This is a genomic window from Kitasatospora sp. NPDC088779 (genome assembly GCF_040685395.1).
Classification (GTDB): domain Bacteria; phylum Actinomycetota; class Actinomycetes; order Streptomycetales; family Streptomycetaceae; genus Kitasatospora.
This window is the reverse complement of record NZ_JBFBHW010000030.1, coordinates 1-50,751: the sequence shown is the minus strand read 5'-3', so window position 1 is coordinate 50,751 and position 50,751 is coordinate 1. Positions and strand designations below refer to the sequence as shown.

Genomic DNA, 50,751 nt, shown 5'->3' with positions numbered 1-50,751 from the left:
GGGCGGTGCCGGCGGTCGGGGCGGTGCCGGCGGTCGGGGCGGTGCCGGCGGTCGGGGCGGTGCCGGCGGTCGGGGCGGTGCCGGCGGTCGGGGCGGTGCCGGCGGTCGGGGCGGTCGTGCCGCCGGGCTGGGGGCCGTCCATGGCGGGCTCCTCGGAAACGGAATGTGTATCGTGCATATTATGTGCATCGAGCACACTACATGGCCGGGTCACGCCGTCACACCCCTTTGCCATACTGGACAAGGCCCGCGAAACCCGCAGGTCAGCGGTGCGGCGATGAGGGTGAAGGGCGAAGGACGACGGCATGGGCGAACGTACGGACCTGGTCGAGTTCGAGTACATGGTGCTCGGCCGCCACCACTACCTGAGCCAGTCCGCCGCCCGCCCGCGCGGCAGCACCCTGGAGCGCAGCGCGTACATCCTGCTCAGCCGCATCCGCATCCAGGGCCCGATGTCCATCGGCGAGCTGAGCGAGGCCTTCAACCTCGACGCCTCCACCCTCAACCGGCAGACCGCCGCCATGACCCGGGCCGGCCTGGTCGAGCGGATCGCCGACCCCGACGGCGGGATGGCCCGCAAGTTCCGCCTCACCGACGAGGGCGACCGCCGCCTCGACGAGGAGCGCGAGGCCCACGTGGAGGCCCTGGACCGGGTGATGGCCGGCTGGTCCGCCCAGGACGTCACCACCTTCGCCGCCTACCTGCGCCGCTTCAACACCGACATCGAGCACCTCGACGGGCGCCCCTGGCCGCGCCCCTGACCAGTCGGGTGTCGAACGACCCCCAGGAAACTGGGATACCGGCGATTGATCGCGCGCTGACAAGCTGACCGCGGCGGACGGACCGGGTGGCCCGGGGGCCCTCCGGACCGGCCGCCGCCCCTCGTCGTCTCCCCTCCTTGGAGAGCACTGTGCGTTCGCTAGTCCGGCGTATCGTCCTCGGCATCGCGCTCGCCCTGACCGGCCTGGTGCTGGTCCCGGGCGGCTCGGCCTCGGCCGACACCCCCTCGACGGTCCTGTTCAACCAGAAGTCCGAGCGCTGTCCCAACGGCGCGATATAGGGCGGACAGGGTCTGCACCCCTGCGCGCCGTCCGACAACCCGGGCCAGTGGGTGTTCAAGCCCGTCCCGGGCCTGCCGAGCGTCTACACCGTCAACAACGCCGCCGACCAGCGCTCCTGCCTGACCGTCGACAGCACCCCCTCCGGCGTCCAGTGCTACGCCAACGACACCTCGCAGATGTGGCGGGTCACGCCGTGGACCGCGGCCGACAGCACGCCGCGCTACGGCCTGCTCGGGATCCGGCTGCAGAACATCTCCACCTCCCAGTGCCTCGACAACACCGAGCACCGGATCGGCGGCGGCTGGCGGCTCTACATGTTCGACTGCAACCAGGGCGGTTACCAGGAGTGGGACATCGCCCGCAACACCTACGAGGCCCTGTTCGGCGGCGTCGCCACCCACAACGGCATGACCTGGGCCACCCTTGAGCAGCGCGCCGACAACGTCGTGCACGTCGGCAACGACAACAGCAGCAACGCGTACAGCGGCGACACCCCCGCCACCGCGCAGCTGCCCGTACTGTGCCTCAAGCAGGACGGCCGCCCCGCCCCCGCCGGCGTGCCCACCAGCGGCTACCACAGCTGGGCCGGCGGCGAGGTGAAGGCCACCATCCCCACCTCCGGCAGCCAGCTCACCAGCCGGGCCGCCGCCGACCAGCTCTGCGCCGGCTACTTCGGCACCGGCTTCCGGATGGCCGAGTTCCACGACGCCAACGGCTGGGGCCTGTGGGCCAACGGCACCCTGCCTGCCGGCACCCGCTTCTGGACCGCCATCAGCGACCAGCCGGCCAACCCCTGGAGCTGACCGCAGCTGAACGAGAAGGGGCGGGCGCCTGGCGCCCGCCCCTTCTCGCTGCCGAAGCGCCCAACGCGTCACCGACTGGGCCGATGTGGGCGCCGACCCCAACCCGGCGGTGCCGATCAGGTCGCGCGCTGTCCGTGGAGGAGGACGGGCAGCGCTCGGCCCGCCAACGCCTCGCTGACGCGGGCGGCTTGGGAGGGCGCCATGACGTCGGGGAGCCGGCGGGCGGGGACGAAGCGGGCGCCGAACAGGCCGCTCCGGTGCTGCGGCGGGACGGTGAGGCGAGTGTCGTCGCGCACGGTGCCGCCGTCGAAGACCAGGTTGAGGCGCTCCAGGTGGCGGTCGGCCGGGGTGAAGTCGACGGCCAGGACGTCGGCGAGGCGCAGGTTGAGGCCGGTCTCGGCGTGGAGGTGACGGGCGGCGGCGAGGTTGGGAGGCTCGTTGGGCTGGGCTGCGCCGCCCGGGAGGAGGAGGCCGTCCATGTAGTCCGGGTCGACGAGCAGCACGTCGCCGCGCGGGTTGCGCACGAGGACGAGGCAGCCGAGCCGGCACACCGGCGGCTTGGCGAGCAGACGGGGGTCGCGCATCGGGCGGTTCACTTCCTGAGGGCGGCGAGGAGTACGAGGGAGAAGCCCGCCCACCACAGCAGGCGGACCAGGAGTTCAGCCGTCACGCGTCAGGCGCTCGTAGCGCAGGCCCTTGCGCAACAGGTCCACGACCCGCAGGAGTTCGAACGGGCGGGCGCAGCCCAGGCTGATCAGGTAGCAGCCGGTCCTGCGGCCGTGCTCCCAATCCACCTCGATGGACGGCAACGTGACGCCACTCAGGGCGAGGACGGCCGTCAGGTCGTCCAGGACGTCGGCCGCCTGGCGCCGCTGGTCGGCGGTCACGCGGGAGAGCATCGAGGACACGCTCACTCCCCCGGCCGCTTGTGGACCTCGAAGACGCGCCAGGCACTCCAGGCCTCGGAGAAGGAGCCGAACCCGCCGAGCTCACCGTCCGGTTGACGCAGCCACTCCCGGGTGACCTCGTTGCGGACCCGGTAGAGGCGGGCCCCGGTGTCCCAGCGCACGCCGTAGCCATGGAGGCGGGGAACTTGGGTATCGGCCATGGAAATAACCTTCCGCAATCAGCGTTTCACGTTCCGTACACATGGTGGCCCGACATCACCTAGCATCGGAAGCGGTAGACGACTTGACCTCGGTAGCACTGAGAGTTGGAGCAGCCATGGTGAACATCAAGGAAATTGACCCGAAGTCATCCCCGTGGGCCGCCTTCGGGATCCAACTCCGCAGGTCACGCATGGCGATGGGCCTCAAGCAGGAACAGCTCGCGCGCAGGATCGGTGTCCACCCGTCCTACGTCTCGTTCGTCGAACTTGCGCAGCGCCCGCCGAGTGAGAAGTTTGCTACCAAGGCCGATGAGATCCTGCAGACGGGCGGGACCCTGCTGCTGATGTACTGGCAGCTCCGCCACACAGCTTTGGTGCCGGGCTTCCCCGAGTACGCGAACTACGAGGCCCGCGCAGAGAAGATCAAGCTCTTCGAAATCAACGTGATTCCAGGACTGCTACAGACCCGGGCATACGCAACCGCTTGGGAGCAGGGCAATCTCCGACGAGGAACCGTCACACCAGAACAGGCCCAGGAGCGAATCGAATTCCTGCTCGCCCGACAAAACATCCACGCCCGCACTTCGCCACCACTTCTGCACGCGGTGATGGACGAGAGCTGCCTCAGGCGGCCCATTGGCGGCCGCGACACCATGATCGAGCAGCTGCTCCACCTCGAACATCTCGCCAAGCAGCCCAACATCATCATCCAGGTGGCCCCGTACTCGCTAGGCGAGGACAGGCCGTTCACGCGCCTGGTGCACCTCCTTACCATGCCAGGACGCAAAATGCTCTCTTACGGCGAGATCGAGCAGCGAGGCTACATCGATCGAGATACTGAGACGATTGCTGCGCTGGCCGACGACTACGATCGGCTCGTAGTCGAAGCCATGAGCCAGGCCGACTCGGTGGCCATGATCCGCGCGGTACGGAGGGACTTTGAATGGATGTCGACCTGACTGACACCGGCTGGAGGAAGAGCTCATACAGCGGTAGCGGCGGCACGTGCGTGGAGGTCGCCAACGGCTTCACCGATGTGCAGCCCGTCCGCGATTCCAAGGACCCCGACGGCCCGGTCCTCCTCTTCCCCTCCGCCGCCTGGCAGGCGTTCGTCACCGCCGTCCGCACCGGCGAATTCGGCACCAGCTGACGTCGCCTGACGTTTGCAGGCCGACGGGGTTCGTCGGCCCCGAACTCGGCAGCGGGAACGGGTGCCGGGTCAGTCCCACCAGAACGACCACTGGTGGGAGGCGACGAGGCGTTCGGCGTAGGCGGCCAGAGTGCCGGCGCCCTGGAAGACGAGGTCGGGGCAGAGGGCGGTGTGCTCGGCGGCCAGCGGAAGGGCCTCGGCAAGCGTGACGGGCGGGACGGCGACGCTCAACTCCAGGGTGTCGAATCCGACATGGCCCGGCAGAAGTTCCTGGAACGCACACCCTCGCCCCTGGTCTTCGTCGCCCTCGACGAGAGTGCTCTTCGGTGGCGACTCGGTGGCCCCGCCGTCATGGCGGAACAGCTCCAGCGGCTCGAAGACCTGGCGGAAGGACTGCCGAACGTCCTGGTGCAGGTCGTCCCCTTCACCATGGGGGTCCACCGGTCGTTCCGCTCGGCCGTCACGCTGCTGACCGTCGGGGACAACGCCCAGTTCGGGTACACCGAGACACTGCACCGGGGTTTCCTCGAACGCGATCGGGCCACTGTCGTGACGTGGCGCAGGAGATACGATCGTCTTCAGGTAGACGCGCCGCCCAGGGCCGAGTCCCTGGCCGTGATCAGAGCATCCGGAAGGAACTGGCACCATGAGCTTCCGCCCCGATCTGTCCTCTGCCCACTGGGTCAAGTCCTCCCACAGCTCCGACGGGGGTCAGTGCGTCGAGGTCGCGCCCGGCTTCCCGAGCGTCATGCCCGTGCGTGACTCCAAGGACCCCCACGGCCCGGCCCTCGTCTTCCCCTCCGCCGCCTGGCAGGCCTTCGTCACCGCCGTCCGCACCGGTGAATTTGGCGCCAGCTGATGCTGCTCGATGGCGTCGCCAACCCGGGCCGGGGCGGCGGCGCCTGACGGTGTCGCTCTGGATGACGAGCCGTCGCTGAGCCACCTCTGCCCAGACGGTGGGCGAGCCTGGCGGGGCACGGCCTGCGGTGGCTCGACGCCCCCGACGGCCCCGAACTCGGCGGTGGGAGCGGGTGCCGGGGTCAGCGCATCAGGCGAGGGGGGCTCTCACAGTACCTGTATCACCAGGGTCTCCCAGACGTTCAAAACGCCTGTCACCATGGACACACACCGCAGCTTCAACCCCATCGGTTCAATTCAGCTGCCCCGAATGTGCGACCGTGTCGGCGAATTCTTCCACGACAGAACAGACGGAGACCAATGGCGGACAACCAATTCACCACTCACGCGGAACTTTTCGATCTGAGTGGGAAGTACGCCCTTGTCACCGGTGGCACCAGGGGAATCGGGCTGATGATAGCGCGCGGCCTTCTCCAGGCGGGCGCCCGCGTCGTCATCAGCTCGCGCAAGGCAGACGCGTGCGCGGAGGCACAGCATCTGCTGTCCGAATTCGGCGACGTTCGAGCAATCCCCGCCGACCTGTCCAGGCACGACGAGTGTCAGCGCCTCGCCGATCTTGTCCAGGTCGGCTCGGAACGTCTGGACATCCTTGTCAACAACGCGGGAGCGATGTGGCGCGAGCCGCTGGCGACGTTCCCGGACGAGGCCTGGGACGCGGTGATCGACCTCAACCTCAAGTCGCCGTTCTGGCTGGTGCAGGCTCTGCTCCCCGCACTTCGCAGGGCGGGCACCGCCGATGATCCCGCGCGGATCATCAACATCGGCAGTATCGCCGCCATCCACGTCGCCCAGTCGCCCAACTACTCGTACGCCAGCAGCAAAGCGGCACTCCATCAACTCACCAGGGTGCTTGCCAGGGAGCTGGGCCCGCAGCACGTCACGGTGAACGCGGTGGCACCGGGAGTGTTCCCGTCGCGGATGACGGCGTCCACGCTCGATGCCGTCGGCGACACGATCGCGGCCGCGGCCCCTCTGCGCCGGATCGGCCGCGACGACGACATGGCGGGTGTCGCCGTGTTTCTCGCCAGCCGGGCCGGGTCCTACCTCACGGGCACCGTCATCCCGGTGGACGGCGGCATCGCGACGACCGCATCGGGCACCCCTTAGACTGCGGGACCGGCTTACGATGAGGGGATGGCCGCGATGGATCTGCGCACCGAGATCCGGGAGTTCCTCAGCTCGCGTCGCGCCCGCATCGCACCCGCGCAGGCGGGCCTTCCCGCTTACGGCGGCAACCGTCGGGTCAAGGGTCTGCGCCGCGAGGAGGTGGCGCTACTGGCGGGGGTATCGGTCGACTACTACGTGCGCATGGAGCGCGGCAGGCTCGCCGGTGCCTCCGATGGCGTGCTCGGCGCGCTGGCCTCCGCCCTGCAACTCGACGAGGCCGAGCGCGACCACCTGTTCCACCTCGCGCGCCAGTCCACGGCGCCCAGCGGCCCACGCCGGCGCAGGCCTGCCGTGACGGTGCGCTCGACGCTGCAGCAGGTGCTCGACGCGATCTCCGGTGCGCCGGCCTGGATCGGTAACGGCCGTTACGACGTGCTCGCCACGAACCAACTCGCTCGCGCGCTGTATTCACCGGTGCTGGCCGACGCGCGACGGCCCGCGAACACCGCGCGGTTCGTCTATCTGAACCCCGAGGCGGCCAGGGATTTCTTTGTCGACTACGACCACATTGCCGGTGGCGTGGCCGCGAAGCTGCGCATGGAAGCCGGCCGCGATCCGCACGACGAGGAGCTGATCGCCCTGGTCGGCGAACTGTCGACGTCCAGTGAGCTGTTCCGGCAGCGGTGGGCATCTCAGGACGTGCGGCTGCACCGGTCCGGCCGCAAGCGTGTGCGCCATCCGATCGTGGGCCGGCTCGACTTGGACGTCGAGTCCCTCGGACTGTCCGCCGAACCCGGCCTGCACCTCAACGTCTACACCGCACCCGCGGGCACACCGACCGCTGACAATCTGGCGCTCCTGGCGTCGTGGGCGGCCACCCAACGGGCGCCGACGACCGAGCTCGAAGCGCACAACGGATAGTCCCCGTACTGGTCCGGTGGATCCGGACTCGGTGGCGGGAACGGGTGCCGGGTCAGTCCCACCAGAACGACCACTGGTGGGCGGCGACGAGGCGTTCGGCGTAGGCGGTCAGGGTGCCGGTGCCCTGGAAGACGAGGTCGGGGCAGAAGGCGGTGTGCTCGGCGGCCAGCGGGAGGGCCTCGGCGAGCGTGGCGGGCGGGACGGCGACGCTCAACTCCAGGGTGTCGAAACCGACTTGGACGACCTGGGCGCCGAAGCGGCGTTCCCAGTCGGCGAGTACGGCGGCGATCTTGGCGGTGTCGTCCTCGTGGTTGAGCGGGCCGCTCCAGCCGCAGGCGGCCAGCGCCTCGGCGCCGCTGCCCGCCTCGACCAGGCCCAGGCGCGCGTCCCGTACGGACAGCAGCACGTCGGCCAGGCCGCGGGCCTCGATGCCGGGGGCTCCGTCGGGGACGGCGGCGGCGGGGGCGGTGCCGGGCCAGGCGGGGCCGAAGGGGGCCAGGGCGGCGTGGAGTTCGGCGGCTTCCTCGGCGTCGAGCGGGCCCTCGAGCGGGCCCTCGGGCGCGTCCTCGTCGGTGCCGCCGAGCTGCTGCCACCAGCGGCGCAGCAGGGCGTCGGGGTCGTAGAGGGTGGGGTCGGAGGCGGAGGCCGGGAAGAGTTCGCCGGACAGCCAGGGGCGGTAGTCTGCGCCGTCGCCGAGGGGGACGAGCAGCAGCGGCCACAGGCCGGACTGCGGGTGGGCGCGGTGGAGTTGCTGCCACAGGCCGGCGGGGGCGGGGGCGTCGCTGATCCACAGCAGCGGCTCCGGCCCGTCCTCGCCGCCGACCAGGCGGCCGGGCGGGAGGGTGGCGGGCAGGAGACGGGACAGGTCCGAGGTCATGCGGCCACCGTAGGGGCGGTCACTGACACGGGAGTTCGGGCGGCGGGGTTCGGGCCCGCGGTGCGGCGGGGGCGGTTCAGGACCAGGGCAGGGCGGCGCGGGTGCGCCAGTACTCCGGGGCGGGTTCGGCCAGGGTGGCGAGGGCGGCCAGGTCGTCGGGGGTGGGGTGCAGGGTGGCGGCGGTGAGGTTGGAGGCGAGCTGGTCGACGGTCGCCGCGCCGGACAGGACGAGGTCGGCCCAGGGCTGAGCGGCGGCCGCGGCCAGGGCGAGGGCGTCGAGGGGCGCGCCGGTGCGGGCGGCGAGGGCGCGCAGTGCGGCGGTGTCGTCCCCGGTGGCGTTGCGCCCGGCGAGGCGGCCGTTGGCCATGCCCTCCTTGACGACGACCAGCCAGCCGGCGGCGTGGGCTTCGGCCAGGGCGGGGGCGGCGGAGGGTTCGAGGAGGTTCCAGGTGGCCTGGACGGCGGTGAACAGCGGGCGGCCGTCCACGGTGACGGCCAGGGCGGCGCGGATGGTGTCCGCCTGGGCCGGGCCGCTGGTGGACAGGCCGACCCGTACGCCCTGCCCGGCCAGGTCGGCCAGGCGGGCGTGCAGGGCGGTGTCGGTCAGGGCGGGGCTGTCGGGGGTGACGGAGTGGACCAGGTAGACGTCCAGGTGCGGGCCCAGCAGGGAGCGGGTCTCGTGGAGCTGGCGGTCGAACACCGCCGTGGAGTGCTCCTTGACCTCGTGCGCGGCCACCCCGGTGGTCTGCCAGCCGGCCGTGTAGGTGTAGCCCCACTTGCTGCCGACCGTCACCTCGGCCGCGGCCGCGGGGTGTTCGGCGAGCCACTGGGCGACGAACTCCTCGGCGCGGCCGTAGGAGCGGGCGGTGTCGAGGTAGCGCACGCCCGCGGCGTAGGCGGCGTCGAGCAGGGCGTGGGTGCGGTCGCGCAGCGCCTCGACGGTGCGTTCGGCGGGCAGGTCGCCGTCACGCCCGAGGGTGATGTAGCCGGGCCGGCCGACGGCCGCGGTGCCCAGGCCGTACCGCGCGATCGGCGGGCGGTCGGCGGCGGCTCCGGTGGCGGGGTCGGTCGGCATGGCGGGGTCTCCTCGGGCGCGACGGTGCTCACCTGGGACTTTACCGTCGGGTCGGCCGGCGTATCCGGCCGCCGGGGTCAGGCGGTCGGCCGGATCGGCCGGTCAGTCAGTCAGTCAGGCCAAGGCAGGTCAGCCGGGTCAGCCGGGTCAGCCAGGTCAGCCGGCGGCGATGGTGGCCTGGATCCAGTCGGCGTAGGCGCGCACGTCGGTGTACAGGCCCGGGCCTCCGGTGCAGGGGACGCCCGGGGCGCCGGGGCCGGAGGTGGTGCCGATGAGCTCCCAGCGGCCGCCGCGGCCGCGCTGGAGCTGCGGGCCGCCGGAGTCGCCGACGCAGGCCATGGCCTTCGGGGTGGGGCTGGTCGTGCACAGGCGGGTGGGGCCGGCGTAGCCGGGGGCGCAGTCGGCCACGGCGCCGCGGCGGGTGTCGAGCTCCTGGAGGCGGTCGGGGAAGACCATCTCCTCGAACTTGGGGGTGTCGACGACGGTGCCGAAGCCGAGCAGCCGGGTCGGGGTGCCGGGCGGGCCGGGGCGCTGGGCGACGGGGAGGGGCCGCTGGGCGACGGGGCGGTCCAGGCGCACCAGGGCGAGGTCGTCGTAGTTGGGGCGGGTCTGGCCGTCGCCGAAGCTGAAGCCGGGGTGGACCACGGTGCGGGTGATGGCCCGGACGGTGCCGCCGCTCTTGCGGTGCGCGCTGCCGATGCGCACGATGCCGTCGAGCTTCAGTTCGTTCTCCGGGGGGCTCGTGACGCAGTGGGCGGCGGTCAGGACCCACTGGGGGTCGATCAGGGTGGCGCCGCAGGTGCCGTCGGCTATCTGCTTGGCACTCATCGGGATCGTGGCCATGAACGGGTAGCGCTCGGTGGAGTCGTGGCCGTTGACGATCGCTTGGGCGCTTCCGGTCATGGCGGTGGCGCCCAGGGCGGCGGCGAGGGCGGCGACGGCGGTGGCGCGGGCGGCGCGGCGGCGGACGGTCTTGCGCAGGAGCACGGGTGACGGCCTTTCGGATCGGTTGGTTCGGATGCGTCCAGCCAACCCTGCGGCGCCCGTCCGGGACATCCGGGCAGCGGGCCACCGTGCCCGGGGGCTGTCCCCCGGGCACGGTGGCGGGCTACCAGGGGGTCGCGGCGGGCCGGGCGTTGGTGCCCGGGGCCTGCGCCGGCCTGGGCGCGGGAGTGGCCGCGGGCCGGGAAGCGGGCGCGGGGGCGGGCGCGCCGAAGTCGCCGACGTCGCCGGAGGAGGTGCGGATGGCCCGGGGCGCGGAGGGCCGCAGGGAGTCGGCGGGGCGCACGGCCCGGACGGGGGCGAGGACGGGGGCCGGGGCGAGGCTCTGGTCGAGGCGGACGACGAAGTTGACGTAGTCCAGGGGCTTGTCGGGCCAGTGGCAGTCGTTGCTGGTCAGCAGGCGGCTGCGGACGCCGTCGCGTTCGGTGACGGGCCCGGGGGTGACGCGCAGGTTCGGCTGCCAGCTGCGGCCCCACAGGTGGTGTTCCAGGGTCAGCGTCCAGCTGTCCTCGTCGACTTCCAGGGTGGCGCCGACCCGGCCGGGCAGCGTCCGGGTGCCGTAGGGGCCGCGCACCACCGCGCGCTGGTCGAAGCTGGCGTTCTTGCCGACCACGGTGATCCGCCATGCGCCGTGGAACCTGAGCATCGCCGCACTCCTGACGTCCTGGCGCGCCGTCCGGGCGGGCGCGCTTCCGTCGGGGTCAACGGCTGCGGGGCGGTGGGCGGCTCAGCGGTGGGCGGCTCAAAGGGCCGGGGCGGGCTGCGCGGGCCCGGTCCGGTCCCGGTTCAGGCGGCGTCGGGGCGGGCGGCGGGCCGAGCGGCGAGGGACGCGCCGGGGGCGGTGTGGGCGAGCGCCGGGTAGCCGTGCGCGGTGAGGACGAGGTCGGCGTAGCGGCGGTCGTCGAAGGGGACGCCGTGGCGCCGGAGCAGGTCGAACAGTTCGGCGAGGCGGCGGGGTTCGGTGCCGCGCGGCAGCCCGTCGCGGGTGGTGCCCAGGATGCCGAGGACCGGCCCGTACAGGTGTGCGGCGCGGGCGATGCGGGCGGCGCGGGCGGTCCGGCGGGGTGCCGGGGTCAGGCGCAGCAGCAGGACGAGCCGGTGGGCGCCGGAGTCGGCGTCCTGCCCGGCGTCCATCGTGAGCCCCTGGATGTCCCGCCACCGGTAGCGGCGCGGGACGAACGCCCGTACGAGGGTGAGGCCGTGGTCGTCGGCGCGCAGCCAGAAGCCGTACGGGACGGGCAGGGCCACGCCCAGGACGGCCGCGCTCGACAGCAGCAGCGCGGGGACGGCGCCCATCCGGCCGGCGTCCCCGGTGTCGGCGAGCACGATGCCCATCGCCAGGGCGAGCACGCAGCCGATGGGGGCGCCGGCGGCTCGCCACAGGAAGCCCAGCCGCACCGTCTGGTGTCGCGGCGCCGTGCTCACGGGCGCCTCCTTCCCACGTCGTGCCGTCGGTGGGGCCGACCGGTCCGGCCGGTCCCGTCTCGGGCGTCGATGCCTGGCGGTCCCAGGGGAGTCGGTCACGCTACCGGCCTGCCGAGATCGTTCGGCCGATCCGAGGGAAACGTCAAATGTCTTTAACACGAACGGACTTGATGGTCAGTCAGCTTGACTGGTCCGCCCGCGGTCCAGGATGTCAGCCGCCGACGGAGGGGTCAACTGACGTTGATTGGCGGTATCTTGTGATCCACGCCAGCTGATGCCGTTGGGTTATCGTGACCTGGCCGGCCCTGCCCGCCCGCCAGGAGGAGACGTGCGGGGCCCCGGTGAGGAGGGCGGGCCATGGCGGAATCGAACCGGGAGGACGGACCGGTGGAACTGTCCGGGCTCGCGGCCAGGATCGAGGCGCTGTTCCACACCGTCCGCAGACCCGACCGCGAGCAGTACACCAACGAAGAGGTGGCCCGGGCCTGCCGCGAGGCGACCGGGGAGTCGTTCTCCACCACCTACCTGTGGCAGCTGCGCACCGGGCGCCGGGACAACCCGACCAAGCGCCACCTGGAGGCGCTCGCCCAGTTCTTCCAGGTCCCGCCCGCGTACTTCTTCGACGAGCGGCAGGGCGCGGAGATCGCCAAGGAGCTCGCGCTGCTCGGCGCGCTGCGCGACGCGGGCGTGCGCAGCCTGGCGCTGCGCGCGGTCGGCCTCTCCTCCGAGGGCCTGGACACGGTCAGCGAGCTGATCGACGTCATCGCCCGCCGGGACGCGGCCCGCCGGAACCCGGCGCCCTGACGCCGGCGGCGCGGGCCGCGGGCGGGGCGGACGGGGTCCGGGGCTGACTGGGTCCGGGGCGGACGGGGCGCGGGGGGCTACGAAGACGGGGGCCAAGGCGGGGGCCAGGCACGGAGGCGGAGCCACGGCGGTCGGGAGATCGGGGGGAACGGGGCCGCTGATCGAGAAGGAGAACACAGCGTGCGGGACGACAGGTGCTACCGATCGGCGCTGCGCCGCTGCCGGCGGATGGCCGAACAGCTGGAACTGCCGAGCCCGTTCGACACCACCGTGCTACTGGAGCAAATCGCCCGCCGGCGGGGACGGCCGATCGACCTGCTGCCGGTGGCCGCCCGGCCCAACGCGCCCTGCGGGCTGCTGGTGTCCACCCGGGAGGCGGACTACATCCTGTACACCGCCGACACCAGCGCGCTGCACCGCCGGCACATCCTGGTCCACGAGATCGCCCACCTGCTCCTGGACCACGCCGGCTCCGCGCCGCTCGGCCCGGCCGCGGACCTCCTGCCGCACCTGTCCCCCGACCTGGTCCGGCGGGTGCTCGGGCGCACCGGCTACGACGAGCCCCAGGAACGCGAGGCCGAGCTGCTGGCCTCCCTCATCCTCAGCCGGGCCGCCAAGGCCGACGCCGCGCACCCGCCCGGCCCCGCCCCGCACCCGGACTCGCTGGACGTCCTGGACGCCCTGCTCACCGGCGAGCCCGGCCCCGCCGGCGACCGGGCGGCCGACGGCCGGGCGGCGGGGCGTCCGTGAGCGGCCTCGTCCTCTACGGCGTCGCGCTGTTCTTCGCCCTGAGCGCCTGCCACTTCGCCCGCGGCCGCCGGACCAACCCGCGCGCCATCGCCCGCTACAGTTGCTACGCCACCGCGCTGCTCGCCGCCGCCCTGCTGCTGCTCGCCCCGCCCACCGTCCAGGCCGCCGACCGGCTGCACCGGCTCGGGATCGCGCCCGCCGTGCCCGTCCTGCTCGGCGACGTACTGCGCATCGGCGCGGCCTGCGCGATCCGGCTGCTGGCCGGCGTCCTGCGCGATCCCGAGGGCGTGTCTGACAATTCGCGGCGGATCAGCGCGCGGCGGTGGGCGCCCGGCTGGGCGTGCCGGCGAAGCGTCCTCGTACTGGGCCGTACTTGGGCGTTTCGCCGGTGCGTCCAGGCGGGATGCCCGGCGTCGTGCGCCCGGCGGGAATTGTCAGACACGCCCGACCTTCCCCGCCGCGCGGTGCGGCGCCAGCTCGCCCTGCTGGCCGGCGTCCTGGGGGTGCGGGCGGTCCTGTTCGTCGCCGCCGCGCCGGGCCTGGATGCCTCCGACCTCACCGCCGCGCCCTCCACCGGCGCCCGTCTGGCACTGGCCGGGTACACCGCCGCCGGCGTGCTCTACCTCGCCTACTGCCTCACCGCCCTGCTGCGCCAGCTCGCCCGGCTCGCCCGCGCCGCCGTGCCCGGGCGCCAGCGCAGCGGGCTGCGGCTGCTCACGCTGAGCCTGGTCGCGGGCCTGCTGTGGAACGCCTGGGGCGTCGACGACGTCGTCCAGGCGGCGGCCACCGGCACCCAGGCCGGCGCCGAGGACGCCCTGTGCGGCGTCCTGGGCCTGCTGTGCGTGGCGCTGCTCGCGGCGGGCCTGGGCACCACGGTGTGGCCGGCCGCGCACGCCGCCGTCCGCGGCTGGCTGCGCGCCCACCGCCGCTACCGGGCGCTGGCCCCGCTCTGGCGGGACCTGCACACCGTGCTGCCGGAGATCGCGCTCGCGCCGGCCAGCCGCCTGCCGCTGCTGCCGCCGCGCGACCCGCAGTTCGCCCTGTACCGGCGGATCATCGAGATCCACGACGCCCGGCTGATCCTGCGCCAGCACCTCGACCCGCGGACCCCGCGGTGGCTCGCCGCCGCCGCCTCGCGCTTCCCCCCGTCCGCCGCCCGGGCCGGCGCCACCGCCGAGGCCGCCGCGCTGGCCGCCGCGCTGGAACGCGCGGCCGCCGGCGCCCGGCCCAACCCCGACACCCCGCGCACCGCCCCGGCGGCCGAACCGCCGCACGCCCTGGGACAGGACCTGGAGTCCGAGGCCGACCACCTGGCCCACCTCACCCGCGTCTACGCCACCTGCCCGGCCGTCGCCGAGGTACGGGCCCGTGCCCGCGCCGCCGCCCCCTCCCCCGCCGCTCCCGACCCCGACCCGGTCGCGAGCCCCGCGCGATGAGCCGCCGGACCGGCCGGGGGCAGCCCGGCCGGTGGAACGACGGGAGCGGGCCGGGGCGGCGGCCGCTACCGGCGGACGGCCGCCAGCGAGCGCAACTGCACGTGGACGGCGCCCGGTTCGGTGCCGGTCAGGGCCGCGACCTCGGCGGCGGGCAGGGCGAGGACCAGGTGCAGCAGCAGGACGTCCTGCTGGGGGGCGGTGAGGTGGGCGACCGGGCCGAGCGGGCGCGGGCCGGCCAGGGCGCAGACGCGTCGGCGGACCGCCTGCCAGGCGTAGGCGGCCGGGCTGGCGGTGGCGAGGGCGTCGAGCCAGTGGCCGCTGAGGTCGTCGAAGGCGCCCTGGACGGCCAGCGGGGCGTCGGCCGCGGGGAGCAGCAGGGCGGCGTAGTCGAGGTAGTGGCGCAGGTGGAGGTCGTACAGCGCCCACAGGCCCAGCGCCGGTCCGGTGGCGGTGGTCGTGGTGATGGTCGTGGTGGTCGGCTGTCGCGGTGGTGTCGGCATGGTTGATTCCCGAGGTGGCGCGGGTGGGTGCTGGTCCGCGGACGGGGCGCTGGTGGCGCGTTCCCGTCCGCGGACCGGGTCACACGAGTACCGGCGGGCCGCCGCCGGCGCCGTCGCGGCCCGTCCCGGCGGAGTGGCCGGGGTGGCCGGCGTCCTCGGCGCGGTCGGCGCGGTCGGCGGCCAGGCTGTTGCGCAGGGTCACCCACAGTTTGAACAGGATGTCCGTCGAGGTGCCGCTGCTGGAGGACTGCATGGCCCGGGTGAACTCCCGTTGGTACGTGCGGGAGTTGACCGGTGCCGGGGTGCGGGCGTTGTTCGTCCGCTCCCAGGCCGCCGCCCACAGTGCGCGGCGGGCCTCCTTGACCCCGCAGACCTCCATGTAGGTGAGGAACACCGCCTTGCGCAGCGGGGCCTCACCCCTGAGGACCAGCGCCAGGGTGCTGGAGGGCAGGCGCCCTCCCCCGGCCCGGGCCCGGCGGTCCAGCTCCTCCAGGGAGGGCCAGTCGGCCTTGCGCCGCATCTCGTGCATCGCCCGTCGCAGGTCGGCGAGGGAGTCGACCTGCTCGGGGTTGAGCCGTCGGGGCGCCCGGCGCTGGGTCCCGGAGGGGCGCGGGACGTGGGCCCAGTAGTTGGCCAGGGTCCACTTGCGGCGGGCCGCCTTGAGGTCGCCGTCGCAGGCCCGGGTGAGGGCCTCGACGACCTCCCAGTTCGGCATGGTCCGGCCGCTGGTGGCCCGTTGCAGGGTGGTCGGGTGGTAGTTGGTCCGGTCGGCGAGCTGACGGTAGGTCAACCCCGCCTCTTCACGCTGCTCGCGCAGCAACGCGGCGAGTCGGCCCAGGGCCGGCTCGGTCGCCGCGATCGGTTTCTCCTGGCGTCCCATCGCGGTCCGGCGTTCCTTCTAGGCCCGCCCCTGCTGGAGCCTGGCATTCAACAGCAGCCCGCCGGTGGCCAGTTCGAGCGCCGCTCCCGCCGACATGCCCGTCCTCACCAGGGCGGCGGCCACGACGACCACGACGACGACCACGGCCGTCCGCACGGGGCCGGACGACCAGGGCAGGCCCGGTCGCGGCGGCGCCGGGTGGCCGGCGGCGCAGTGGGCGGGGGCGCGCTTCTTCTTCCGCTTCCTCGTCATCGAGGACCTCCTATATCACCGTCTACTCCAACGGACGGGCACTTCGGTGGTTGGCGTCACGCGAGGAACCCGTTTCGCGCAACACTCTGTCAGGCGTACGGGTGATTCCCAATCGGTTCGGTGAACATCGCGAAGATTGATGCGCCAGAATCCCGGGCCCGGCCCGCAATCTCGTCACAACCCTGTGACATCAGTGCAGTTCAGGAACTCGAAACCGGAATTTGATGCATTTTTGTGCAACTCGCCCTTGTAGCCGTCCTGGCTGAATGTGACGATGTGCAGCAGCGTCATCCAGACCTGCGGGTCAGGAACCCGGGGGCGCTGTCTACTCCAAATTTTCGGGAACACCGGCAGCGGGCCGTGTTGGCGCATGGGCCCGTCCGAACAGCAGAGACCGCCCGGCCCCAGCGGCCCGAGCGGTCTCTCTGCATTTCCCCATTTCCCCGGCCCGAGAGGACCCCGACCGGTGAACGGCTTCGAGTACCTGCTCGGCATGCTGCTGGCCCAGCCCGTACGGGCCCGGGACGCGCTGCGCGCCCGTCTGCCCACCACCCGCCGGCTGCGCGCACTGGCCTCCTCGCCGCGGGTCGAGGCGCTGCGGGCCGCCGAGCGCGAGCGGATCCGCCGGCTGGTCGAGGGCCTGGCCGCGGTGGAGGGCGTGACGCACCTGCTGACCCGCGTCGCCGACCACTGCGACCGCCCCTCCTCGCTCGGCCTGCTCACCACCACCGCCGAGGGCCGCGGCGTGCTGGTCTGCCGGATGAGCGCCGCCGCCTACTTCGCCACCGGCGAGGACATCACCGCCGTCCTGCCCAGGATCGAGGCGGCGGGCCTGGCCGACTGGGGCTTCCCGAACACCTGGGGCGACGAACCGCCGTACTCGCCGGGCACGGTCGCCTACGCGCTGCGCTACCACCGCGACCGCGGCCTCTTCCCCGACGGCCGGCGGATGCCCGGCCCGAGCCTGTCCACCGCCGACGCCACCCTGGTCTGGGACCTGCCCGGCATCCCCCGCCCGGACCCGCACTGGCCGCGCAGGGGCAGCGACGTGCGCTTCCGGCACGAGCAGATCCCGCCGGACGGCGACCCGGCCGCGCTGCTGCGCGCCGCCCGCGCCGAGGGGCCGGGCCCGGTGCTGGTGCTCACCTTCGGCCGCGACTGGACGGACACCTGCACGTACCACGCCGTGCCGCGCGGGCGCGAACCGGGCTGAGCGGCCGGTGCGGCCGGGGGCGGCGCCCCGGCCGCACGCACGGTTCAGGCGCTCAGCACTGGGGCCGGCGGCCGTGGTTGGCCCCGCGCCGGGCCCGGGCCTTCTTCTTGCGGCGACGCTTCGACGACATGGCCACTCCTCTCGCAACCAGGACACCCCCGGCTTCCACCGTTCCACACCCGGCCCGCACCGGCCCGCCGGGAACGGCCGTCACGGGCCCCGGGCGGGGCAGGGCGGTTTCTAGGGGGCGGGGCATCAGGCGCGGGCGGCGCTCCGGTCGAGGGCGGCGCGCCAGGCGGGGCTGTCGACGTAGTGGTTGTCGAAGCGCCCGGCGGAGGCGGCGATCGCGCCCGGGTCGGTCTCGCCGCGCATGACGCGGCCCAGCAGGCGCAGGTAGTCGAAGCGGTCCAGGCCCGGGGTGAACACGAACAGGACGTCGGCCTCGGCGCCCGGGGCGGCGGCGAAGGCGTGCGGGGTGTGCGGCGGCACGGCGAGGAAGTCGCCCTCGCCCAGGATCGTGACCTCCTCGCCGACCAGCACCTGCAGCGAGCCGCCGATGACGAAGAACAGCTCCCACGCCCGGGTGTGGAAGTGCGCGGGGGCCCCGACGGCGCCCTTGGCGAAGGTGGAGCGGTAGCTGGTGAACCCGCCCTCGGTGTGCGCCGAGTCGGCGAGCAGGGTCATGGTGCTGCTCGGGTCGGCGCAGGTCTCGGCCCCGGCGTGGCGGGTCAGCACGGGGGCGGCGGGGGCGGCGTTGCTCGTCGTCGTCATGGGACCAGGCTAGGGCCGGAAAGACCAGATATCAGGTGGCAATTCCATGCCGATTTCATGGGTCAATTCCCGGGGTCGGCGGCTGCTGGCAGACTGGCCCGATGACGACGGACGATCTTCTGCGGCACCAGGACGAACGGCAGGCCGAGGCCGGGGCGGTCAGCGCCGACCTGGGCCTGGACGAGCTGCTGGGCGCCCTCGGGGAGCCGGTGCGGGTGGGCAGTTCGGCGCTGGGGCTGATGGTGCGCCGGGACCTGGACGTCACCGTGGTGTGCCCGCGCCTGGACACGGCCGCGCACGAGCGGGTGGCCGCGCTCGGCGCGCGGCTGGCACTGCACCCGCGGGTGCGGCAGGTGCGCCTGCGCAACGACACCGGCACCTGGAACACCGACCCCGCCGCCTACCCCGACGGCCTCTACCTCGGCCTGGACTACCGCTGCCCGCAGGGCCGCGACTGGACCCTCGACCTGTGGTTCGTCGACGAGCCCGCCCGCCAGCCCGACCTCGCCCACCTGCGCGACCTGCCGCCGCGTCTCACCCCGCAGGCCCGCGAGGCCGTCCTGCGGATCAAGCACGCCTGGTCCGAGCACCCCGAGTACGGCCGCGGCGTGCGCGGCTGGGACGTCTACCGCGCCGTCCTGGACGACGGCGTGCGCACCCCGGAGCAGTTCGAGCAGTGGCGCACCGCCCGGGCCGCGTCCGCCTGACCCGTCCGCCCGCGCTACTCCCCCGGGCCCGCGGCCCGTCAACGCGGACGGCGCGGGTGCACCCGTTCGGAGGGCGGACGTGCGGCGCGGGCCGCTGTGCCCGTAGCGTCGTCGCTGCACACGGCGTAGGTCCTGTCCGGGGAGGGTGTCAGCGATGGCGGCAGTGCCGGTCATGAGGGGTGGGCGGCGGCCCGGGCGGGCCGCCGCGGCCCTGGCGGTGGCGGCGGCGCTGCTGACGGCGTCCGCCTGCGGCGCCTCCCCCGTGTCGGACGGCGCGGCCGGCGACGCGGTCGCCGCCGCCGACGGGCGGCCGCTCGCGCTGGTCTACCGGGGCCCGGCGGCCTGCGAGGGCTGCCCGGAGGCGGCGCGGGAGCTGCTGGAGCGCGACGGCTTCGCGGTGCGCTACGTCGGGCCCGAGGAGCGGCTGCGTTTCGGCGCTGGCGTGCTGGCCGGCGCCGCGCTGTACGTGCAGCCGGGCGGCACCAACGGGCAGGAGGTGAGCACCGCGTGGGGCCTGCTCCAGCGCGACCCCGGCTTCTCGCCGGAGCTGGTGCGCGACTACGTCCGGGGCGGCGGTCGCTACCTGGGCCTGTGCATGGGCGGCTACCTGGCCGGCGATCCGGGCTACGACCTCCTGCCGGGCGACTCCGGGCAGTACATCCGCTCCCGGGGGGCGACCGTCACCGACGAGCAGGACCGCCTCGTCGACGTCGCCTGGCGCGGCCGCCCGCAGCGGATGTACTTCCAGGACGGCCCGTACTTCGACGTCGACGGCCCGGGCGTGGACGTCCTGGCCCGCTATTCCAACGACCGCGCCGCCGCCGTCATCGCCCCCTACGGCTCCGGCCGGGTGGCGGTCAGCGGCCCGCACCCGGAGGCCCCCGCGGACTGGTACCGCGACTACCACCTGCCCGACGAGTCGAAGACCGGCCTGGGCCTGGGCGACGACCTGCTGCACGACCTGATGGCGGCCCCCGCGTCCTGACGTTCCGTCAAGTCCCCTACGGGCGGGCTGTGGTGTCACGCCCGCGCGGCGGGTCCTGCGGGGAACTCGGCGCGCAGCCGGGTGCGGGTGCGGGTGCGACGGGCCTCGGCGGGGGCGGGGCAGGGGCTCGGCGGGGTGCGGGAGCCCCCTGGGCCGGCCGGTGGCGCTACCGCCCGGCGGGGTGCAGGACGCGGTCGGCCACCAGGTCCGGCCGGTCGGTCGGCAGGGCGTGGCCGGCGCCGGGCACGATCTCCGTCCGGGCCGAGGGCACGAGGCGGCCGAGGCGCTCGGCGACCGCGTGCGCGTCGTGCATGGCGCTGCGCTCCCCGAGCAGGAACAGTGCGGGGACGTCCAGGCGGCGCAGTTCCTCGTCGGACAGGACCGGGGGCACCGGGAGCGCGCGGCGGAACCCCATCGACGCGCGCATCAGGGCCATCAGTTCGGTCTCCAGGATGGCGCTGTTGCCGACCAGGCGGGCCAGCCGGGGGCGCAGCGCTCGCGGCGCGGTGGCGGCGAGGCCGCCGGCGATCACCCAGGCGTAGAAGCGGGCGCCGATGTCGGCGAAGCCGGCCGGGTCCACCAGGGTGAGGGAGGCGACCCGCCCGGGGTGGTGGATCTGGTGGTGGAGCGCCAGCCAGCCGCCGTAGGAGCAGCCGACGACCTGGGCGTCCGTCACCTCCAGTGCGGCCAGGAGTTCGTCCAGCCAGGCGGCCGCGTCCCGGCCGTCGGCGATCGGGGCGCTCTGCACGCTCGCGCCCGGTTCGCCGACCGTGTCGACGGCGATGACCGGGCGGTGGCGGGCCAGCGTGTCGATGTAGCGGTGCCACATCAGTGCGTTTCCGCCCGAGCCGGGCAGCAGCACGATCGGCTCGCCGTGCTGCGGGCCGGTCCGGTAGACGCGGGTGGTCCCGAACGCGGTCGGGAGGTCCAGCGCCGTCCGCGGCCCGGGCCACAGTTCCGTCAGGGCCCGCTCGTAGGCGGCGCGAAACCGGTCCCCGGCCTGGTCGTTCTTGAACTGGCTGATTCGCATGATACATGTGTATCACGACATGATACGGGTGTACCAGGGAGGTCGTTCATGAACGCGCGGGTCGATCACGAGGAACGCCGGCGGCAGATCGCCGAAGCGCTGCTGCGCATCGCCGACACCCAGGGGCTGCAGGCGGCCAGCATGCGGGCGGTCGCCACCGAGGCGGGCGTCTCCCTGCGGCTGGTGCAGTACTACTTCACGACCAAGGAGGGGCTGCTGCTGGACGCGCTGGAGCGGCTCGGCGCCCAGCTCCAGGCCCGCATGGCGACGTGGATCACCGAGGCCGCCACCCCGTCCACGCCGCGCGGCCTGGTGACCGCGGTCCTGTCCAGCGTCCTGCCCACCGACCCGGAGAGCCGCCGGATCACCCGCACCTACGCCGCGTACTACACGCTGGTGCTCAGCGATCCCGCGCTGGTGGAGAAGCACGGGACGCCCCAGCCCGACCTGCTGGAGGGCTTCCTCGCCAAGCAGGTCCGCGCGGCCCAGCAGGCCGGGCAGATCGACCCCGCCAGGGACCCGGAGATGACCGCCGCCGGGCTGCTGGCCATGGTCAACGGCCTCGGCTCCAGCGTGCTCGGCGGCCAGCGCACCGGCGACGCCGCGCTGGCGATCCTCACCCACCACCTGGACGAGCTGTTCCGCGGCCGTCCCCGCGGTGACGCCCCGGACCTGCCGGCCGCCTGACCTGTCGCCCCCCCGGACCGGCCGGCCTTCCCCCGCCGCCGGGGGCGGGCCGCCGTTCGGCCGGATCCCGTCCGGCCGCCCCGCAGGCGCCCTGTCCGCCCCGCCGCCGGTGCACGAGAATGTGCCGGTCCCGCGCGAGGGGCTGGCGAAGCGGCCAACTCCCGTACCGGGCACTCCTTTTCCGTTACCGAATGGGGAGGTTCACCGACCGTGTACAGGAGACTTCCGCAAGCCGTGCTGTCGGGTGTGCTGGTCGTGGCCTTCGCGGGAACGACCGCGTGGGCCACGACGACCACGGCGGGCACGGCCCCCGCGCCGGGCGTCGCCGCCGGGTGCGGGGCCGACGCGACCGCCCAGGGCCTGGCCAGTACCGCCCTCCCGAACACCCTGCTGGAGACGCCGCGCTCCGACGGGCGGACCGAACAGTTCCAGCAGTTCTACGACAGTTCGGCAGCCTCCCTCCTGCCCTTCGTCTGGCACCGCTCCCAGGAAGCGCCCGGGGGCGCCTACAGCGGCTGGGAGCGCGTCAGCGCCACCCCCGTGGGCCCGAAGCTGTACCAGGTGAGCGCCGTCGAGAACAGCGTCGGCGCCCTGGAGGTGTTCTTCGCCTCCTACGGCGGCTTCTGCCACACCGTCCTGCCCGCGCCCGGCGACTCCTGGACCCCGACCGAGAACTTCGAGCTGTCACCGCCGCCCTACCACGGCGGGCTCACGCTCTTCAGGGAACGCGACGGCCGGCTGCACGCCTTCGCCTCCGGCGCCGACACGAACGCGGCCATGGAGGTGCGCAGCCAGGACGGCGACGCCCGGGACTCCTGGGGCCCGGTGCGCCGGCTGCCCCGGCTGCCGGACCCCAACGCGGGCCTGGGCGCGCCGTCCTCGGTCGTCCAACTGCCGGACGGGCGGCTGCGGGTGACCGTCCGCGAGTGGAACCGCGACCGCTCCTGGCGGACCACCGAGGCGGACCGGTTCGTCTCCTGGGAACCGTGGCAGCTCTGCGCGGACAGCACCTGCGCCTGACGGCCGGGCGGCGGGCAGTCTGACGGCCGGGCCCGGGCAGGCGCTCCCGAGCGGGCACCGACCCGGGCGCTCGCCCGTCCGGGCGGGCTGCGCTGGCGGCCGGGTGGGGCCGCCGGTATGCCTGGGGGGACGGCGAGGCGGCGGAGAGGACGGCGGGGTGGGCGGCGCGGACGGGGACGGGAGCGGGGAGCGGGACGGCGGGGGGACGCGGGCGCCGGGCAACCGGGCGGTGGTGCTGGGGGTGCTGGCCTCCACCGCGGTGGTGCTGCTCGCCCAGGCGGCGAGCGGCACCAGCGCCCGGCTGGTGCTGCTGCTGGTGTTCCTGCCGGCCCTGCTGGCGGGGCTGGGCACCGTCGCGCAGACGGTCGCGGCCTCGGTGTGGGTGGCCGGGGTGGTGGCGGTCAGCACGGTGCTGTTCCCGCCGTCCTCGCTGGCCGCCCGGGTGGGCACCCTGGTGGGGGTGGTCGGCGCCGAGGCGGCCGTGGTCGGGCTGTGCGCGCGCCGGGTACGGCGCGAGCGGGAGCTGTTCCGGATGCGGCAGACCGCCGTCGCCCTGCAACGCCAGCTGCTGCGCCCGCTGCCGGTGCTCACCCCCGACGTCCAGCTGTACGGGCTGTACCGGCCGGTGGAGGAGGACGCCCTGGTCGGCGGCGACCTGTACGACGTCGCCGACACCCCGTACGGCACCCGGGTGCTGGTGGGCGACGTGCAGGGCAAGGGCCTGCCGGCGATCGGCGCGGGCTTCGCGGTGCTGAGCGCCTTCCGGGAGGCGGCCTTCCGGGAGCCGGCGCTGACCGGCGTCGCGGACGCCCTGGAGGCGGCGGTGGAACGGCACAACGCGTACGCGTTACAGGGCGGCGAGAGCGAGCGCTTCGTCACCGCGACCGTGCTGGGCGTGGAGCGCGGCGCGGACGTGCAGGCCGTCAACTGCGGCCACCTCGCCCCCTACCTGCTGCACGGCGGCCGGGTCGAGGCCGTGCCGCTGCCGGCCGGGGTGCCGCTCGGGCTGGCGGAGCTGACCGACGAGGTGCGCACCGTCCGGTGGTTCGCGCTGCCCGAGGACGGCGTGCTGGTGCTGCTCACCGACGGGATCACCGAGGCCCAGGACGCCACCGGCGCGTTCTACCCCGTCGAGCGGGGCCTGGCCGCCCTCGCCGCCGCCCCCGCCTCCCTGCTGCCCGAGGCCCTGGACCGCGAGGCCCGCCGCTGGAGCGGGGGCCGCAGCCGCGACGACGTCACGGCACTGTCCCTGCGCCGCGCGCCCTGAGGCTGCCGGGGTTCCCCCGAAGCGCCCTCACCGCTTCAGGAACTCCAGCAGGTCAGCGTTGAAGCGCTCCTTGTCGCCGGGGACCATCGCGATGCCGTGCGAGCCGTTCTCGTACACCTTCAGGACGGCGCCGGGGATGATCCGGGCGGCCCGGCGGGCGGTGGCCTCGACGGGGACGATCCGGTCGTCGTCGCCGTGCACGATCAGGGTGGGGATGTCGAACCCGGCCAGGTCCTCGTGGAAGTCGGTGTAGCCGAAGGCGTCCACGCAGTCGACGCCGCCCTCGATGGTCTGGTGCATCGCCATGAACCAGAAGGCGTCCCGGTTGCCCTGGGTGGCGCGGGAGCCGGGGCGGTCGGCGGAGAAGAAGTCGACGGAGGTGTCCTTCCAGAACTGGGAGCGCTCGGTGAGGATGCCGGCCTTGAGGTCGTCGAAGACGGTGCCGGGCACGCCGTGCGGGTTGTCGGGGCCCTGGAGCATGGACGGGGTGATCGCCGACAGCAGGACGGCGGAGCGGATCCGCCCGGTGCCGTGGCGGCCGATGTAGCGGGCGAGCTCGCCGCCGCCCATGGAGTGGGCCACCAGGGTGACATCGCGCAGGTCGAGCCCGGTGAGCAGGCTGTCGAGGTCGTCGGCGAAGGTGTCGAAGTCGTAGCCGCCGTAGACCGGGGCGGAACGGCCGTGGCCGCGCCGGTCGTGGGCGATGGCCCGCAGGCCGGCGTCCGCGACGGCCTTCAGCTGGTCCTGCCAGGCGTCTCCGTTGAGCGGCCAGCCGTGGATGAACACGACGGGGCGTCCGCTGCCCCAGTCCTGGTAGAAGATCTCGACGCCGTCGCGGGTCCTGGAGATGGGCATGCTCCTGCTCCTTCGGGTGGTGCGCCGGGGGTGGGGTGGCCTGCCGGGGTGACCTGCCGGGGGCGGCCTGCCCGGGGCCTGCGGGCCGCAGGTTCATCCAACGGGAGGCGGCTGGGGCCCGCATCCCGCGGCGGCCGGGGCCCGCGCGGGAGCGGACGCGGCGCTACGCCGTTCGGATGAGTTCGGGCGAGGGCGGTTCAGCCGCTCTCGCGCAGGCGGGTGCCGAGGGCGTCGGGGGGCAGCAGGGGCGCCGGGTAGCCGGCCGGGGGCTCGGCCAGCTCCCAGGGGCGGTGGACGGCGCGGGCGGGCAGATGGGCGAGCTCGGGGACCCAGCGGCGCACGTAGGCGCCGTCGGGGTCGTAGCGGTCGGCCTGGCGCAGCGGATTGAGGACGCGGTTGGGGCGGGTGTCGGTGCCGGTGCCGGCGACCCACTGCCAGTTGAGCTGGTTGTTGGCGAGGTCGCCGTCGACGAGCAGGGCGAGGAAGTGGGCGGCGCCGGGGCGCCAGTGGTGGCGCAGGCTCTTGGTGAGGAAGGAGGCGGTGAGCAGGCGGGCCCGGTTGTGCATCCAGCCCTCGTGGGCGAGTTGGCGCAGGCCGGCGTCGACGATCGGGTAGCCGGTGCGGCCCTCGCGCCAGGCCTGGAGCTCGCGTTCGTCGTCGTACCAGCGGACGGGGCGGGGGCGGTAGTCGGCGTGGGCGGCGTCAGGGCGGGCCGCGAGGACCTGGTGGTGGAAGTCGCGCCAGGCGAGCTGGCGCACCAGCGCGGCCGCGCCGGGGGTGTCGGACTTCCCGGCGCGGTGGGCGAGTTCGGTGGCGGACAGGCAGCCGAAGTGCAGGTACGGCGAGAGGCGGGAGGTGGCGTCGGCGGCGAGGTCGTCGTGCAACTGCTCGTAGGCGTCCGGGTTCCAGGCGCGCAGGCGGCGGCGGGCGGCGCTCTCGCCGCCGGGGGCGCGGCCCGGGGAGGTGCCGGCGGGGGCGGCGGGCAGCGGGGCGCTCGCGGGGCCGTCGGGGGTGGCGAGGGTGCGCGGGGCGGGCAGGACGGTGCGCCGGGGGGCCTGCTGCCAGGCGCAGTGGTAGGGGGTGAAGACGGCGTAGTGGTCGCGCCCGGCCGGGGTGACGAGGCCGGCGGGGACGATGGTGAGCGCGGCGTCGTGCAGGTGCAGGCGCTCGCCGAGGGCACGGCGCAGGGCGTGTTCGCGGCGGGTGGCGAAGGCGGAGACGCCGGCGTTGGTGTGGACGGTGTCGGCGCCGCACTCGGCGGCCAGGCGGGCGGCCTGTTCGGCGGGGTCGCCGTGGCGCAGGACTAGGCGGGAGCCGGCGGCGCGCAGCGCCCGGTCGAGGTCGGCGAGGCTCTCGGCGAGGAAGGCCTGCCGGTTGGGGGCGGCGAAGCCGGCCCGGGCGATGGCCGGGTCGAGGACGAACAGGGGGACGACCTGGTCGGCGCGGGTGCGGGCGGCGTGCAGGGCGGGGTTGTCGTGCAGGCGCAGGTCCTGGGTGAACAGGACGACGGCGGTGCTCATCGGGGGCCTCGTGCGGTGGGGTGCGGGTACGGCGGCGGGTGTCGGGCGGCGGGTCGGGGTGGGGGTGTCAGCCGGCGGGTCGGGCGGGTCGGGCGCGTTCGGTGATGTTGCGGGCCATGGCGCCGAACACCAGGGCGTGGAAGGGCGCCACCGACCACCAGTAGAGGTGGCCGGCCAGTCCGTGCGGGTGGAACAGCGCCCGCTGCTGGTAGAGCGCGCCGCCGGCGCCGTCGGGTGTCACGCGCAGTTCGAGCCAGGCCAGGCCCGGCAGGCGCATCTCGGCGCGCAGCCGCAGCAGGTGTCCGGGTTCGATCTCCTCGACCCGCCAGAAGTCGAGCGCGTCGCCGACCCGCAGCCGGTGGCGGTCGCGGCGGCCGCGGCGCAGGCCGACGCCGCCGGCCAGGCGGTCCAGGCGTCCGCGCAGGGCCCAGGCCAGCGGCAGGGAGTACCAGCCGTTCTCGCCGCCGACGCCCTCCACCACCCGCCACAGCGCGGCCGGGTCGGCGGCCACCCGGCGCCGGCGCAGGTCCTGGTAGAGGCTGCCGCCGGCCCAGTCGGGGTCGGTGGGCAGCGGGTCGCTGGGCGCGCCGGGCAGCGAGGCGGAGGACCAGCGGGTGGAGACCTGGGCGTCGCGGATGCGCCGCAGGGCCAGTTCCACGGCCCGGTCGAAGCCGGTCAGGCCCTCGGGCGGGTCGGAGATCCAGCGGGCGATGTCGTGTTCGCGGCACACCACCTCGTGGCGCAGCGACTCCACCAGCGGTCGGGCGAGCGAGCCCGGTACGGGGGTGACCAGGCCCACCCAGTGGCTGGACAGGCGCGGGGAGAGCACGGGCACCGGCACGATCAGGCGCCGGGGCAGGTCGGCGACCTCGGCGTAGTGGCGCATCATCAGCCGGTAGGTGAGCACGTCGGGCCCGCCGATGTCGAAGGTGCGGTCGACCTCGGGGGGCAGGGCGGCGGCGCCGACCAGGTAGCGCAGCACGTCGCGTACGGCGATCGGCTGGATGCGGGTGTCGACCCAGCGGGGGGTGACCATCGCCGGGAGCCGTTCGGTCAGGTGGCGCAGCATCTCGAAGGAGGCCGAGCCGGAGCCGATGATCACCGCGGCCCGCAGTTCGGCGGTGGGGACGCCGCCCGTGCGCAGGGCGCGCCCCACTTCGGCGCGCGAGCGCAGGTGGGCCGACAGGTGCGGTTCGGGGACCCCGGCGGGCAGCAGTCCGCCGAGGTAGACGATGCGCCGGGTGCCGGCGGCGGCGGCCGCCTCGGCGAAGGTCTCGGCGGCCTGCCGGTCCCGGGTCTCGAAGCCGGGCCCGGTACCCAGGGAGTGGACCAGGTAGTAGGCGGCGTCGATGCCGTCGAAGGCCGCGGGCAGGGACTCGGCGCGGGTGACGTCCCCGGTGACGGCCTCCACGTCGGCCCGCCAGGGCTGGTCCCGCAGCCGGAGCGGGTCGCGGACCAGGCAGCGCACCCGGTACCCGGCGGCGAGCAGTTCGGGCACCAGGCGCCCGCCGATGTAGCCGGTGGCGCCGGTGACCAGGCAGTGCGGGCGCGTCCGGGTCGGCTCGTCCACCTGCGGCTCCTCTCGTGCGGGCGGGTGCGCCCCCCGTGCCCCGCCAGGCGCGGGGGGCGCTGCCGGGGTGTTCGGAGCGGACGCGGCCGGGGATTGGACACGGCCGGGGATTCGAGTCTTCCAGGGGTCTCCTGCGGGCGCCTGGGCGTGCGCGCGGGGGGGCCGGGAATCCGGGCGTGCGCGGGGGCCGGGAATCCGGTGTCCTTGGCGGGCAATCCGCGCCGGGTGCGGCTTCGAACGCCTGACGTCGCCGTGTTCCGTCGGCCCTGCCGGGTGTCCGCCCGGCCGGGATTCCCTGGAGGTCGTGCCATGCCCACCGTCCACTGGCCGGGGCCGTCGCCCGTGTGTTGCGAGCGCGAGGCGGCCGGATGAGTACGGTCGTTCACCTGTCCGGGCCGGGGCGTCCGGGCTCCGACCTCAAGGAGTTGCTGAGCAGGACCGCGCGCGGCGACCGGGAGGCGTTCGGTCGGCTGTACGACGCGGTGGCGGGCCCGGTGCTGGGGCTGGTCCGCCGGGTGCTGCGGGATCCGGCGCAGTCCGAGGAGGTCGCGCAGGAGGTGATGCTGGAGGTGTGGCGCACCTGCGCCCGCTACCGGCCCGAGCGCGGGGAGGTGCTGGCGTGGGTGCTGACCATCGCCCACCGCCGCGCCGTGGACCGGGTGCGGGCGGCGCAGGCGTCCGCCGACCGCGACCGGCGGGCCGCCGCCGCCTCGCACGCGCCGGCGTTCGACGAGGTCGCCGAGCAGGTCGAGGGGCGGCTGGAACGCGAGCAGGTGCGGCGCTGCCTGAAGGGGCTGACCGAGCTGCAGCGGGAGTCGATCACGCTGGCCTACTACCGCGGGTACACCTACCCGCAGGTCGCCGAACTGCTCGGCACCCCGCTGGGCACCGTCAAGACCCGGATGCGCGACGCGCTGATCCGGCTGCGCGACTGCCTGGGAGTGGGAGCATGAGCGGCGCCGACCTGCACACGCTGACCGGCGCCTACGCCGCGCACGCCCTCGACGCGGACGAGCGCGCGCAGTTCGAGCGCCACCTGGCGCAGTGTCCGGCCTGCGCCCGGGAGGTGGCCGAGTTCACGGCGACGCTGGCCAGGCTGGGCGCCGCGCAGGCCGTCGCGGTGCCCGGGGAGTTGAAGTCGCGGGTGATGGGCGCCCTGGACACCGTCCGGCAGGAGGCCCCGCGCGCCGCGGCCGGACCCGACGGTGCCCGGCGCCCCGGGCGGCTCGCCCGCGGCTGGCCGCGGCTGGCGCTGGCGGCCTGTCTGGCGGCGGCCGCCGCCCTCGGCGGCGTGGCCGTCCAGCAGCACCGGGAGGCGGACCGGGCCAGGGCCCTCGCCGCCGCGCTGCAGCGGCACCAGGACCAGGTCACCGGGCTGCTGGCGGCACCCGACGCCCGGCGGGCGAGCGGCCCGGCGGCCGGCGGCACCGGCACCGGGGCGGTGGTCTGGTCGCACGACAAGGGCCGGGCCGTCCTCCTGGCCTCCGGCCTGCCCGCCCCGGCGGACGGCACGGCGTACGAGCTGTGGTTCGACGACGGCGCCGCGATGCGCCCGGCGGGGCTGATGCCCCGGGGCGACGGCGCGTTCCTGCTGGACGGCCCCCTGGACGGTGCGCGCGGTATCGGGGTCACGGTGGAGCCCTCGGCCGGCTCCGCGCACCCCACGGGGGCGCCGGTCCTGCTGATCCCGTTCACCTGAGCGGGAGGGCCGGGCCGGGCCGGGCGGCTGGCCCGGCGGAAGGCCGGGTCGGGCCGGGGCCAGGAGACCGTGAGGGTGCCGCTCAAGGGCGCCCCGGACGTCCCCGGGCGCCCTTGAGCGGCCTCGGCCCGGGGCGCCGGGGCCGGGTCTCCCGGCGGTCCGGCCCGTTCCGCAGCCCGTTCCGCAGCCCGTCTGCGGCCCGTCCGCGGCCCGTCTGCGGCCCGTCCGCGGCCCTCAACCCTGGCCGGGCGGTGTCACCCGGCCAGAGCAATGTCACCCGATCGGGGGGTATCCGGACTCGCACCCATCCGGTGGAGCCGGACCGCCGAATGAGGACCGTGACCGATGAGACGAGCAGCAGCCCGCCGGGCGCCCTCCCCCGAGCACGCACCCGTGCCGCCGGGCCGGCCGTGGCGGCGCTGTGCGGGCTGGCGGCCGCCGCCGCGGCCGTGGGAGCCGGTGAGGCGGCGGCGGCGTTCACCCGCCCCCAGGCCTCACCGGTGGTGGCGATCGGCTCGGCGGCGATCGACCTCGCGCCCACCGCCGTCAAGACGTGGGCGGTCCAGCGGTTCGGCACCGGCGACAAGACGGTCCTGCTGGGCGGGATCTACACCGTCATGGGTCTCGCGGCCGCGGCCCTCGGCGTGCTGGCCGTACGCCGTCGCGGCGCGGCCGCCGCCCTGTTCACGGCCTTCGGCGGCCTCGGCGCCTGGGCCGCGCTGGCCCGCCCGCAGGCCCTCCCCACCGACCTGCTGCCCTCCGCCGCCGCGGCCGGCGGCGCGGTCGCCGTGCTGTGGTGGCTGGCCGGACCCGCCCTCTCCCCCGGCCCTTCCCCCGGCCCTTCCCCTTCCCTTGGCTCGGGCCCGGTCCGGCCGGCCGGGCCCGAACGGCGGCGCGTCCTGGCGGCCGGCGCCACGATCGGCACGGCCGCCGCCCTCGGCACGGCCGGACGCGTCCTGTCCGACCGGCGCGGCGACGTCAGCGCGGCCCGCGCCGCCGTCCGCCTGCCGCCGCCGCTGCGCCCGGCTCCACCGCTGCCGCGCGCCGTCGGCGCCACGGTCCCCGGCCTGCCCCCGTTCATCACCCCCACCGCCGACTTCTACCGCGTCGACACCGCCCTGACCCTGCCGCGCATCGACCCGCGCGCCTGGTCGCTGCGGCTGCACGGCCTGGTCGACCGCCCGCTGCTGATCGGCTTCGACGACCTGCTCGCCCTCGGGCTGGAGGAGCTGGACCACACCCTGTCCTGCGTCTCCAACGAGGTCGGCGGCCCCTACGCGGGCACCACCCGCTGGCTCGGCGCCTCGCTGCCCGCCCTGCTGCGCCGCGCCGGCGTCCGCTCCGGCGCCGAGCAGCTCGTCGGCCGCTCGCAGGACGGCATGACGATCGGCACCCCGGTCGAGACGCTCCTCGACGGGCGCCGGGCGCTGCTCGCGGTGGCGATGAACGGCGAGGCGCTGCCCGTCGAACACGGCTTCCCCTGCCGCACGGTGGTGCCCGGCCTCTACGGCTACACCTCGGCCACCAAGTGGCTCGTCGACCTGGAGGTGACCACCTTCGCCGCCCGCGACCCGTACTGGGTGCGGCGCGGCTGGGACCGCACCGGCGAGGTCCGCACCGCCTCGCGGATCGACGTGCCCGCGCCGTTCGCCCGCGTGCCGCCCGGCGACGTGACGGTGGCCGGCACCGCCTGGGCCACCCACCGCGGCATCGCCGCCGTCGAGGTGCGCGTCGACGGCGGGCCCTGGCGGCAGGCCGAACTGGCCGCCGACGCCGGGCCCGACCTGTGGCGCCAGTGGACCCACACCTGGACCGGCGCCGCCCCCGGGACCCACCGCCTCGAGGCCCGTGCCACCGACGGCACCGGGGCCGTCCAGCCCGCCACCCGCACACCTCCCCACCCCTCGGGCGCGACGGGCTGGCACAGCGTCGTCGTCACCGTCACCTGACCCCACCTCACGACCTCCCCACCCCTTCGGCATCCGGGATCCGCCCGATGCCACCTGACAGGAGAATCCGTCCATGAACACGACCGTCCTGGTCCGCAAGCCCTTCGCCGCCGTCCTCGCCGCCGGCCTGCTGGCCGCCTCCCTGAGCGCGTGCAGCAGCAGCGGCGAGGCGAAGTCCTCGGACACGGCCAAGAGCACCAGCGCGACCGCCGCGGCCCAGCCGTCCGGTGCCCCGGCTTCCGGTGCCCCGTCCGCCGAGCAGGTGACGGCCGGGCAGCCGTTCGGCACCGCGTGCGCGGCCGTCCCCAAGGACGGGGCCGGCAGCTTCAGCGGCATGGCCAAGGACCCGGTCGCCACCGCCGCCTCCAACAACCCGCTGCTGTCCACCCTGGTCACCGCCGTCAAGCAGGCCGGCCTGGTGGACACCCTCAACTCCGCGAAGAACATCACCGTCTTCGCCCCCACCAACGACGCCTTCGCCAAGCTCCCGAAGAAGGACCTCGACGCCGTCCTCGCCGACAAGGACAAGCTCACCAAGATCCTCACCTACCACGTCGTCCCCCAGCGCCTGGCTCCCGCGGCACTCGCCGGCGGCCACAAGACCCTGGCCGCCGACGACCTCACCGTGACCGGCGCCGCCCCGGACTTCACCGTCAACTCCGCCGCCAAGGTGCTGTGCGGCGACGTCCAGACCGCCAACGCCACCGTCTATATCGTCGACACCGTCCTGATGCCCGCCTCCTGACCCGGCATCAGCCCATGAACCGCGGCCCCCGGCGAACAACCCCCCGGTAGCCGGGGGCCGCACCCCCCACCTCCCGCCCCCGCCTGCTTGCCCACCAGCTGACTATGTAGACCGACCGACATATTCTCCCCACATCCCGCAGGCCCGCCCGTGCACAGGAAGTCGGACCCGCCGACTTCCTGTGCACGGTGGCATGGCGGCACTGCGGCGCTGCGGCCCCCACCAGGGAAATATGTAGACCGACCGGCATATTTCTTCTGGGCCACGATTCCGGCCGCGCGAGAAGTCGGCAGGTCCGACTTCTCGCGTACGCCGAACCGCTCCCATTCCCCAGGCTCTCGCCGCTCCGTGCATGTGCGGCCGAATATGTAGACCGACCGATATATTTTTCCGTTTCACAGGCCGCCCGCCCGCAGGCCCCGCCGCGTGGCGAAGCCGAGGGCGAGCCACCCCGCACAGGAAGTCGGGCAGGCCGACTTCCTGTGCGCACTGCGGGCGCGATCGAATCTGTAGACCGGTCGGTATATTCACTCCGGAGCCGACGGCGCGAGCCCGCGGGCAAGGCTGTACGGCGCACGTTCCGCGGTTCCGCAGGGGCGGGGGTTCAGCGCAGCAGGTGCTCCAGCTGGTCGAGGGCGGTGGGCAGGTCGCGGGGGCGCAGGGCGCCCGGGGGGCGGCGGGGGCCGGTCCAGCCGGGGCCGGCGGTCAGGACGACGGGACGGGTGCGGGCACCGTGGGGGCCCCAGGTGGTCTCGGCGACACGGCGGGCCAGGGCCCGGTCGGCGGTGCGGGCGACCTGGGACCAGAGCAGGACGGCGGGCGGGCCGGTGCGGCGGACCGCTTCCAGCAGGGCTTCGGTCGGCAGTGCCGGGCCGAACATCCGAAACGGCAGACCCCGTTCGGCCAGCCCCGCAGCCAGCGCCTCCAGCGGCAGGGCATGCAGTTCGGCGGGCATGCCCGCGAGCAGGACGGCCGGACCCTGCGGCGGCTCGACCCGGTCGGCGGCGCGGCGCAGAGCAGCGGCGACGTGCCAGGACAGCAGGTGCTCGACCTCGACGTAGCGCTCGCCCTCGGCGGCCCACTTGCGGCCGGCGGCGCGCAGCGCGGGCATCATCACCTCGGTCCAGGCGGCGACCGGGCCGAGGGTGTCGACGCTGTGTCGCAGGATCCGGGCGAGCTCGGGGGCGTCGAGGCGAACGGCCGCGCGGGCCAGCCCCCGGCACTCGGGGCGGACGGTGCCGACGGGCAGGGCGTTCCCGCCACCGGGGGCCGGCCCGCCGGCAGGCGGCCCCGGCGGCTCGGACGGCCCTGACGACCCTGACGCCTCGGAACTCTCTGGCGGCCCGGACGGTCCTGGAGCCTTGGCGGCGAGGGCGAGGCGGGCGGCCTCGGCCGGGGTGACGCCGCGGGCGGTCAGGCGGCACATCTCCGCCAGGACGGCGACGTCCCGAGGGCTCCACTGGCGGTGGCGCCCGGGGTCGCGCCGGGCGGGGCCGATGCCGTAGCGGCGTTCCCAGGAGCGGACGGTGGTCGGGGAAACGCCGAGCATGCGGGCGAGGGCACCGGTGGTCAGGCTGGCCTGGGCCGGCGGCCGGTCGGCGGAGGCAGCCGCGGGGACGGGGACCGGGACGGGGACGGGCACATGCGTGAGCCTATGCGGGGCAGGCCGGGGCAGCGGGCGTCGCGGATGCGGGCGGCAAGCAGGGCTCGTTCCCCGGAAGCCATCGGCGCGCACAGGAAGTCGGACCCGTCGACTTCCTGTGCGCACCACGACCGCGGGTCCGAGCGGAATATGTAGGCCGGTCTAGAGATTCGCCCCCCCGGCGCGCCGAGGACCCCGGCAGGGCAGGCCCGGGCACAGAACCATGCCGCCGGTGCGCACAGGAAGTCGGACCTGTCGACTTCCTGTGCGCACCACGATCGCGGGGCAGAGCGGAATATGTAGGCCGGTCTACAGATTTGGCAGGCAGGTGCGGGCGCGGGGCTGTGCCGGGTGGGGTGGGGGGTCGGCGAGTTGGGTGCGTAGGCGTAGCAGGGCGTCGCGGATGCGGGTCTTGACGGTGCCGAGGGGGGCGCCGAGGGCTTCGGCGGTCTGGGCTTGGGTGCGGCCGCCGTAGTAGACCAGCAGCAGGCATTCGCGCTGGACGTCGGTGAGGGTGGCCAGGGCGCGGCGGACCCGTTCGCGTTCCCGGCCGCGGTCCAGGTCGCGTTCGACCTGGTCGGCGACCTCGTCGAAGACCGGGGTGTAGGCGCGCAGGGCGGCGGTGCGGTCGCGGTCGGCGGTGGCCTGGGCGGAGCGGACCCGGTCGACGGCGCGCCGGTGGGCGAGGGTGAGCATCCAGGGCAGGACCTCGCCGCGTTCGGCGCGGTAGCGCGCCGCCTCCCGCCACACCTGCAGGAACACCTCCTGGGTGACCTCCTCGGCCTGGGCGTGGTCGCGCAGCACCCGTAGCACGAGGCCCAGGACGGTTCCGGCGGTGGCGGCGTACAGCTCCTCGAAGGCCCACTCGTCGCCGCCGGCCACGCGTGCCGCCAGGGCGCGCAGCCCGGCCTGTCCGCCGCCGCCCGGGGGTTCGATGCCGGGGGGTTCGGTGCCGGGCGTCTCGTCTGCCGGGGGCCGGGGTGCCGGGGGCCGGGGTGCCGGCCGGTCGATCAGTGCGTGCACACTGCGACCGTCTCGGAGCGGCCACCGCCCGGGCTACTCGCATCGTTTGCGCATCGCTGTGCCCGCGCGCGTGCTCCCCGGGCTGCCGCGGTGGTCCGGCCCGTTCGGCCCGTTCGACTTCGAAGCGCTGTGAGCCGCGTCACTTTCGCGGTGGCGGTGCAGCAGGGCGGTGCCGGGGGCCGTCATGGGGGCGAAGGTGACGGCGGAAGAGTGAAGAGAGCGAGGGCGGCGGGTGAGGCTGCGCAGGGCCAGTCCCGGGATCGACTTCGTCGAGTTCGTACAGCAGCGTTCGGGCGCGCTGTTCCGGACGGCGTACGTGCTCACTGGGGACGCGCACACCGCGGAGGACCTCGTCCAGGAGGCGCTGGAACGATCCTGCCGCAACTGGCGGCGGGTGGCGGCCGCGGAAGCGCCCGAGGCGTACGTGCGCCGGATCCTGGTGAACCTGGTCAACGACCGCTGGCGGCGGCTGAGCCGCTCCGGCGAGCGGCCTGCCGCGGCGCCCGGCCCCGAGCGCGCCGACCCGCGCGACGCCTACCGGTCGGTGGAGTTGCGCGCGGAGCTCGTCGCGGCGCTGCACACGCTGCCGATGGGGATGCGCACCGTGGTCGTCCTGTACTACCTCCACGACCTGGGGGACCAGGAGATCGCGCAGACGCTGGACATCTCCCCCGGCGCCGTGCGCTCCCAACTCGCCCGCGGCCTCGCGAAACTGCGGTCCGCACTGCCTCGGCAGGACGTCCCGTCCGCGCCGCCGACCTCGCGCGGAGGTGCGTGATGACCCGCTTCCCGTCCCACGATCCCGGTCGCGACGCCGACCACCCCGACTTCGACCCCGACCCCGACCCCGGCTCCGACCCCGACTTCGACAAGGAACTCCTCGCCGCCATGACCGCATTCGCCGACAACACCCCGGCCCCCGTCATCGACGCCCTCGCCATCCGGCGCACGGTGCGCCGTCGCACCGTGCTCAGCGGCGCGGTGGCGGCGGCCGCGGTGGTCGCCATCGGCACAGGTGCGGCACTGCTCGCGCCGGGTTCGGGTCCGTCGCCCTCCGGCGGCCTGCCCGCGGGCCCCGCGAACGCCTCGGCGCCGACGTCGTCCGGCACACCCTCCCCCGGCGCGCCCTCCGACACGCCCGCGCCCGGGCCCTCGATGGCCTTCGGCACCCCCACGCCGCCGCCGATGCAGCCGACCGACGGGGTGCAGGTGAGTGTGCCGCCGCTCGCCAACCTGGCCAAGGACGCGGCCATCAGCGCGCTGGAGACGGCGGGACTGCGCTACGAGGTCCACGAGTTCACCGACTGGAACGTGCCCGCCGGGTCGGTCATCAACTCCGAGCCGCAGGCCGGCCGCACCGCACCTGCGCACTCGACGGTCCAGGTGTTCGTCTCCAAGGGCAGGCCGGGCCGCTGACCGGCACTGCCACGTCCAACGCCGCCACACAGGAGGCGAGTTGACGATATCCTCCGGCCTCCCGCCACGCGGGCGGCGAAGGGGCCGGGCGAGGCCGTGCGCAGCGGGGTGGGCGGGCCGTGGACTGGGCCGGCCGGGTGAGGAGCGACGCGGTGCCGGGCCTCTGCCCCGGCCCCCCTGCTGCGGGCCCCACCTGCGGCGATCTAGGGTGCAGGCATGATCTCCTCACCGATATCCGGCCCCGACCAGGCGATGCGGGTGCTGATGGAGGGCAATGCCCGTTTCGTCGCGGGCAGCCCGGAGCACCCCAACCAGGACGCCGGGCGCAGGGCCGCCCTCGCCCCGGCGCAGCGGCCCTTCGCGGTGCTGTTCGGCTGTTCGGACTCCCGGCTGGCGGCCGAGATCATCTTCGACCGGGGGCTGGGCGACCTGTTCGTGGTGCGGACGGCCGGGCACGTCACCGGGGCGGAGGCGCTGGGCAGCATCGAGTACGGGGTGAGCGTGCTGGAGTGCCCGCTGGTGGTGGTGCTGGGGCACGACTCGTGCGGCGCGGTGGGCGCGGCGATGGAGGCGCTGGACCAGGGGCGGCTGCCGGGCGGGTTCGTGCGGGACGTGGTGGAGCGGGTCACCCCGAGCGTGGTGTCGGCCCGGGCCGCGGGCATCGAGGACCCGGACGGGATCGTCGACGAGCACATCCGCCAGACCGTGGACCTGCTGCTGGAGCGTTCCCAGCTGTTGGCCGCCAAGGTGGCCGAGGGCGCGGCGGCCGTCGTGGGCCTGTCCTACCGGCTGCGCGACGGCCAGGCCCGTACGGTGGCCGCTCGCGGTCCGGTCAGCGCCGCGTTCTGACCGCCGGCCCGTACGGGTGCTGAACCCGCCCGTACGGCCGAATCGGCGTGTCGGGCCGAGCCGACGCGGGCAGGGCCGTCCGGCGTAGGGCCGTCCGCCCCGCCGGGGCCGGGAACGCCGTGTCCGATCACCGCCAGCGCCCCCTCCCGGGCGGGGGCAGAGTCGGAGACCGGCAACGGTTTCCCACCCAAGGACGGCATTCCCGTGCACAAGGCCACCGACCTCAAGGTTCTCTACTTCGGCACCCCGGTGGTGCTGATCAGCTCGCGCAACGAGGACGGCGGCGCCAACCTGGCGCCGATGTCCTCGGCGTGGTGGCTGGGGCAGTCCTGCGTGCTGGGCCTCGGCAACACCGCCCAGACGGCCGTCAACCTGCGGCGCGAGGGCGAGTGCGTGCTCAACCTGCCCTCCTCCGGGCAGGTCGACGCCGTCGACGCCCTCGCGCTGCTGACCGCCAACCCGGATCTGACCGAGCACCGGCGGCAGCAGGGCTACCGCTTCGAGCGGGGCAAGTTCGCCGCCGCCGGGCTCACCGAGCAGCGGTCGGAGCTGGTGCGGGCGCCGCGCGTCGCCGAGTGCCCGGTCCAGCTGGAGTGCCGGTTGGAGGCGGCCGCGCCGCTGGCGGGCAACCCGCACTGCACCGCCTTCGAGGTCACCGTGGTGCGCGCGCACGTCGAGGAGCGCCTGATCGTGCCCGGTACGGACCACTACGTGGACCCGCTCGGCTGGGATCCGCTGATCATGAAGTTCTGCGAGTTCTTCGGCGACGGGCGCCGGCTCGCCCCCTCCCGTCTCGCCGAGGGCTGGCAGATGCCGGGCCGCCTGCCCGCCGGTGCCCGGGCCTGACGCCCCGCCGCGGGTCCGCGAGCTCCCGCCGCCCGCCCGGCCGTCCGACGAGCCGCTCGCCTACCCGACCGCCCGCCCGGCCGACCGCCTAGTCGGCCGCCGCGGCGGGCACCAGGTCGTGGAGCAGGAAGTGGAGCTCCGTGTCGTCCGTCGACTCCACCCACAGCCCGTCGGCGTCGAGCACTGAGGCCGCGACCATCCGCGCCTCGGCGACGAGTTCGGGGTGGGAGTCGAAGCCCGGCCACGGCAGGACGGGGAAGTCGTTGTCCTCGCCGAAGCGCCGCACCCGTTCGATGTCGCCCAGGACGGCGGGCGGCAGCGACTCGTTCGCCCAGGACCACAGCCAGGTCTGCCGGGCGAGGCTGACGCTGCCGATCATCGTGAGCCGGCCGGTGAGGAACACCTCGCTCTTGCGCGACCACTTCCTCCTGCGCGACCAGGTGATCCGCGCGTCGTCCATCGACCAGTGGTACTGCACGTCACCTGACAGTCCGAAGCGCTCGACCATGAGGGCCTGCCGCGAGCGGGCACGTTCGCGGGCCGCGATCACGACGCCCTCCCACCGGGAGTGGTCGTGCTTCGAGTGGTCGTCCACCGTGCCTCCTCGTACGGAACTGCCGGCAAGATCATCCCATCCGGCCTGCTGCTCCGTCCGGGCCCGGCGTGATCCGCAGGAGAGCCCCTACGCGCTGGCGCCGCAGGAGTCGCAGATGCGGGTGGCGGGCAGTTGGAGGAAGCAGGAGGGGCAGATCGCCGGGGGGCGGGGCGGGGTGGCGGCGGCCGCCTTGCGGTTGACGGCCGCTTGCAGGCGCGGGGCCAGGGCGGGGGTGCCGCCGTCGGCGGGCAGCTGGGCGCCGAAGTGCCGGTAGCAGGCGAGGCGGGCGGCGGCGGCGTGGTGTTCGCGGTCCATGTCCGCTGCGAGCGGCGGCTGTCCGGCCACGGCCAGTACTTCCTGGTAGCCGACGCCGACCATGCCGTCGGTGGAGTGGACCACCAGTGCGGTCAGCGGCGGGTCCCCGCGGCGGTGTGCCTCGCGCACCACCAGGGCCAGGACTTTGCCGATCCAGGTGCGCTGGTGCACCCGGGTGCGCACTCCGGCCGCCTCCTGCACGGTCTCGGCCAGTTCGGAGTAGGTGATCACCGCGTGGTAGCGGCGGGCCACGTCCACCAGGGCCGGGTAGGCGGCCCTGGTCCAGGCGACCTGGGCCTGGGTGGAGCTGACCGCCGAACCGTCCGCGACCCGCCAGTAGCCGCGCTGTTGCTGTTCCATTCGACCGCCCCTGAAACCTCGTCCGCCGGCCCCCGCCGGGAGCGAGGCTACCCCGCCCTCCGGCGCCTCGGGCCGCCGGGGGCTTGACTTCAAGTGCTGTTGAAGTCGTCGAATGGGTCCCGACCGCAGCCGTACGGGCATCGCGGTCGATGCCCCGCCCGTACGGAACGACCCGGGTCCGGGGCCGCCTGCTTCCCGATCGTGCCGCAGGCGGCCCCGGACCCGTCGTCGTCCGCCGGCCCGCCATCCGCCACGGGGCGCAGGCCGGGCGTCACCAGCAGAGCCGGGCGACGGGCTCAGGCCGCGGCTTCGGCGAGGGTGTGGGCGACGAGGGCGTTGGCGTGGCCGTGGCCGAGGCCGTGCTCGGTCTTGAGCCAGGCGACGAGTTCCATGTGCTTGCCGAGCGGGGAGGCGCGGATGAGGTCCTTCCACTCGGCGACGGGTCGGCCGTACTTCTTCTCGATGGACGGGAAGTAGCTGGCGGGGCCCTTGGCGGGGGTGGCGGTCATGGTCGGTACGCCCTTTCGGGAACGGACGGGAACGGATGCGGTCGCGGTCTACACAGGTAGGACCGCGACCGCATCGTCAACTCATCGCCCAGCCGAAGTGATCTGCATCACACTCCGACCTTGCGCTTGGCCCGCCGTCCGGCGACGGGGGCGAGGGCGGGGTCGGCGTTCCAGGCGGCGACGGGGTTGCCGAGCCAGCGGGTGGTGCCGGGGACGTTCTCGCCGCGCATGACCAGGGAGGCGGGGCCGACGGTGGTGCCGGCGCCGAGGGAGGAGTTGAGCAGGACGATGGAGTGCGGGCCGGTGGTGGAGCCGGGGCCGAGGTGGACGGGGCCCAGGCGCATGACCCGGTCGTGGAAGAGGTGGGTCTGCAGGACGGTGCCGCGGTTGACGCTGGCGCCGGCCTCGACGGTGACGAGGTCGCTCTCGGGCAGCCAGTGGGTCTCGCACCACACGCCGCGCCCGATGTGGGCGCCGAGGCTGCGCAGCCAGGCGTTGAGGTAGGGCGTGCCGGTGATGCTGGAGCCGCCGAAGGGCATGGCGAGTTCCTCGACGAAGCTGTCGTAGAGCTCGTTGCGCCACACGAAGGTGGACCACAGGGGGTGCTCGGCGACGCGGAAGCGTCCGACGAGGAGCCACTTGGCGGCGGTGGTGACCAGGCAGGCGACGACGGCGGCGCCGATGAGGACGAGGCCGGCGGCGGCGAGGGCGCGCGGGAGACCGTAGTCGTCGCGCAGTTCCTGGAGGGTGGCGAGGACGAGGTCGCCGAGGAGGGCGGCGAGGACGATGGGCAGCAGGCGGCACAGTTCGACGCCGGCGCGGGCCCACATCAGGCGCCGGGGCGGGTTGTAGGTGCGGGCGTCGCCGCCGGCGGCCGCGACGCGCGGCAGGGCGAAGGCGGGACGGCCGAGCCAGGAGGAGCCTTCGGGGGCGTTGACGGGGGTGTCGGACAGGACGCCGACGAGGGAGTTGTCGGGCAGTCGGCGGCCGGGGCCGACGATGCCGGAGTTGCCGACGAAGGAGCGGCGCCCGACGTGCGAGGGGCCGATGTGCAGCCAGCCGGCGCGCAGCTCGTAGGGGGCGACGAGGGTGTCGTCGGCGAGGAAGGCGCCGTCGTCGACGCGCATCAGGCCGGGCAGGGCCAGGACGGTGGAGGCTTCGACGCGGCGGCCGACCTTGGCGCCGAGCAGGCGCAGCCACACCGGGGTGAAGAGGCTGGCGTAGAAGGGGAAGAGGGTGCGCCGGGCGGTGTCGCTGAGCCGGGTGACGGCCCAGGCGCAGAAGGCGACGCGGCCGTGGGCGGGGTGGAAGCCGGGGCGCAGCGGGATGGACAGGAGGCGGACCGTGGTCGCTATCAGCGTGGCGTGGCACACCAGGGTGAGGGCGGCCAGCGGGATGGTGGCGGGCAGGAGTTGGAGGAGGGCCGCGGTGAGGGTGCGGTCGGTGTCGACCATCGTGAAGACGATGGCGAGCGCGGGGAGGGCGGCGATGATCGGCAGGAGGCCGAAGACGGTCAGGCCGACGCCGTAGGCGAGGTTCCAGAAGCGGGAGCGGGGGGTGGCGGCGGCCGCGGGCCAGGTGGTACGGGCCTCGGTGGAGGGCCGGGCCGGGGAGCCGTGCCAGTGTTCGCCGGCGGGTACGGCGCCGGTGACGCAGGAGCCGGGGGCGATGTCGGCGCCGGCGCCGATGCGGGCGCCGGGCATGAGGGTGGAGCGGCCGCCGATGCGGGCGCCGTCGCCGATGTCGATGTGGCCCAGGTGGAGGGTGTCGCCGTCGAGCCACCAGCCGGCGATGTCGGCTTCGGGTTCGACGGTGGCGCCGGCGCCGATGCGGGCGAGGCCGGTGACGGGGGGCAGGGTGTGCAGGAGGACGCCGGCGCCGATGCGGCAGCCGAGCGCGCGGGCGTAGCGCAGGGCCCAGGGGGTGCCGGCGAGGGCGCCGACGCCGAAGAGAGTGACGGCGCGTTCGGCGGCCCACAGCCGCAGGTGGGCCTGGCCGCCGCGGGGGTGGCTGCCGGGGCGCAGGCGGGCGGTGAGCAGGCGGGCGGTGCCGGCGGCGAGGAGGGTGCGGCCGGGGGCGCTGTAGAAGAGGAGGAGGCCGGCGGCGACGGGCCACCAGGAGCTGTGCGGGGCCCAGCTGAGGTGGTTGCCGATGAGGTTGTCGAAGGCGGTGAGGGCGAGGATCCAGCGCAGTCCGGAGATGCCGAAGACGCCGAGCAGGATGAGGGTCTGCCACAGGCCGGCGCTGGCGGGGGTGCGGCGCACGGTGCGGACGGGGGCGGGGGTGGGGGTGCGCGCGGCGCCGCCGGTATGAGGGGGGCCGGCGAGGTTGTCGAGGTAGTCGGCGAGGTCGCCGAGGACGGGGTGGGCGTAGAGGTCGGCGACGGAGACGCCGGGGTGGCGGGTGCGCAGTTCGGAGACGAGGCGGGCGGCGGTGAGGCTGGAGCCGCCGAGGGCGAAGAAGTCGTCGCCGTGGCCGGGGGCCATGCCGAGCATGCTCTCCCAGCGGCCGGCGAGCCAGCCGGCGGTGCCGTCCAGGGGGGCGGCGGTGCCGGGGGTGGCGGTGCCGGTGGTGGCGAGCGGCCAGGGCAGGGCGTTGCGGTCGACCTTGCCGGACGTGCGGGTGGGCAGGGAGTCGACGAGGGCGAGGACGGGCACGAGCGGGGCGGGCAGGCGTCCGAGCAGGTGCTGGCGGGCGGCGGTGAGGTCGGGGGTGGTGCCGGGCTGGGCGACGAGGTAGCCGACCAGCAGGTCGGCGCCGGCGGGGCTCTTGCGGACGGCGGCGGCCGCGGCGCGGATGCCGGGCAGGGCCTGGAGGGCGGCGTCGATCTCGCCGAGTTCGATGCGCCGGCCGCCGAGTTTGATCTGGTCGTCGGCGCGGCCGACGAAGACGAGGCCTTCGGGGTCGTTGCGCACGAGGTCGCCGCTGCGATAGACGCGCGGGGAGGCGAGGGCGGGGTGGGCGCTGAACTTCTCGGCGTCCTTGGCGGGGTCGAGGTAGCGGGCGGTGCCGATGCCGGTGATGAGGAGTTCGCCGGTCTCGTACCAGGGGACGGGGTGGCCGGCGGCGTCGACGACGGCGATCTCCCAGCCGTCCAGGGGGGTGCCGATGCGTACGGGCTGGCCGGGGAGCATGCGGGCGGCGGTGGCGACGACGGTGGTCTCGGTGGGGCCGTAGGTGTTCCAGAACTCGCGGCCGGGGGTGGCGAGGCGCTCGACGAGTTCGGCGGGGCAGGCCTCGCCGCCGACGATGATCAGGCGCACGGCGTCCAGGCACTCCTGCGGCCACAGGGCGAGCAGGGTGGGGACGGTGGAGATGGCGGTGATGCGGCGCTCGACGAGCCAGGGGCCGAGGTCGGTGCCGGCCTTGACGAGGGAACGGGGGGCGGGCACCAGGCAGGCGCCGTGGCGCCAGGCCAGCCACATCTCCTCGCAGGAGGCGTCGAAGGCCACCGACAGGCCGGCCAGGACGCGGTCGCCGGGGCCGAGCGGCTGCTGCTGGAGGAAGAGGCGGGCCTCGGCGTCGACGAAGGCGGCGGCGGAGCGGTGGGTGACGGCGACGCCCTTGGGGCGGCCGGTGGTGCCGGAGGTGAAGATGATCCACGCGTCGTCGGCGGGGGTGGGCCAGGCGGGGTTGCCGCGGGGCTCGGCCCCGGAGCCGGGGGCGAGCCGGCGTTCGGCGCCGAGGACGGCGCACACCTGGGCGTCCTGCCAGATCATGTCGGCGCGCTCGTCGGGGTCGTCGGCGTCGACGGGCACGTAGGCGGCGCCGCAGCGCAGCACGGCCAGGATGGCGACGTACAGGTCGGCGGTGCCGGAGGGGATGCGCACGCCGACCCGGTCTCCGGTGCCGATGCCGTGCCCGGCGAGGACGCCGGCGAGGGTGTCGACCTCGTGCATGAGGGCGCGGTAGTCGAGTACGGCGGTGCCGGTGTCCAGCGCGGGTGCGTGCGGGTGGGCGTCGGCGGTGGCGGTGACGATGTCGAGCAGGCTGCGGGGGTGCGCGGGCCGGACGGCCGGCCAACCGGCGGCGTGGGCAGGCCCGGGACGGTTCAGCGTTCCCGGTCCTGCCATGTCCTGGCGTGCGTCCATAAGGAGTGTCCTCGGCTGGGAGTAGTCATAAGGATGAATGCGGGGAGTCACCTTGCGTGGTGCCTCACTCACCATGACTCGACTGGGAGCCCGCTGGATGCCGTGAAGGTGGAGTCAAAGGAACTTTTCATTTTCGGCGACATATGGGGGCATCAGGGAACGATTCGAAAGTCATTTCGGGGTTTTTCGATCGCTTTCGGTGGCGAAGGGTAATCGCCGGAGGCAGGAGGCATATGACGGGAAGGCGAAGAGTGGTCTACGCCATAGCGGCGGGGACGCTACCGGTAGTGAAAGCGGACCCACCAAATCTGGAGGTTTAGCGATGATGGTGGCCGGATCCCGCCGGTGGCCGGCCGACGCCGGGAGCAGCGTCGGGAGCGGCGTCGGGAGCGGCGCGTCCGGTAGCGCGGAGGGCGACGCGGCGGGCGACGCGCGGCTCGTCTGGTACGCGGCGTACGGGTCGAATCTGCACGCCGCCCGGCTCGCCTGCTACCTGCGCGGCGGCCGCCCCGACGGCGGCGCGCGCACCTACCCCGGCTGCCGCGACCGCCGCCCGCCGCGCCGGGACGTGGCCACGGTGCTGCCCGGCACGCTGTACTTCGCGCGGGAGTCGGCGGTGTGGGGCGGCGGCAGCGGCTACTACGATCCGGACGCACCGGGTGAACTGCCTTGTCGGATCTATCTGGTGACGGCCAGTCAGTTCAGTGACATCGCCGCCCAGGAGATGCACCGCTCCCCCGGCGCCGACCTCGACCTCACCCGCGCCCTCGCGCACGGACGCGACCAACGCGGGCCCGGCCGGTACGAGACGCTGGTGCACGCGGGCGCACTGGACGGGCACCCGCTGCTGACCTTCACCGCCTCCGAAGGCCTGGTCGGCGCCGCACTCAATCCACCCTCGGCGCCCTATCTGCGCACCCTGGCCGCCGGCCTGGCCGAGTCCCACGGCTGGAGCACGCGCCGCTGCGCCGACTACCTGGCCTCCCGCCCGGGCGCCGCCGGGCACTGGAACGCGGCGGACGTCCTGGCCGTACTGGGCGGTGGTCTGGACCTTTAGGCGTTGTTCACCCCGTGGTGACCGTACGGTGACAACTACACGGGTTCCGGCCACATCAGGCAAAGGAAGCGCCAGGCCACCGCACGGGTGAACCGGCACTTCCCGCCGGCGGGTGGCGGCGACCGGCGGCGGCCACCCGCCGGCTTCGTCAAAGGCGGTTTTAAGATCGCGCCCTTCAGCTTGAGCGTTGGCCGTGGAGGAGGAGAGGGACGGCGCGGTTGGCGAGGGCTTCGGCGGCGCGGGCGGCCTGGGCGGGGGCCATGACGTCCGGGAGTTCGTGGGCGGGGACGAAGCGGGCGCCGAACAGGCCACTGCGGTGCCGGGGCGGGACGGTCAGGCAGGTGTCGTCGCGCACGGTGCCGCCGTCGAAGACCAGGTTGAGGCGCTCCAGGTAACGGTCGGCGGGGGTGAAGTCGACGGCCAGGACGTCCGTGAGGCGCAGGTTGAGGCCGGTCTCGGCGTGGAGGTGGCGGGCGGCGGCGAGGTGCGGGGGCTCGTTGGGCTGCGCGGCGCCGCCCGGGAGGATCAGGCCGTCCATGTAGTCCGGGTCGACGAGGAGGACGTCGCCGCGCGGGTTGCGGACGAGGACGAGGCAGCCGAGCCGGCACACCGGCGGCTTGGCGAGCAGACGGGGGTCACGCATCGGACGGTTCACCTTCTGAGGGCGGCGAGGAGCACGAGGGAGAAGCCCGCCCACCACAACAGGCGGACCAGGAGTTCAGCCGTCATACGTCAGGCGCTCGTAACGCAGGCCCTTGCGCAACAGGTCCACGACCCGGAGCAGTGCGGACGGGCGGGCGCAGCCGAGGCCGATGAGGTAGCAGCCCGTCCTGCGGCCGTGCTCCCAATCCACCTCGACGGAGGGCAACTTCACCCCGCCCAGGGCGAGGACGGTGATCAGGTCGTCCAGGACATCGGCCGCCTGCCGCCGCTGATCGGCCGTGGCCCGGTAGACCTTCTCCCCCATCACGCCCCCACCTGCCACCGAACCTCGAACCCCCGCCACGCACTGAAGGCGGCGGAAAACGAGGAGAAGGACGCCAGCTCACCCGAGGTGCCGCTGCGCAGCCACTCCCCCGTCGCCTCGTTCCGCACCCGGTAACACCGGCCCTCCGGGTCCCAGCGGACCCCGTAGCCGTGCAGCTTGATACCAGCAGTCACCTTTTGACTCCTCTCTGTATTCGCACTGAGAGGTTCTCGTGACGGCCACGACATCAACAGGGACGGAGCGTCCTAGTTTTGGGATCTAGCCAGCCAGCCCCAGGGAGCGGGCGAGCCTCTTCAGGCCGGGCGGGCGCGCCGGGCCTGCCCAGAGGTCGGAGACGATGGCCACGGCGAGGGTGTGGTGCCGCATCCAGCCCGGCGCTACTCGCTGGAGCTTCTCCAGGGTCGCCACCGCTCCCGCTGCGTCCCCCATGTCCGTGTACGCGCGTGCCACGTCCAGGAGCAGCCAGGTCCGCCAGGACACTGGGGTGTCGTTGCTGAGCCGGATTCCCTTCGCGAGTCCCAAGGCCTCCTCCGGCCTGGCGAATTGGACCGCGAGCCGAACCCGCTCGATGCGCACCGAGGAGCTGTTGAACACGCTGACCATCCGGCCGTCGGCCGAGGCGGGAAGCTTTGACAGGCGTCTGGTCGCTTGTTCTGCGGTCAGCATCATCTCGGATGCTCCGTCATAGTCGCCGCCTCGGGCCGTGCTGGTCGCTGCGGACATGATCAGTCCGCCCCACACCTTGAGCCCCTCCGCCTTCGACGAGTGCTCGTTCTCCACTCCGTCCGCTGCGTGGATGGCCAGCGTCTGCGCGTCGCCGAGCCGGTTCTGGCGCTGATACGCCCAGGCCACCGAGTTGCAGATCATCGCCCCCAGCAGCGGGTCTTCCGCCGAGTCCGCTGCCGCTATTGCCCGTTCGAGACTGGACAGGCCGAGATCCGTCTTACCGAGACGGATCGCGAGATGCCCGCCCAGTTGGAGAGCCTTGCCGAGCGCATGGTTACCGGCCAGGCGGTCCTCGCCGCGACCCACGGCCGCGGCGAGGCGGGCATCCGCGATTATCGCCGGCAGTGTCTCCATGACCCTGCCGAAGTCGGCCGCGTGATACAGGGTCCAGGCCTCTGCGATCTCGCCACGCAGCAGCGGAATCGACAACTTCTCCACGCCGTCCGCCACCGGCAGCGGCGTGAACAAGGGCGGCATGATCGCCCGCCGCACCGCGACCAGCCCCGGCGGATCCGCATCACCTGTCGACGGCACCGCCGGTGGATCGCCCAGAAGCGCAGTCAGCTCAACACCAAGCCCCTTGGCCAGCGCGTGAAGTGTCGGAAGCCGCGCCGAATGCTTCCGCAGCTGCTCAAGTTTCCGAACCACATCCACCGACACACCCGACTTCTCAGCCAGGCCCTCCTGCGTAAGATCGGCCAAGCGCCGCAGCCGCTTGACCCGATCCCCAAGATGATCGCTCGCCATACTCCCGACACTACGCGCACGCACGCCCCGACCAGCGCGAGTCACCAACCTCGCACCCCAGCTCACCACCCCGCCCGCCGCCGCCCCTACGCAGGGGCGGCGGCCACCACCTCACCGCCCTGGAACGCCCCGCGTGGGAAGTCGACCCCACCGACTTCCCACTCCACCACTACGGCGGAGGCCAGTTGGCACCACTCGATCAGGAGGCAACCGGTGTTGATGAGCAACCACCCCACCACCTGGCGCAAGAGCACGTAAGCGGACAGGGCGGCGAATGCGTCGAGGTAGCCGACGGCTTCACCGGCGTGCAGCCCGTCCGCGACTCCAAGGACCCCGACGGGCCCGCCCTCCTCTTCCCCTCCCCCGCCTGGCAGGCCTTCGTCACCGCCGTCCGCGCCGACGAGTTCGACGCCCGGTAGACCCGCCTCTCGGCGAACTGACCCGTGGCCTGCGGAGGAGAAGGCTGACTGCGGCGTGGACCCGGCCGTTCTCCAGCCGGATCCACGCGGCCTTCTCGATCGGCTCGGGCATCGTTCGCGCCCTCGTCAGGCCGCGACGGGCGCGCCGGCGACGCGGCGTTCGCCGCCGTTGCGCTCGCGCCACGTCCGGTAGACGTCGATGGCCGCGTCGCTGGGCAGGTAGCGCATCGGCAGCCGGCGCTCGTCCCAGTTCTTGGCGAACTCGGTGTAGAAGGTGGCGAGTTCGAAGTACTTGCGGTCGTCGACGTAGTGCGGTTCGTAGTCGTCGCGGGTGGTGAGGAAGACGACCTCGTCAGGGCTGCAGTAGTAGAGCGAGCCCAGGCACATCGGGCAGGGGTGGGCGAGGACGTAGATGGTGGTGCCGGTCAGGTGCTCGGTGCCGAGCCTCGTGCAGGCGTCGCGGATGGCGAGGATCTCGGCGTGCGCGGTGGGGTCGCCGGTCTGGGCGACCTTGTTCGGACTCTCGGCGAGGATCTCGCCGTCCTTGACGATGACGGTGGCGAACGGGCGCCCGCCTTCGGCGACGTTGCGGCGGGCGAGGTCGATGGTGTGCTGGGCGAAGTCCACGGTGGCGGTTCCCTGCTGGTCGGGGGTGGGGCGGCGGGCCGGGGGACCTGTCGGGTCCACCCCGGCCCGCCCGGGGATCAGAACGGCTTGGTGGGCAGGTACTTGCCGTCCAGGGTGATGACGGCGCGGTGGCCGCCCTCGGGGTCCTCGACGGTCTTGACGTCGAGCTTGAAGTTGATGGCGCTGATGATGCCGTCGCCGAGCTGCTCGTGGACCAGGGCCTTGAGGGTGGTGCCGTAGACCTGGAGCATCTCGTAGAAGCGGTAGATGGTCGGGTCGGTGGGGATGCCGCCGGGGATGCTGCCGCGCAGCGGGATGGTCTGGAGCAGCCGGGCCGCGTCCTCGTCCAGGCCCAGGAGCTCGGTGACGGCCTTGGCCGCGTCGGCGGGCAGGGCGTGCTGGCCGAGCAGGGCGGCGGTGACGAAGGCGACGGACAGGCCGGTCGTGTCGGCGAGCTCCTGCCAGGTGAGGTCCTTGCGGGTCTTGGCGTCGACGACCTCCAGGGCGAGCTGCTGACGGGCGGTCTGGTCGAACTGCGCGTGCACCATGGGGTGGGCCTTTCGGGGATGGGGTCCGGGGCGGGTGCCCGGACCTGGTCTGGGGATGGTGGGAGGGAGTGGTCGGAGGGGACGCGGCGGTCAGCCCGCCAGGGCGACGAACCGTCCGCTGTCGGTGTCGAGCGTCTCGGCGGAGCCGGATCCGATGTCGTAGACCCAGCCGTGCAGGGTCACCCTGCCCTGCACCAGGGCCTTGGCCACCGACGGGTGGGTCTTCAGGTTGGCCAGCTGGGCGAGGACGTTGTCCTTCACCAGGGCGGCGACCCGCTCCGCGCCGGCCGGGTGCTCGGCCGCGTCGGTGCGGGCCTTGGCGACGTCCGCGTGGTGCAGCCAGGTGGCGACGGCGGGCAGGCCGGTGAGGTCGCCACCGGAGGCGAGGGCGGTCATCGCGCCGCACGCGGAGTGCCCGCAGACGATCACGTCCGTGACCCCGAGCACGCCGACCGCGTACTCGATGCTCGCCGCGACACCGTCCGCGCCCCGGGTGTACGGGGGCACGAGGTTGCCGGCGGTGCGGATGACGAACAGCTCGCCCGGATCGGTCTGGGTGATCAGCTCCGGCACGACCCGGGCATCCGAGCAGCCGATGAACAGCGCGGTCGGCTGATGGGTGGTGGCGAGCCTCTTGAACAGTGCCGCCCGGGTCGGGAACACCTCCCGGCTGAACCGCTGGAAACCCTGCGCCATCTCGTTCATGAGGTCACTCCTTCTTCGACGACCGTTGGTGCCTGCCGATGACCTCAACGATGCATGACCTGGTCCTATAGTGTCCAAGACGCGGTAGCCATCATTTCCATCAGCTCTGCCTATAGTTGGCTCATGGAACTGCGCCACCTCCGGTACCTGCTCGCCGTGGCCGAGCACGCCAACTTCACCCGCGCCGCCGAAGCCCTGCACGTCTCGCAGCCGACCCTCTCGCAGCAGATCAAGCAGTTGGAGAGCTCGCTGCACGTGCAGCTCCTCGACCGCTCCGGGCGCACCGTGCGCCTCACCGACGCCGGCCAGGCCTACGCCCACTACGCGCGCCGGGCCCTGCGCGACCTCGCGGCGGCCGAGCGCGCGGTGCGGGACGTCAAGGACCTCTCACGCGGCACCCTGCGCCTGGCCGTGACCCCGACCTTCACCGCCTACCTGACCGGGCCGCTCATCGGGGACTTCCACGCGCGCCACCCCGGGATCAGCCTGGACGTCCGCGAGATGGCACAGGAGCGCATCGAGTCCGAGCTGGCCGCCGACCAGCTCGACCTCGGCATCGCCTTCGGCGGAGCGCACCTGCCGGCCATCACCGCCACCACCCTGTTCACCGAGCGCCTCGGCCTCGTCGTCGCCTCCGACCACCCGTACGCGGCCCACTCGGGCCCGCTCCCGGTCCGCGAACTGGGCGACCAGCAACTCGCCCTGCTCAGCGGTGACTTCGCGACCCGGCAGCACATCGACCGGTTCCTCTCCGACCACCGGGTCCGGCCGCGGATCGCCATCGAGGCCAATTCCGTCAGCGCGCTCGTCGCGATCGTCCAACGCACCGGCCTCGCCACCGTGCTACCCGACGCCACCACCCGCGAACACCCCCACCTGCGCTCCGTCCCGGTCGACCCGCCGCTCCCCTCGCGCGCCGTCGCCCTGCTCCGCCGGGACACCGCCTACCAGAGCGCCGCCGCCCGCTCCTTCGGCGACCTCGCCCGACACCGGGCCCACACCTTCGACCACACCCCCGACGGCCCGGCCTGAAGCGGGTCGCGCCCGGCGGCCCCGCCCGGGAGAAGACCACCCCGACGACCGCGGAGTGGGGGGGGGGGCCCGCCCCCCGCCCCCCCCCCCGCCCCCCGGGGGGGGGGGGGGCCCCCCCGGGGGCCCCCCCGGCCCACCCACTAACCGAACACCCCCTAACCCCGCGCCC

At 74.3% G+C, this 50,751-nt stretch carries 58 protein-coding genes and 1 pseudogene; 29 read left to right on the top strand and 30 right to left on the bottom strand.

Annotated features, from left to right (window positions below; translation table 11 throughout):
* The first annotated feature begins 305 nt into the window (after window positions 1-305).
* From AB0P03_RS25715 to AB0P03_RS25705, 3 genes are all read left to right on the top strand, one after another.
* Window positions 306-761: a MarR family transcriptional regulator gene (locus AB0P03_RS25715; RefSeq protein WP_363586814.1), complete on the top strand. Its 456-nt coding sequence runs from the start codon at window positions 306-308 to the stop codon at window positions 759-761.
* A gap of 149 nt (window positions 762-910) precedes the next feature.
* The gene (locus tag AB0P03_RS25710) at window positions 911-1,060 is read left to right on the top strand and encodes a hypothetical protein (RefSeq protein WP_363586813.1); all 150 of its coding nucleotides are present in this window, start codon (window positions 911-913) and stop codon (window positions 1,058-1,060) included.
* A gap of 51 nt (window positions 1,061-1,111) precedes the next feature.
* A complete protein-coding gene (locus tag AB0P03_RS25705; RefSeq protein WP_363630962.1) occupies window positions 1,112-1,864 on the top strand; it encodes an RICIN domain-containing protein in 753 nt (250 codons plus the stop codon).
* Window positions 1,865-1,980: 116 nt separating this feature from the next.
* Here AB0P03_RS25705 and AB0P03_RS25700 read toward each other — a convergent pair whose 3' ends face one another.
* The 3 genes from AB0P03_RS25700 to AB0P03_RS25690 form a co-directional block, all read right to left on the bottom strand.
* Window positions 1,981-2,448 carry an NUDIX domain-containing protein gene (locus AB0P03_RS25700; RefSeq protein WP_363630961.1) on the bottom strand — a complete coding sequence of 156 codons (468 nt, stop codon included), beginning with the start codon at window positions 2,446-2,448 and terminating at the stop codon, window positions 1,981-1,983.
* A gap of 75 nt (window positions 2,449-2,523) precedes the next feature.
* A complete protein-coding gene (locus tag AB0P03_RS25695; RefSeq protein ID WP_363586809.1) occupies window positions 2,524-2,763 on the bottom strand; it encodes a hypothetical protein in 240 nt (79 codons plus the stop codon).
* 11 nt (window positions 2,764-2,774) lie between these two features.
* Window positions 2,775-2,972: a hypothetical protein gene (locus tag AB0P03_RS25690; RefSeq protein ID WP_363630959.1), complete on the bottom strand. Its 198-nt coding sequence runs from the start codon at window positions 2,970-2,972 to the stop codon at window positions 2,775-2,777.
* 116 nt (window positions 2,973-3,088) lie between these two features.
* Here AB0P03_RS25690 and AB0P03_RS25685 point away from each other — a divergent pair, with 116 nt between their 5' ends.
* Complete coding sequence (locus AB0P03_RS25685) at window positions 3,089-3,931, top strand: helix-turn-helix transcriptional regulator (RefSeq protein WP_363630957.1); 843 nt, start codon at window positions 3,089-3,091, stop codon at window positions 3,929-3,931.
* Window positions 3,916-4,122, top strand: coding sequence for a DUF397 domain-containing protein (locus tag AB0P03_RS25680; protein WP_363586806.1), 207 nt, complete (start codon window positions 3,916-3,918; stop codon window positions 4,120-4,122). Before AB0P03_RS25685 ends, AB0P03_RS25680 begins: the two co-directional genes overlap by 16 nt.
* 69 nt (window positions 4,123-4,191) lie before the next feature.
* On the opposite strand, the gene AB0P03_RS25675 is transcribed toward AB0P03_RS25680, so the two are convergent.
* Window positions 4,192-4,386 carry a DUF4253 domain-containing protein gene (locus AB0P03_RS25675; protein WP_363631020.1) on the bottom strand — a complete coding sequence of 65 codons (195 nt, stop codon included), beginning with the start codon at window positions 4,384-4,386 and terminating at the stop codon, window positions 4,192-4,194.
* Between AB0P03_RS25675 and AB0P03_RS25670 the strand changes: the two are divergent.
* The 4 genes and pseudogenes from AB0P03_RS25670 to AB0P03_RS25655 form a co-directional block, all read left to right on the top strand.
* Window positions 4,375-4,686, top strand: a pseudogene (locus AB0P03_RS25670) (Scr1 family TA system antitoxin-like transcriptional regulator); the annotation flags it as partial. The gene AB0P03_RS25675 and the pseudogene AB0P03_RS25670 overlap by 12 nt on opposite strands.
* An 82-nt stretch (window positions 4,687-4,768) precedes the next feature.
* Window positions 4,769-4,981 (top strand): DUF397 domain-containing protein, encoded by a 213-nt coding sequence (locus tag AB0P03_RS25665; RefSeq protein ID WP_363630956.1) that lies wholly within the window; start codon window positions 4,769-4,771, stop codon window positions 4,979-4,981.
* A gap of 359 nt (window positions 4,982-5,340) precedes the next feature.
* A complete protein-coding gene (locus tag AB0P03_RS25660) occupies window positions 5,341-6,147 on the top strand; it encodes an SDR family oxidoreductase (RefSeq protein WP_363586804.1) in 807 nt (268 codons plus the stop codon).
* A gap of 36 nt (window positions 6,148-6,183) precedes the next feature.
* Window positions 6,184-7,068 carry a helix-turn-helix transcriptional regulator gene (locus AB0P03_RS25655; protein ID WP_363631018.1) on the top strand — a complete coding sequence of 295 codons (885 nt, stop codon included), beginning with the start codon at window positions 6,184-6,186 and terminating at the stop codon, window positions 7,066-7,068.
* A 52-nt stretch (window positions 7,069-7,120) separates the two neighbouring features.
* Here the strand turns inward: AB0P03_RS25655 and AB0P03_RS25650 are convergent, their stop codons facing one another.
* From AB0P03_RS25650 to AB0P03_RS25630, 5 genes are all read right to left on the bottom strand, one after another.
* On the bottom strand, window positions 7,121-7,945 hold the full coding sequence (locus AB0P03_RS25650; RefSeq protein WP_363630954.1) for a DUF4253 domain-containing protein: 825 nt from the start codon (window positions 7,943-7,945) through the stop codon (window positions 7,121-7,123).
* A gap of 76 nt (window positions 7,946-8,021) precedes the next feature.
* Window positions 8,022-9,020 carry an aldo/keto reductase gene (locus tag AB0P03_RS25645; RefSeq protein ID WP_363630953.1) on the bottom strand — a complete coding sequence of 333 codons (999 nt, stop codon included), beginning with the start codon at window positions 9,018-9,020 and terminating at the stop codon, window positions 8,022-8,024.
* Between the two features lie 156 nt (window positions 9,021-9,176).
* On the bottom strand, window positions 9,177-10,007 hold the full coding sequence (locus tag AB0P03_RS25640) for a serine protease (protein ID WP_363630951.1): 831 nt from the start codon (window positions 10,005-10,007) through the stop codon (window positions 9,177-9,179).
* Between the two features lie 121 nt (window positions 10,008-10,128).
* Window positions 10,129-10,668 carry a hypothetical protein gene (locus tag AB0P03_RS25635; RefSeq protein WP_363630950.1) on the bottom strand — a complete coding sequence of 180 codons (540 nt, stop codon included), beginning with the start codon at window positions 10,666-10,668 and terminating at the stop codon, window positions 10,129-10,131.
* A gap of 140 nt (window positions 10,669-10,808) precedes the next feature.
* A complete protein-coding gene (locus AB0P03_RS25630; RefSeq protein ID WP_363630948.1) occupies window positions 10,809-11,447 on the bottom strand; it encodes a PH domain-containing protein in 639 nt (212 codons plus the stop codon).
* Window positions 11,448-11,804: 357 nt separating this feature from the next.
* Here AB0P03_RS25630 and AB0P03_RS25625 point away from each other — a divergent pair, with 357 nt between their 5' ends.
* The 3 genes from AB0P03_RS25625 to AB0P03_RS25615 all read left to right on the top strand — a co-directional run bounded on the left by AB0P03_RS25625 (window position 11,805) and on the right by AB0P03_RS25615 (window position 14,437).
* Window positions 11,805-12,251: an XRE family transcriptional regulator gene (locus AB0P03_RS25625; protein WP_363586798.1), complete on the top strand. Its 447-nt coding sequence runs from the start codon at window positions 11,805-11,807 to the stop codon at window positions 12,249-12,251.
* 180 nt (window positions 12,252-12,431) lie between these two features.
* Window positions 12,432-13,001: a ParH-like protein gene (locus AB0P03_RS25620; protein ID WP_363586797.1), complete on the top strand. Its 570-nt coding sequence runs from the start codon at window positions 12,432-12,434 to the stop codon at window positions 12,999-13,001.
* Window positions 12,998-14,437 carry an MAB_1171c family putative transporter gene (locus AB0P03_RS25615; RefSeq protein WP_363630946.1) on the top strand — a complete coding sequence of 480 codons (1,440 nt, stop codon included), beginning with the start codon at window positions 12,998-13,000 and terminating at the stop codon, window positions 14,435-14,437. Before AB0P03_RS25620 ends, AB0P03_RS25615 begins: the two co-directional genes overlap by 4 nt.
* Before the next feature lie 65 nt (window positions 14,438-14,502).
* Here the strand turns inward: AB0P03_RS25615 and AB0P03_RS25610 are convergent, their stop codons facing one another.
* From AB0P03_RS25610 to AB0P03_RS25595, 4 genes are all read right to left on the bottom strand, one after another.
* Window positions 14,503-14,937, bottom strand: a complete 435-nt coding sequence (locus tag AB0P03_RS25610; RefSeq protein ID WP_363630945.1) for a hypothetical protein — start codon at window positions 14,935-14,937, stop codon at window positions 14,503-14,505.
* Between the two features lie 79 nt (window positions 14,938-15,016).
* Window positions 15,017-15,817 carry a helix-turn-helix transcriptional regulator gene (locus AB0P03_RS25605; RefSeq protein WP_363586794.1) on the bottom strand — a complete coding sequence of 267 codons (801 nt, stop codon included), beginning with the start codon at window positions 15,815-15,817 and terminating at the stop codon, window positions 15,017-15,019.
* An 18-nt stretch (window positions 15,818-15,835) separates the two neighbouring features.
* Entirely contained in the window at window positions 15,836-16,069 is a 234-nt protein-coding gene (locus tag AB0P03_RS25600; protein ID WP_363586793.1) for a hypothetical protein, read from the bottom strand.
* A gap of 174 nt (window positions 16,070-16,243) precedes the next feature.
* Complete coding sequence (locus tag AB0P03_RS25595; protein WP_363586792.1) at window positions 16,244-16,441, bottom strand: hypothetical protein; 198 nt, start codon at window positions 16,439-16,441, stop codon at window positions 16,244-16,246.
* Between the two features lie 94 nt (window positions 16,442-16,535).
* On the opposite strand from AB0P03_RS25595, the gene AB0P03_RS25590 reads away from it, so the two are divergent.
* Complete coding sequence (locus tag AB0P03_RS25590; protein ID WP_363630943.1) at window positions 16,536-17,282, top strand: hypothetical protein; 747 nt, start codon at window positions 16,536-16,538, stop codon at window positions 17,280-17,282.
* A 255-nt stretch (window positions 17,283-17,537) separates the two neighbouring features.
* On the opposite strand, the gene AB0P03_RS25585 is transcribed toward AB0P03_RS25590, so the two are convergent.
* Window positions 17,538-18,053, bottom strand: coding sequence for a cupin domain-containing protein (locus tag AB0P03_RS25585; RefSeq protein WP_363624051.1), 516 nt, complete (start codon window positions 18,051-18,053; stop codon window positions 17,538-17,540).
* A 101-nt stretch (window positions 18,054-18,154) separates the two neighbouring features.
* On the opposite strand from AB0P03_RS25585, the gene AB0P03_RS25580 reads away from it, so the two are divergent.
* Both AB0P03_RS25580 and AB0P03_RS25575 read left to right on the top strand, forming a co-directional pair.
* A complete protein-coding gene (locus AB0P03_RS25580; RefSeq protein ID WP_363630942.1) occupies window positions 18,155-18,760 on the top strand; it encodes a hypothetical protein in 606 nt (201 codons plus the stop codon).
* A 154-nt stretch (window positions 18,761-18,914) separates the two neighbouring features.
* On the top strand, window positions 18,915-19,745 hold the full coding sequence (locus AB0P03_RS25575; protein ID WP_363630940.1) for a BPL-N domain-containing protein: 831 nt from the start codon (window positions 18,915-18,917) through the stop codon (window positions 19,743-19,745).
* 166 nt (window positions 19,746-19,911) lie between these two features.
* Here AB0P03_RS25575 and AB0P03_RS25570 read toward each other — a convergent pair whose 3' ends face one another.
* Entirely contained in the window at window positions 19,912-20,775 is an 864-nt protein-coding gene (locus tag AB0P03_RS25570) for an alpha/beta fold hydrolase (RefSeq protein ID WP_363630939.1), read from the bottom strand.
* A 48-nt stretch (window positions 20,776-20,823) separates the two neighbouring features.
* Here AB0P03_RS25570 and AB0P03_RS25565 point away from each other — a divergent pair, with 48 nt between their 5' ends.
* The 3 genes from AB0P03_RS25565 (at window position 20,824) to AB0P03_RS25555 (ending at window position 23,749) form a co-directional block, all read left to right on the top strand.
* Window positions 20,824-21,462 carry a TetR/AcrR family transcriptional regulator gene (locus tag AB0P03_RS25565; RefSeq protein WP_363630937.1) on the top strand — a complete coding sequence of 213 codons (639 nt, stop codon included), beginning with the start codon at window positions 20,824-20,826 and terminating at the stop codon, window positions 21,460-21,462.
* Between the two features lie 210 nt (window positions 21,463-21,672).
* Window positions 21,673-22,482 carry a hypothetical protein gene (locus AB0P03_RS25560; protein ID WP_363586785.1) on the top strand — a complete coding sequence of 270 codons (810 nt, stop codon included), beginning with the start codon at window positions 21,673-21,675 and terminating at the stop codon, window positions 22,480-22,482.
* Window positions 22,483-22,639: 157 nt separating this feature from the next.
* Window positions 22,640-23,749 carry a PP2C family protein-serine/threonine phosphatase gene (locus AB0P03_RS25555; protein WP_363586784.1) on the top strand — a complete coding sequence of 370 codons (1,110 nt, stop codon included), beginning with the start codon at window positions 22,640-22,642 and terminating at the stop codon, window positions 23,747-23,749.
* 27 nt (window positions 23,750-23,776) lie between these two features.
* On the opposite strand, the gene AB0P03_RS25550 is transcribed toward AB0P03_RS25555, so the two are convergent.
* From AB0P03_RS25550 to AB0P03_RS25540, 3 genes are all read right to left on the bottom strand, one after another.
* Window positions 23,777-24,604 carry an alpha/beta hydrolase gene (locus tag AB0P03_RS25550; RefSeq protein WP_363586783.1) on the bottom strand — a complete coding sequence of 276 codons (828 nt, stop codon included), beginning with the start codon at window positions 24,602-24,604 and terminating at the stop codon, window positions 23,777-23,779.
* Between the two features lie 197 nt (window positions 24,605-24,801).
* Window positions 24,802-26,124 (bottom strand): deoxyribodipyrimidine photo-lyase, encoded by a 1,323-nt coding sequence (locus AB0P03_RS25545; protein ID WP_363630935.1) that lies wholly within the window; start codon window positions 26,122-26,124, stop codon window positions 24,802-24,804.
* A gap of 67 nt (window positions 26,125-26,191) precedes the next feature.
* Complete coding sequence (locus AB0P03_RS25540; RefSeq protein WP_363630933.1) at window positions 26,192-27,694, bottom strand: SDR family oxidoreductase; 1,503 nt, start codon at window positions 27,692-27,694, stop codon at window positions 26,192-26,194.
* Window positions 27,695-28,062: 368 nt separating this feature from the next.
* Here AB0P03_RS25540 and sigK (AB0P03_RS25535) point away from each other — a divergent pair, with 368 nt between their 5' ends.
* From sigK (AB0P03_RS25535) to AB0P03_RS25520, 4 genes are all read left to right on the top strand, one after another.
* Complete coding sequence (gene sigK, locus AB0P03_RS25535; RefSeq protein ID WP_363586779.1) at window positions 28,063-28,647, top strand: ECF RNA polymerase sigma factor SigK; 585 nt, start codon at window positions 28,063-28,065, stop codon at window positions 28,645-28,647.
* Window positions 28,644-29,393 carry an anti-sigma factor gene (locus AB0P03_RS25530; RefSeq protein WP_363624030.1) on the top strand — a complete coding sequence of 250 codons (750 nt, stop codon included), beginning with the start codon at window positions 28,644-28,646 and terminating at the stop codon, window positions 29,391-29,393. Before sigK (AB0P03_RS25535) ends, AB0P03_RS25530 begins: the two co-directional genes overlap by 4 nt.
* Before the next feature lie 338 nt (window positions 29,394-29,731).
* Window positions 29,732-31,342 (top strand): molybdopterin-dependent oxidoreductase, encoded by a 1,611-nt coding sequence (locus AB0P03_RS25525; RefSeq protein WP_363630932.1) that lies wholly within the window; start codon window positions 29,732-29,734, stop codon window positions 31,340-31,342.
* 73 nt (window positions 31,343-31,415) lie between these two features.
* Window positions 31,416-32,087 carry a fasciclin domain-containing protein gene (locus tag AB0P03_RS25520; protein ID WP_363630930.1) on the top strand — a complete coding sequence of 224 codons (672 nt, stop codon included), beginning with the start codon at window positions 31,416-31,418 and terminating at the stop codon, window positions 32,085-32,087.
* Window positions 32,088-32,691: 604 nt separating this feature from the next.
* Here AB0P03_RS25520 and AB0P03_RS25515 read toward each other — a convergent pair.
* Both AB0P03_RS25515 and sigK (AB0P03_RS25510) read right to left on the bottom strand, forming a co-directional pair.
* Window positions 32,692-33,660: a MerR family transcriptional regulator gene (locus AB0P03_RS25515; RefSeq protein ID WP_363631016.1), complete on the bottom strand. Its 969-nt coding sequence runs from the start codon at window positions 33,658-33,660 to the stop codon at window positions 32,692-32,694.
* Between the two features lie 378 nt (window positions 33,661-34,038).
* On the bottom strand, window positions 34,039-34,665 hold the full coding sequence (gene sigK / locus AB0P03_RS25510; RefSeq protein ID WP_363631015.1) for an ECF RNA polymerase sigma factor SigK: 627 nt from the start codon (window positions 34,663-34,665) through the stop codon (window positions 34,039-34,041).
* A gap of 325 nt (window positions 34,666-34,990) precedes the next feature.
* Between sigK (AB0P03_RS25510) and AB0P03_RS25505 the strand changes: the two genes are divergently transcribed.
* The 4 genes from AB0P03_RS25505 to AB0P03_RS25490 all read left to right on the top strand — a co-directional run bounded on the left by AB0P03_RS25505 (window position 34,991) and on the right by AB0P03_RS25490 (window position 37,863).
* On the top strand, window positions 34,991-35,530 hold the full coding sequence (locus AB0P03_RS25505) for a SigE family RNA polymerase sigma factor (protein ID WP_363586835.1): 540 nt from the start codon (window positions 34,991-34,993) through the stop codon (window positions 35,528-35,530).
* The gene (locus AB0P03_RS25500) at window positions 35,530-36,168 is read left to right on the top strand and encodes a PASTA domain-containing protein (RefSeq protein WP_363630929.1); all 639 of its coding nucleotides are present in this window, start codon (window positions 35,530-35,532) and stop codon (window positions 36,166-36,168) included. Before AB0P03_RS25505 ends, AB0P03_RS25500 begins: the two co-directional genes overlap by 1 nt.
* Before the next feature lie 216 nt (window positions 36,169-36,384).
* The gene (locus AB0P03_RS25495) at window positions 36,385-37,017 is read left to right on the top strand and encodes a carbonic anhydrase (protein WP_363586774.1); all 633 of its coding nucleotides are present in this window, start codon (window positions 36,385-36,387) and stop codon (window positions 37,015-37,017) included.
* 204 nt (window positions 37,018-37,221) lie between these two features.
* On the top strand, window positions 37,222-37,863 hold the full coding sequence (locus AB0P03_RS25490) for a flavin reductase family protein (RefSeq protein ID WP_363586773.1): 642 nt from the start codon (window positions 37,222-37,224) through the stop codon (window positions 37,861-37,863).
* Window positions 37,864-37,951: 88 nt separating this feature from the next.
* On the opposite strand, the gene AB0P03_RS25485 is transcribed toward AB0P03_RS25490, so the two are convergent.
* The 4 genes from AB0P03_RS25485 to AB0P03_RS25470 all read right to left on the bottom strand — a co-directional run bounded on the left by AB0P03_RS25485 (window position 37,952) and on the right by AB0P03_RS25470 (window position 43,733).
* Window positions 37,952-38,458, bottom strand: coding sequence for a DUF6882 domain-containing protein (locus tag AB0P03_RS25485; RefSeq protein ID WP_363586772.1), 507 nt, complete (start codon window positions 38,456-38,458; stop codon window positions 37,952-37,954).
* 87 nt (window positions 38,459-38,545) lie between these two features.
* Window positions 38,546-39,133 carry a hypothetical protein gene (locus AB0P03_RS25480; RefSeq protein ID WP_063352909.1) on the bottom strand — a complete coding sequence of 196 codons (588 nt, stop codon included), beginning with the start codon at window positions 39,131-39,133 and terminating at the stop codon, window positions 38,546-38,548.
* Window positions 39,134-39,429: 296 nt separating this feature from the next.
* Window positions 39,430-39,642: a DUF4287 domain-containing protein gene (locus AB0P03_RS25475; protein WP_063352910.1), complete on the bottom strand. Its 213-nt coding sequence runs from the start codon at window positions 39,640-39,642 to the stop codon at window positions 39,430-39,432.
* Window positions 39,643-39,749: 107 nt separating this feature from the next.
* On the bottom strand, window positions 39,750-43,733 hold the full coding sequence (locus AB0P03_RS25470; RefSeq protein WP_363630927.1) for a Pls/PosA family non-ribosomal peptide synthetase: 3,984 nt from the start codon (window positions 43,731-43,733) through the stop codon (window positions 39,750-39,752).
* A gap of 322 nt (window positions 43,734-44,055) precedes the next feature.
* Here AB0P03_RS25470 and AB0P03_RS25465 point away from each other — a divergent pair, with 322 nt between their 5' ends.
* A complete protein-coding gene (locus AB0P03_RS25465; protein ID WP_363630925.1) occupies window positions 44,056-44,790 on the top strand; it encodes a histone deacetylase in 735 nt (244 codons plus the stop codon).
* Window positions 44,791-44,965: 175 nt separating this feature from the next.
* Here the strand turns inward: AB0P03_RS25465 and AB0P03_RS25460 are convergent, their stop codons facing one another.
* From AB0P03_RS25460 to AB0P03_RS25450, 3 genes are all read right to left on the bottom strand, one after another.
* Window positions 44,966-45,433: an NUDIX domain-containing protein gene (locus tag AB0P03_RS25460; protein ID WP_363630924.1), complete on the bottom strand. Its 468-nt coding sequence runs from the start codon at window positions 45,431-45,433 to the stop codon at window positions 44,966-44,968.
* A gap of 75 nt (window positions 45,434-45,508) precedes the next feature.
* Window positions 45,509-45,757: a hypothetical protein gene (locus AB0P03_RS25455; protein ID WP_363630922.1), complete on the bottom strand. Its 249-nt coding sequence runs from the start codon at window positions 45,755-45,757 to the stop codon at window positions 45,509-45,511.
* A gap of 279 nt (window positions 45,758-46,036) precedes the next feature.
* Window positions 46,037-47,251, bottom strand: a complete 1,215-nt coding sequence (locus AB0P03_RS25450; RefSeq protein WP_363630920.1) for a helix-turn-helix domain-containing protein — start codon at window positions 47,249-47,251, stop codon at window positions 46,037-46,039.
* A 185-nt stretch (window positions 47,252-47,436) separates the two neighbouring features.
* Between AB0P03_RS25450 and AB0P03_RS25445 the strand changes: the two genes are divergently transcribed.
* Complete coding sequence (locus AB0P03_RS25445) at window positions 47,437-47,670, top strand: DUF397 domain-containing protein (RefSeq protein WP_363630918.1); 234 nt, start codon at window positions 47,437-47,439, stop codon at window positions 47,668-47,670.
* 126 nt (window positions 47,671-47,796) lie between these two features.
* Here the strand turns inward: AB0P03_RS25445 and AB0P03_RS25440 are convergent, their stop codons facing one another.
* From AB0P03_RS25440 to AB0P03_RS25430, 3 genes are all read right to left on the bottom strand, one after another.
* Window positions 47,797-48,297 (bottom strand): nucleoside deaminase, encoded by a 501-nt coding sequence (locus AB0P03_RS25440; RefSeq protein ID WP_363631013.1) that lies wholly within the window; start codon window positions 48,295-48,297, stop codon window positions 47,797-47,799.
* 77 nt (window positions 48,298-48,374) lie between these two features.
* On the bottom strand, window positions 48,375-48,845 hold the full coding sequence (cynS, locus tag AB0P03_RS25435; RefSeq protein WP_350881326.1) for a cyanase: 471 nt from the start codon (window positions 48,843-48,845) through the stop codon (window positions 48,375-48,377).
* A 90-nt stretch (window positions 48,846-48,935) separates the two neighbouring features.
* Window positions 48,936-49,550, bottom strand: coding sequence for a carbonic anhydrase (locus AB0P03_RS25430; protein ID WP_363587813.1), 615 nt, complete (start codon window positions 49,548-49,550; stop codon window positions 48,936-48,938).
* A 123-nt stretch (window positions 49,551-49,673) separates the two neighbouring features.
* Between AB0P03_RS25430 and cynR the strand changes: the two genes are divergently transcribed.
* A complete protein-coding gene (cynR, locus tag AB0P03_RS25425; protein ID WP_363630916.1) occupies window positions 49,674-50,582 on the top strand; it encodes a transcriptional regulator CynR in 909 nt (302 codons plus the stop codon).
* Window positions 50,583-50,751 lie beyond the last annotated feature (169 nt).

What these genes read in the sequence shown, in the direction of transcription:
- AB0P03_RS25715 (WP_363586814.1), top strand. Translation starts at nt 306, where the DNA reads ATGGGCGAACGTACGGACCTGGTCGAGTTCGAGTACATGGTGCTCGGC.
- AB0P03_RS25700 (WP_363630961.1), bottom strand. Translation starts at nt 2,448, where the DNA reads ATGCGCGACCCCCGTCTGCTCGCCAAGCCGCCGGTGTGCCGGCTCGGC.
- AB0P03_RS25695 (WP_363586809.1), bottom strand. Translation starts at nt 2,763, where the DNA reads ATGCTCTCCCGCGTGACCGCCGACCAGCGGCGCCAGGCGGCCGACGTC.
- AB0P03_RS25690 (WP_363630959.1), bottom strand. Translation starts at nt 2,972, where the DNA reads ATGGCCGATACCCAAGTTCCCCGCCTCCATGGCTACGGCGTGCGCTGG.
- AB0P03_RS25685 (WP_363630957.1), top strand. Translation starts at nt 3,089, where the DNA reads ATGGTGAACATCAAGGAAATTGACCCGAAGTCATCCCCGTGGGCCGCC.
- AB0P03_RS25680 (WP_363586806.1), top strand. Translation starts at nt 3,916, where the DNA reads ATGGATGTCGACCTGACTGACACCGGCTGGAGGAAGAGCTCATACAGC.
- AB0P03_RS25665 (WP_363630956.1), top strand. Translation starts at nt 4,769, where the DNA reads ATGAGCTTCCGCCCCGATCTGTCCTCTGCCCACTGGGTCAAGTCCTCC.
- AB0P03_RS25660 (WP_363586804.1), top strand. Translation starts at nt 5,341, where the DNA reads ATGGCGGACAACCAATTCACCACTCACGCGGAACTTTTCGATCTGAGT.
- AB0P03_RS25655 (WP_363631018.1), top strand. Translation starts at nt 6,184, where the DNA reads ATGGATCTGCGCACCGAGATCCGGGAGTTCCTCAGCTCGCGTCGCGCC.
- AB0P03_RS25650 (WP_363630954.1), bottom strand. Translation starts at nt 7,945, where the DNA reads ATGACCTCGGACCTGTCCCGTCTCCTGCCCGCCACCCTCCCGCCCGGC.
- AB0P03_RS25645 (WP_363630953.1), bottom strand. Translation starts at nt 9,020, where the DNA reads ATGCCGACCGACCCCGCCACCGGAGCCGCCGCCGACCGCCCGCCGATC.
- AB0P03_RS25635 (WP_363630950.1), bottom strand. Translation starts at nt 10,668, where the DNA reads ATGCTCAGGTTCCACGGCGCATGGCGGATCACCGTGGTCGGCAAGAAC.
- AB0P03_RS25625 (WP_363586798.1), top strand. Translation starts at nt 11,805, where the DNA reads ATGGCGGAATCGAACCGGGAGGACGGACCGGTGGAACTGTCCGGGCTC.
- AB0P03_RS25610 (WP_363630945.1), bottom strand. Translation starts at nt 14,937, where the DNA reads ATGCCGACACCACCGCGACAGCCGACCACCACGACCATCACCACGACC.
- AB0P03_RS25605 (WP_363586794.1), bottom strand. Translation starts at nt 15,817, where the DNA reads ATGGGACGCCAGGAGAAACCGATCGCGGCGACCGAGCCGGCCCTGGGC.
- AB0P03_RS25600 (WP_363586793.1), bottom strand. Translation starts at nt 16,069, where the DNA reads ATGACGAGGAAGCGGAAGAAGAAGCGCGCCCCCGCCCACTGCGCCGCC.
- AB0P03_RS25595 (WP_363586792.1), bottom strand. Translation starts at nt 16,441, where the DNA reads ATGCGCCAACACGGCCCGCTGCCGGTGTTCCCGAAAATTTGGAGTAGA.
- AB0P03_RS25585 (WP_363624051.1), bottom strand. Translation starts at nt 18,053, where the DNA reads ATGACGACGACGAGCAACGCCGCCCCCGCCGCCCCCGTGCTGACCCGC.
- AB0P03_RS25580 (WP_363630942.1), top strand. Translation starts at nt 18,155, where the DNA reads ATGACGACGGACGATCTTCTGCGGCACCAGGACGAACGGCAGGCCGAG.
- AB0P03_RS25575 (WP_363630940.1), top strand. Translation starts at nt 18,915, where the DNA reads ATGGCGGCAGTGCCGGTCATGAGGGGTGGGCGGCGGCCCGGGCGGGCC.
- AB0P03_RS25570 (WP_363630939.1), bottom strand. Translation starts at nt 20,775, where the DNA reads ATGCGAATCAGCCAGTTCAAGAACGACCAGGCCGGGGACCGGTTTCGC.
- AB0P03_RS25565 (WP_363630937.1), top strand. Translation starts at nt 20,824, where the DNA reads ATGAACGCGCGGGTCGATCACGAGGAACGCCGGCGGCAGATCGCCGAA.
- AB0P03_RS25550 (WP_363586783.1), bottom strand. Translation starts at nt 24,604, where the DNA reads ATGCCCATCTCCAGGACCCGCGACGGCGTCGAGATCTTCTACCAGGAC.
- AB0P03_RS25545 (WP_363630935.1), bottom strand. Translation starts at nt 26,124, where the DNA reads ATGAGCACCGCCGTCGTCCTGTTCACCCAGGACCTGCGCCTGCACGAC.
- sigK (WP_363586779.1), top strand. Translation starts at nt 28,063, where the DNA reads ATGAGTACGGTCGTTCACCTGTCCGGGCCGGGGCGTCCGGGCTCCGAC.
- AB0P03_RS25530 (WP_363624030.1), top strand. Translation starts at nt 28,644, where the DNA reads ATGAGCGGCGCCGACCTGCACACGCTGACCGGCGCCTACGCCGCGCAC.
- AB0P03_RS25520 (WP_363630930.1), top strand. Translation starts at nt 31,416, where the DNA reads ATGAACACGACCGTCCTGGTCCGCAAGCCCTTCGCCGCCGTCCTCGCC.
- AB0P03_RS25500 (WP_363630929.1), top strand. Translation starts at nt 35,530, where the DNA reads ATGACCCGCTTCCCGTCCCACGATCCCGGTCGCGACGCCGACCACCCC.
- AB0P03_RS25495 (WP_363586774.1), top strand. Translation starts at nt 36,385, where the DNA reads ATGATCTCCTCACCGATATCCGGCCCCGACCAGGCGATGCGGGTGCTG.
- AB0P03_RS25480 (WP_063352909.1), bottom strand. Translation starts at nt 39,133, where the DNA reads ATGGAACAGCAACAGCGCGGCTACTGGCGGGTCGCGGACGGTTCGGCG.
- AB0P03_RS25475 (WP_063352910.1), bottom strand. Translation starts at nt 39,642, where the DNA reads ATGACCGCCACCCCCGCCAAGGGCCCCGCCAGCTACTTCCCGTCCATC.
- AB0P03_RS25470 (WP_363630927.1), bottom strand. Translation starts at nt 43,733, where the DNA reads ATGGACGCACGCCAGGACATGGCAGGACCGGGAACGCTGAACCGTCCC.
- AB0P03_RS25465 (WP_363630925.1), top strand. Translation starts at nt 44,056, where the DNA reads ATGATGGTGGCCGGATCCCGCCGGTGGCCGGCCGACGCCGGGAGCAGC.
- AB0P03_RS25460 (WP_363630924.1), bottom strand. Translation starts at nt 45,433, where the DNA reads ATGCGTGACCCCCGTCTGCTCGCCAAGCCGCCGGTGTGCCGGCTCGGC.
- AB0P03_RS25455 (WP_363630922.1), bottom strand. Translation starts at nt 45,757, where the DNA reads ATGGGGGAGAAGGTCTACCGGGCCACGGCCGATCAGCGGCGGCAGGCG.
- AB0P03_RS25450 (WP_363630920.1), bottom strand. Translation starts at nt 47,251, where the DNA reads ATGGCGAGCGATCATCTTGGGGATCGGGTCAAGCGGCTGCGGCGCTTG.
- cynS (WP_350881326.1), bottom strand. Translation starts at nt 48,845, where the DNA reads ATGGTGCACGCGCAGTTCGACCAGACCGCCCGTCAGCAGCTCGCCCTG.
- AB0P03_RS25430 (WP_363587813.1), bottom strand. Translation starts at nt 49,550, where the DNA reads ATGAACGAGATGGCGCAGGGTTTCCAGCGGTTCAGCCGGGAGGTGTTC.
- cynR (WP_363630916.1), top strand. Translation starts at nt 49,674, where the DNA reads ATGGAACTGCGCCACCTCCGGTACCTGCTCGCCGTGGCCGAGCACGCC.